Source organism: Streptomyces sp. NPDC053493, from assembly GCF_044544825.1.
Lineage (GTDB): Bacteria > Actinomycetota > Actinomycetes > Streptomycetales > Streptomycetaceae > Streptomyces.
Genome location: NZ_JBITXS010000001.1, coordinates 363,417 through 419,697, shown reverse-complemented (window position 1 = coordinate 419,697; position 56,281 = coordinate 363,417). Strand labels below are relative to the sequence as shown.

Annotated in this window: 53 protein-coding genes, 1 tRNA gene and 1 pseudogene (1 of these 55 running past the window's edge); 35 read left to right on the top strand and 20 right to left on the bottom strand. The window is 71.4% G+C overall.

What is annotated here, in order from left to right:
• Positions 1-511, bottom strand: partial view of a non-homologous end-joining DNA ligase gene (ligD, locus tag ACIGO8_RS01845; protein WP_399722744.1) — the 5' portion only. 374 nt of this gene lie to the left of the window's left edge; 511 of the gene's 885 nt are visible here — the first part of the coding sequence; it begins with the start codon at positions 509-511; its stop codon lies off the left edge, out of view.
• Between the two features lie 50 nt (positions 512-561).
• Between ligD and ACIGO8_RS01840 the strand changes: the two genes are divergently transcribed.
• The 3 genes from ACIGO8_RS01840 (at position 562) to ACIGO8_RS01830 (ending at position 5,073) form a co-directional block, all read left to right on the top strand.
• Entirely contained in the window at positions 562-1,632 is a 1,071-nt protein-coding gene (locus tag ACIGO8_RS01840) for a Ku protein (RefSeq protein WP_399722742.1), read from the top strand.
• A gap of 814 nt (positions 1,633-2,446) precedes the next feature.
• The gene (locus ACIGO8_RS01835) at positions 2,447-3,205 is read left to right on the top strand and encodes a 4'-phosphopantetheinyl transferase family protein (RefSeq protein ID WP_399722740.1); all 759 of its coding nucleotides are present in this window, start codon (positions 2,447-2,449) and stop codon (positions 3,203-3,205) included.
• A 257-nt stretch (positions 3,206-3,462) separates the two neighbouring features.
• On the top strand, positions 3,463-5,073 hold the full coding sequence (locus ACIGO8_RS01830) for a M4 family metallopeptidase (protein WP_399722738.1): 1,611 nt from the start codon (positions 3,463-3,465) through the stop codon (positions 5,071-5,073).
• A 46-nt stretch (positions 5,074-5,119) separates the two neighbouring features.
• On the opposite strand, the gene ACIGO8_RS01825 is transcribed toward ACIGO8_RS01830, so the two are convergent.
• The 5 genes from ACIGO8_RS01825 to ACIGO8_RS01805 form a co-directional block, all read right to left on the bottom strand.
• Positions 5,120-6,136, bottom strand: coding sequence for a DUF5954 family protein (locus ACIGO8_RS01825; RefSeq protein WP_399722737.1), 1,017 nt, complete (start codon positions 6,134-6,136; stop codon positions 5,120-5,122).
• A gap of 128 nt (positions 6,137-6,264) precedes the next feature.
• Entirely contained in the window at positions 6,265-6,666 is a 402-nt protein-coding gene (locus ACIGO8_RS01820) for a hypothetical protein (RefSeq protein WP_399722736.1), read from the bottom strand.
• Between the two features lie 309 nt (positions 6,667-6,975).
• A complete protein-coding gene (locus tag ACIGO8_RS01815; protein ID WP_399722734.1) occupies positions 6,976-7,548 on the bottom strand; it encodes an HNH endonuclease in 573 nt (190 codons plus the stop codon).
• Positions 7,549-7,638: 90 nt separating this feature from the next.
• Complete coding sequence (locus ACIGO8_RS01810) at positions 7,639-8,274, bottom strand: hypothetical protein (protein ID WP_399722733.1); 636 nt, start codon at positions 8,272-8,274, stop codon at positions 7,639-7,641.
• A gap of 189 nt (positions 8,275-8,463) precedes the next feature.
• A tRNA-Arg gene (locus ACIGO8_RS01805) sits at positions 8,464-8,535 on the bottom strand.
• A gap of 111 nt (positions 8,536-8,646) precedes the next feature.
• Here ACIGO8_RS01805 and ACIGO8_RS01800 point away from each other — a divergent pair.
• From ACIGO8_RS01800 to ACIGO8_RS01680, 25 genes are all read left to right on the top strand, one after another.
• A complete protein-coding gene (locus ACIGO8_RS01800; RefSeq protein ID WP_399722731.1) occupies positions 8,647-9,171 on the top strand; it encodes a PleD family two-component system response regulator in 525 nt (174 codons plus the stop codon).
• A 101-nt stretch (positions 9,172-9,272) separates the two neighbouring features.
• Entirely contained in the window at positions 9,273-10,373 is a 1,101-nt protein-coding gene (gene nrtL, locus ACIGO8_RS01795; RefSeq protein WP_399722729.1) for an ArgS-related anticodon-binding protein NrtL, read from the top strand.
• A 14-nt stretch (positions 10,374-10,387) separates the two neighbouring features.
• On the top strand, positions 10,388-11,779 hold the full coding sequence (gene lysA / locus ACIGO8_RS01790) for a diaminopimelate decarboxylase (RefSeq protein ID WP_399722728.1): 1,392 nt from the start codon (positions 10,388-10,390) through the stop codon (positions 11,777-11,779).
• Between the two features lie 141 nt (positions 11,780-11,920).
• Positions 11,921-13,219 (top strand): homoserine dehydrogenase, encoded by a 1,299-nt coding sequence (locus ACIGO8_RS01785; RefSeq protein WP_399724250.1) that lies wholly within the window; start codon positions 11,921-11,923, stop codon positions 13,217-13,219.
• A 6-nt stretch (positions 13,220-13,225) separates the two neighbouring features.
• A complete protein-coding gene (thrC, locus tag ACIGO8_RS01780; protein WP_399722726.1) occupies positions 13,226-14,296 on the top strand; it encodes a threonine synthase in 1,071 nt (356 codons plus the stop codon).
• Between the two features lie 269 nt (positions 14,297-14,565).
• Positions 14,566-15,483, top strand: coding sequence for a homoserine kinase (gene thrB, locus ACIGO8_RS01775; RefSeq protein ID WP_399722724.1), 918 nt, complete (start codon positions 14,566-14,568; stop codon positions 15,481-15,483).
• A gap of 460 nt (positions 15,484-15,943) precedes the next feature.
• Positions 15,944-17,992 carry a transcription termination factor Rho gene (rho, locus tag ACIGO8_RS01770; RefSeq protein WP_399722723.1) on the top strand — a complete coding sequence of 683 codons (2,049 nt, stop codon included), beginning with the start codon at positions 15,944-15,946 and terminating at the stop codon, positions 17,990-17,992.
• Between the two features lie 219 nt (positions 17,993-18,211).
• Positions 18,212-19,303 carry an LCP family protein gene (locus ACIGO8_RS01765; RefSeq protein ID WP_399722721.1) on the top strand — a complete coding sequence of 364 codons (1,092 nt, stop codon included), beginning with the start codon at positions 18,212-18,214 and terminating at the stop codon, positions 19,301-19,303.
• A 143-nt stretch (positions 19,304-19,446) separates the two neighbouring features.
• Positions 19,447-19,671 (top strand): 50S ribosomal protein L31, encoded by a 225-nt coding sequence (gene rpmE / locus ACIGO8_RS01760; protein ID WP_030761597.1) that lies wholly within the window; start codon positions 19,447-19,449, stop codon positions 19,669-19,671.
• A gap of 96 nt (positions 19,672-19,767) precedes the next feature.
• Positions 19,768-20,844 (top strand): peptide chain release factor 1, encoded by a 1,077-nt coding sequence (prfA, locus tag ACIGO8_RS01755; RefSeq protein WP_399722720.1) that lies wholly within the window; start codon positions 19,768-19,770, stop codon positions 20,842-20,844.
• A gap of 38 nt (positions 20,845-20,882) precedes the next feature.
• Entirely contained in the window at positions 20,883-21,728 is an 846-nt protein-coding gene (gene prmC / locus ACIGO8_RS01750) for a peptide chain release factor N(5)-glutamine methyltransferase (protein WP_399722718.1), read from the top strand.
• A gap of 43 nt (positions 21,729-21,771) precedes the next feature.
• On the top strand, positions 21,772-22,419 hold the full coding sequence (locus ACIGO8_RS01745; protein WP_399722715.1) for an L-threonylcarbamoyladenylate synthase: 648 nt from the start codon (positions 21,772-21,774) through the stop codon (positions 22,417-22,419).
• Positions 22,416-23,069 (top strand): protein-tyrosine-phosphatase, encoded by a 654-nt coding sequence (locus ACIGO8_RS01740; RefSeq protein ID WP_399722713.1) that lies wholly within the window; start codon positions 22,416-22,418, stop codon positions 23,067-23,069. Before ACIGO8_RS01745 ends, ACIGO8_RS01740 begins: the two co-directional genes overlap by 4 nt.
• Positions 23,070-23,424: 355 nt before the next feature.
• Positions 23,425-24,672 carry a serine hydroxymethyltransferase gene (glyA, locus tag ACIGO8_RS01735; protein WP_399722711.1) on the top strand — a complete coding sequence of 416 codons (1,248 nt, stop codon included), beginning with the start codon at positions 23,425-23,427 and terminating at the stop codon, positions 24,670-24,672.
• A gap of 107 nt (positions 24,673-24,779) precedes the next feature.
• The gene (locus ACIGO8_RS01730; protein ID WP_399722709.1) at positions 24,780-26,147 is read left to right on the top strand and encodes an MraY family glycosyltransferase; all 1,368 of its coding nucleotides are present in this window, start codon (positions 24,780-24,782) and stop codon (positions 26,145-26,147) included.
• 262 nt (positions 26,148-26,409) lie between these two features.
• Positions 26,410-26,823: a hypothetical protein gene (locus ACIGO8_RS01725; RefSeq protein ID WP_399722707.1), complete on the top strand. Its 414-nt coding sequence runs from the start codon at positions 26,410-26,412 to the stop codon at positions 26,821-26,823.
• 225 nt (positions 26,824-27,048) lie between these two features.
• Positions 27,049-27,858 (top strand): F0F1 ATP synthase subunit A, encoded by an 810-nt coding sequence (atpB, locus tag ACIGO8_RS01720; protein WP_399722705.1) that lies wholly within the window; start codon positions 27,049-27,051, stop codon positions 27,856-27,858.
• A 90-nt stretch (positions 27,859-27,948) separates the two neighbouring features.
• Positions 27,949-28,182: an ATP synthase F0 subunit C gene (atpE, locus tag ACIGO8_RS01715; protein ID WP_010474382.1), complete on the top strand. Its 234-nt coding sequence runs from the start codon at positions 27,949-27,951 to the stop codon at positions 28,180-28,182.
• Positions 28,183-28,222: 40 nt separating this feature from the next.
• Entirely contained in the window at positions 28,223-28,768 is a 546-nt protein-coding gene (locus tag ACIGO8_RS01710) for a F0F1 ATP synthase subunit B (RefSeq protein WP_399722704.1), read from the top strand.
• Positions 28,765-29,580, top strand: coding sequence for a F0F1 ATP synthase subunit delta (locus ACIGO8_RS01705; protein ID WP_399722703.1), 816 nt, complete (start codon positions 28,765-28,767; stop codon positions 29,578-29,580). Before ACIGO8_RS01710 ends, ACIGO8_RS01705 begins: the two co-directional genes overlap by 4 nt.
• A gap of 130 nt (positions 29,581-29,710) precedes the next feature.
• On the top strand, positions 29,711-31,306 hold the full coding sequence (atpA, locus tag ACIGO8_RS01700) for a F0F1 ATP synthase subunit alpha (protein WP_399722701.1): 1,596 nt from the start codon (positions 29,711-29,713) through the stop codon (positions 31,304-31,306).
• A 20-nt stretch (positions 31,307-31,326) separates the two neighbouring features.
• Positions 31,327-32,244: a F0F1 ATP synthase subunit gamma gene (locus ACIGO8_RS01695; RefSeq protein WP_399722700.1), complete on the top strand. Its 918-nt coding sequence runs from the start codon at positions 31,327-31,329 to the stop codon at positions 32,242-32,244.
• A complete protein-coding gene (gene atpD, locus ACIGO8_RS01690; protein ID WP_399722698.1) occupies positions 32,244-33,683 on the top strand; it encodes a F0F1 ATP synthase subunit beta in 1,440 nt (479 codons plus the stop codon). Before ACIGO8_RS01695 ends, atpD begins: the two co-directional genes overlap by 1 nt.
• A gap of 112 nt (positions 33,684-33,795) precedes the next feature.
• Positions 33,796-34,170 carry a F0F1 ATP synthase subunit epsilon gene (locus ACIGO8_RS01685; RefSeq protein ID WP_399722697.1) on the top strand — a complete coding sequence of 125 codons (375 nt, stop codon included), beginning with the start codon at positions 33,796-33,798 and terminating at the stop codon, positions 34,168-34,170.
• A 144-nt stretch (positions 34,171-34,314) separates the two neighbouring features.
• Positions 34,315-34,761 (top strand): DUF2550 domain-containing protein, encoded by a 447-nt coding sequence (locus tag ACIGO8_RS01680; protein WP_399724247.1) that lies wholly within the window; start codon positions 34,315-34,317, stop codon positions 34,759-34,761.
• 87 nt (positions 34,762-34,848) lie between these two features.
• On the opposite strand, the gene ACIGO8_RS01675 is transcribed toward ACIGO8_RS01680, so the two are convergent.
• The 3 genes from ACIGO8_RS01675 to ACIGO8_RS01665 all read right to left on the bottom strand — a co-directional run bounded on the left by ACIGO8_RS01675 (position 34,849) and on the right by ACIGO8_RS01665 (position 38,672).
• A complete protein-coding gene (locus ACIGO8_RS01675) occupies positions 34,849-36,702 on the bottom strand; it encodes a glycosyl hydrolase family 18 protein (protein ID WP_399722695.1) in 1,854 nt (617 codons plus the stop codon).
• A 135-nt stretch (positions 36,703-36,837) separates the two neighbouring features.
• Positions 36,838-37,479: a response regulator gene (locus tag ACIGO8_RS01670; RefSeq protein WP_399722693.1), complete on the bottom strand. Its 642-nt coding sequence runs from the start codon at positions 37,477-37,479 to the stop codon at positions 36,838-36,840.
• Positions 37,476-38,672 carry a sensor histidine kinase gene (locus ACIGO8_RS01665; RefSeq protein WP_399722692.1) on the bottom strand — a complete coding sequence of 399 codons (1,197 nt, stop codon included), beginning with the start codon at positions 38,670-38,672 and terminating at the stop codon, positions 37,476-37,478. The genes ACIGO8_RS01670 and ACIGO8_RS01665 overlap by 4 nt, the downstream gene beginning before the upstream one ends.
• Before the next feature lie 150 nt (positions 38,673-38,822).
• Here ACIGO8_RS01665 and ACIGO8_RS01660 point away from each other — a divergent pair, with 150 nt between their 5' ends.
• Complete coding sequence (locus tag ACIGO8_RS01660) at positions 38,823-39,479, top strand: hypothetical protein (protein ID WP_399722690.1); 657 nt, start codon at positions 38,823-38,825, stop codon at positions 39,477-39,479.
• On the opposite strand, the gene ACIGO8_RS01655 is transcribed toward ACIGO8_RS01660, so the two are convergent.
• The 3 genes from ACIGO8_RS01655 to ACIGO8_RS01645 are packed head-to-tail and all read right to left on the bottom strand — an operon-like array spanning position 39,399 to position 41,529.
• Entirely contained in the window at positions 39,399-39,971 is a 573-nt protein-coding gene (locus tag ACIGO8_RS01655) for a cob(I)yrinic acid a,c-diamide adenosyltransferase (protein ID WP_399722688.1), read from the bottom strand. The genes ACIGO8_RS01660 and ACIGO8_RS01655 overlap by 81 nt on opposite strands.
• A gap of 13 nt (positions 39,972-39,984) precedes the next feature.
• Complete coding sequence (locus ACIGO8_RS01650; RefSeq protein ID WP_399722686.1) at positions 39,985-40,734, bottom strand: ABC transporter permease; 750 nt, start codon at positions 40,732-40,734, stop codon at positions 39,985-39,987.
• A 21-nt stretch (positions 40,735-40,755) separates the two neighbouring features.
• Positions 40,756-41,529 carry an ABC transporter ATP-binding protein gene (locus ACIGO8_RS01645; RefSeq protein WP_399722684.1) on the bottom strand — a complete coding sequence of 258 codons (774 nt, stop codon included), beginning with the start codon at positions 41,527-41,529 and terminating at the stop codon, positions 40,756-40,758.
• A gap of 71 nt (positions 41,530-41,600) precedes the next feature.
• On the opposite strand from ACIGO8_RS01645, the gene ACIGO8_RS01640 reads away from it, so the two are divergent.
• The 4 genes from ACIGO8_RS01640 (at position 41,601) to ACIGO8_RS01625 (ending at position 46,676) form a co-directional block, all read left to right on the top strand.
• Positions 41,601-42,239 (top strand): TetR/AcrR family transcriptional regulator, encoded by a 639-nt coding sequence (locus ACIGO8_RS01640; RefSeq protein WP_399722682.1) that lies wholly within the window; start codon positions 41,601-41,603, stop codon positions 42,237-42,239.
• A gap of 180 nt (positions 42,240-42,419) precedes the next feature.
• Positions 42,420-43,268 (top strand): 3-hydroxyacyl-CoA dehydrogenase family protein, encoded by an 849-nt coding sequence (locus ACIGO8_RS01635; RefSeq protein WP_399722680.1) that lies wholly within the window; start codon positions 42,420-42,422, stop codon positions 43,266-43,268.
• Positions 43,269-43,478: 210 nt separating this feature from the next.
• The gene (locus tag ACIGO8_RS01630; RefSeq protein ID WP_024761898.1) at positions 43,479-43,802 is read left to right on the top strand and encodes an STAS domain-containing protein; all 324 of its coding nucleotides are present in this window, start codon (positions 43,479-43,481) and stop codon (positions 43,800-43,802) included.
• A 207-nt stretch (positions 43,803-44,009) separates the two neighbouring features.
• Positions 44,010-46,676, top strand: a complete 2,667-nt coding sequence (locus tag ACIGO8_RS01625; protein ID WP_399722678.1) for an ATP-binding protein — start codon at positions 44,010-44,012, stop codon at positions 46,674-46,676.
• Between the two features lie 57 nt (positions 46,677-46,733).
• Here the strand turns inward: ACIGO8_RS01625 and nucS are convergent, their stop codons facing one another.
• Positions 46,734-47,405, bottom strand: coding sequence for an endonuclease NucS (gene nucS, locus ACIGO8_RS01620; protein ID WP_399722676.1), 672 nt, complete (start codon positions 47,403-47,405; stop codon positions 46,734-46,736).
• A gap of 240 nt (positions 47,406-47,645) precedes the next feature.
• Between nucS and ACIGO8_RS01615 the strand changes: the two genes are divergently transcribed.
• Positions 47,646-48,038, top strand: a complete 393-nt coding sequence (locus ACIGO8_RS01615; protein ID WP_399722674.1) for an SCO5389 family protein — start codon at positions 47,646-47,648, stop codon at positions 48,036-48,038.
• A 100-nt stretch (positions 48,039-48,138) separates the two neighbouring features.
• Here ACIGO8_RS01615 and ACIGO8_RS01610 read toward each other — a convergent pair whose 3' ends face one another.
• Positions 48,139-49,173, bottom strand: a complete 1,035-nt coding sequence (locus ACIGO8_RS01610; protein WP_399722672.1) for an LLM class flavin-dependent oxidoreductase — start codon at positions 49,171-49,173, stop codon at positions 48,139-48,141.
• A gap of 195 nt (positions 49,174-49,368) precedes the next feature.
• Between ACIGO8_RS01610 and ACIGO8_RS01605 the strand changes: the two genes are divergently transcribed.
• A complete protein-coding gene (locus ACIGO8_RS01605) occupies positions 49,369-49,704 on the top strand; it encodes an ATP/GTP-binding protein (RefSeq protein WP_399722670.1) in 336 nt (111 codons plus the stop codon).
• A 12-nt stretch (positions 49,705-49,716) separates the two neighbouring features.
• Here the strand turns inward: ACIGO8_RS01605 and ACIGO8_RS01600 are convergent, their stop codons facing one another.
• The 6 genes and pseudogenes from ACIGO8_RS01600 to ACIGO8_RS01575 form a co-directional block, all read right to left on the bottom strand.
• Positions 49,717-50,526, bottom strand: a complete 810-nt coding sequence (locus ACIGO8_RS01600; protein WP_399722668.1) for an ABC transporter permease subunit — start codon at positions 50,524-50,526, stop codon at positions 49,717-49,719.
• Positions 50,523-51,668, bottom strand: coding sequence for an ABC transporter ATP-binding protein (locus ACIGO8_RS01595; RefSeq protein ID WP_399722666.1), 1,146 nt, complete (start codon positions 51,666-51,668; stop codon positions 50,523-50,525). The genes ACIGO8_RS01600 and ACIGO8_RS01595 overlap by 4 nt, the downstream gene beginning before the upstream one ends.
• Positions 51,669-51,903: 235 nt before the next feature.
• Positions 51,904-52,683, bottom strand: a complete 780-nt coding sequence (locus tag ACIGO8_RS01590) for an ABC transporter permease (protein WP_399722664.1) — start codon at positions 52,681-52,683, stop codon at positions 51,904-51,906.
• A gap of 3 nt (positions 52,684-52,686) precedes the next feature.
• The gene (locus tag ACIGO8_RS01585) at positions 52,687-53,658 is read right to left on the bottom strand and encodes an ABC transporter ATP-binding protein (protein WP_399722662.1); all 972 of its coding nucleotides are present in this window, start codon (positions 53,656-53,658) and stop codon (positions 52,687-52,689) included.
• 121 nt (positions 53,659-53,779) lie between these two features.
• A complete protein-coding gene (locus ACIGO8_RS01580; RefSeq protein ID WP_384413587.1) occupies positions 53,780-54,715 on the bottom strand; it encodes a cellulose-binding protein in 936 nt (311 codons plus the stop codon).
• A 114-nt stretch (positions 54,716-54,829) separates the two neighbouring features.
• Positions 54,830-56,281, bottom strand: a pseudogene (locus ACIGO8_RS01575) (hypothetical protein); the annotation flags it as partial.

Here is a 56,281-nt window from a genome sequence, read left to right as displayed (position 1 = left end):
CCTTGGAGCCGGAGGTCTTCGCGTACGCCGTGAGACCGTCGGCCGCGAGGCGTTCCCGCAGGTGGAGGGCGACCCGGCAGCACTCGACGACGGTCGCGGGCGGCCCGGGGTCGAGGTCGAGGACCAGCCGGTCGGCGACGGCGGGGGACTCGACGGGCCACTGGTGGGTGTGGAACTCCACCACCAGATTCGCCGCCCACATCAGCGACGGCAGGTCCTGGATCACCACCTGCCGCGCGCCGGGCGCGTCGGAGCGGGGGACCGGGGTGGTGTTCACCCAGGCGGGCGTGCCGGGCGGCGGATTCTTGGTGAAGAACAGCTGGCCGTCCGGGCCGTCCGGATAGCGCAGGAAGGAGACCGCGCGGTCGTGCAGATGCGGCAGGATCACGGCGGCGACGGTGGCGTAGTAGTGCAGCAGCTCGCCCTTGGTGGTGCCGGTGGCCGGGTGGAGGACCTTGTCCAGATTGCTGAGGGACAGGCGCCGCCCCTCCACCTCTGTGATGGGCGTCATACGATGAGAATCCCATGATTCCCGACGAATGGTGCGAAAGGGGATGAACCGTGCGATCCATCTGGAACGGAGCCATATCCTTCGGGCTCGTCAGCATCCCGATCAAGCTGGTCAACGCCACCGAGAGCCGGTCGGTCTCCTTTCGCCAGATCCACGCCGAGGACGGCGGTCGGATCCGCTACAAGAAGGTCTGCGAGCTGGACGGGGCCGAGGTGAGCCAGGCGGAGATCGGGAAGGCGTACGAGGACGCCGACGGGACGATGATCCCGATCACCGACGAGGACCTGGCCGCCCTGCCTCTGCCGACGGCGAAGACGATCGAGATCGTGGCCTTCGTGCCGGCCTCCGAGATCGACCCGCTCCAGATGGACGCCGCGTACTACCTCTCCGCCAACGGCGTGCCGGCCGCCAAGCCGTACACCCTGCTGCGCGAGGCGCTCAAGCGGAGCGACAAGGTGGCGGTGGCGAAGTACGCCCTGCGCGGGCGGGAGCGGCTCGGCATGCTGCGCGTGGTGGACGACGTGATCGCCATGCACGGCCTCCTCTGGCCGGACGAGATCCGCGCCCCGGAGGGCGTGGCGCCGGAGACCCAGGTGACCGTCCGGGAAGCCGAACTCGACCTGGCCGACGCCCTGATGGCCACGCTCGGCGAGGTGGACATCAGCAGCCTGCACGACGACTACCGCGAGGCCGTGGAGGAGATGATCGCCGCGAAGGCGGAGGGCGGCGCCGGCCTCGCTCCCGCCGAACCCGCGGCGGCGGGCGGCGGCCAGGTCATCGACCTGATGGCGGCCCTGGAGAGCAGCGTTCGCGCGGCGAAGGAGGCCCGCGGCGAGCCGGCCGCGGCGGCCGAGGTGACCGAACTCGGATCCCGCCGGAAGGCGGCTGCCTCGAGTCCGAAGGAAACGGGCGCGAAGAAGTCCACGGCCCGCACGGCCGCGAAGAAGACGGCGGCGACGGCCCAGCCCCGCAAGTCGACCGCGAAGACGGCCGCGACGCCGGCGTCGAAGACCCCGGCCAAGTCCACGGCGAAGTCGACGGCCAAGTCCACGACGAAGAAGCAGACGGCGACGAAGAAGCAGCCGCCGAAGAAGGCGACACCGCGCAAGCGCAGCGCGTAGGACCCGGGCCCCCGCCCGCCGGCCCGGCCAGGCCACGCCTGGCACACGGGCGCCTGCGGCCGACGCGCCCCGCCCCGGCCGCCCCGGCGTACGGACGAGGCGCCGGCCCCGGCTGTGCGCCCTGCGCAGCACACGTTGGAGGACCAGGCTCGGCCGGCCGGGCGTACGGCGAGGTGTGGGTTCCGCGTCTGCGGCCGATGCCTGCCGACGGTCGGGGCCTGCGTGGCGCCGGGAGGCGCGGGCTGTTGCCCGCGGGAGCGGCCGGACGCCTGGCGCGCACGCTGGATCGCCCCCTCGGCGTACGGACTAGGGAGCAGGCTCAGCACCCGGGGCAGGCTTCGCCTCTGCGGCCGACGCTCCGCGCACCGGCCGGCCCGGCATACGGCCGAGCCGCAGGCTCCCGCTGGCCGCTGGGCACTGCTGGCGTACGGATCAGGCGCTGCCTTCACGCCCGCGCCGGGCGCCCGTGTAGCGGCGCACGCAGGAGGGTCCGTCCCGGCGTACGGACCACGCGCGGGCTTCGCGCCCGCGGCCGGCGCCCTGTGTGGGGGTGCCTCGGAGGACCCGGCCCGGCCGGGCGTACGGGCGAGGTGCAGGCTCACGCCCGCAAAAGGTTCCGCGCCTACGGCCGACGCCCGCCTACGGCCGACGCCCGCTCACCGCCCGCCGGCCGGGGAGGTGCGGCCCACCCACGCCCTTCCCCGCACAACCGCAACCGCCGCCCCGCGGCCGGAAATGGTCGGTGGGTGATCGGGTGGCCGGGAACGCGTGTACGGTCGGGGCCCCTGCCGCCGTATCCGGAGGAAGCCGACCGATGCAGGCCGACGCCTGGCTCCTGGAACTCGACGAGACGCCCGACGCCGGCCGCGCCGCCGAATTCGCCGTCAAGTTCGCCGCCGGTCTCGACACCGGGCCGCTCGACGCGCGGGAACGCGAGCGGGCCGCCGCGTTCGTACGGCCCGTCGACCGCGCCCTCTACACCGCGGCCCACCTCGCGCTGCGCACCGTGCTCGGCGGCCTGCTCGGCGAGCGGCCCGGGGATCTGGTCTTCACGCGTGAGCCCTGCCCGTGCTGCGGAGCCCCGCACGGCCGTCCGGCGCTCGCCGCGCGCGGCACGGCGGCCACCGCGCCGCCGCCGCTCCACTTCTCGCTCTCGCACACCCGCGGCCGCGTCCTGATCGCGACCGCGCCCGTTCCCGTCGGCGCGGACGTGGAACTGCGGCCCGGGCCCGAGGCCGTGCGGGACCTGCTGTCCGTTCTGCACCCGGGGGAGCGCGCCGAGGTCGAGGCCGTGGCGCATCCGGTGCGGCGGGCCGCGGCGTTCGGCCGGATCTGGGCGCGCAAGGAGGCGTATCTCAAGGGCCTCGGCACCGGCCTGGGGCGGGCCACCACCCTGGACGACCTGAGCGGGGAGCCGGCCGGCTGGACGGTGGACGACCTGGACGCCGGCCCGGACCATCACGCCGCCGTCGCGCTGCGGTCGGCGCGGCCCGCGACCCGGCCGCCGGTGGTGCACCGCCTGTCGGCCGAGGCGCTCACGGCGCGGACCGACGACCCGGCGCCCTCCCACTGAGGCCTCAGCGTCACGCGGGCCGCCGCCCGCGCCACCCGCGAACGGGCCCCCGGGCGCCCCTCTATCACCCCTATATGAACCCTCTATGACCCTCAGGGCGGTCACCTCCCCGCATTCCGGACGGAGTTGGCCGCCCTTCGGACAACTCCTGGTCAAATCCTTGTTGCATACCTGTCAATCAGGGTTGCCCGCTGGCACGCTCACACCCGCACCACCCCCCACACAGATCCCCCACGCGTAACAGCGAAGGAGCCCGCGTGACCCGCCAGCAGTCCTCGCACCGTCGTACCACCGCCCGAGCCGCCGCCCTGATCGCATCGGCCGCCATGGTCGTCGTCGGAATCCAGACCGGATCCGCCAACGCCGATGCCCAGCGCGAGGCCGGCGCGACCGCGCTCGTGCTCAACAGCACCCAGCGCGCCGCCGCCATCCAGGGTGCGCAGGCCGGCGCGGCCGGCACCGCGAAGGCCATCGGCCTGTCCGGCCAGGAGAAGCTGATCGCCCGCGACGTCGTCAAGGACGCGGACGGCACCGTTCACACCCGCTACGAGCGCACCTACGAGGGCCTGCCCGTCCTCGGCGGCGACCTCGTCGTGCACCAGAAGAAGAACGGCTCCCGCTCCACCACCAAGGCCACCCAGGCCCGTATATCCGTGGCCAGCACCACCCCGGCCGTCGAGCGCGCCGCCGCCGGCAAGGCCGCCCTCGCCTCCGCCGCCAACGCGAACGAGGCCGTCTCCTCCGCCCGCAAGGTGATCTGGGCCGCCACCGGCAAGCCGGTCCTGGCCTGGGAGACCTTCGTCACCGGCGTCCAGAAGGACGGCACGCCGAGCCGCCGCCAGGTCGTCACCGACGCCACCACCGGCAAGGAGCTGTTCTCCGCCGAGACGATCGAGACCGGCGTCGGCAACACCATGTACGCCGGCCAGGTCACGCTCGGCACCTCGGGCTCGTACACCCTGACCGACGCCACGCGCGGCGGCCACAAGACGTACGACCTGAAGGGCGGCACGTCCGGCCAGGGCACGCTCTTCACCAACTCCACGGACACGTGGGGCAACGGCCTCGCCTCCAACCGCGAGACCGCTGCCGCCGACGCCCACTACGGTGCGGCCGTCACGTGGGACTTCTACAAGAACGAGCTCGGCCGCCTCGGCATCCGCGGCGACGGCGTCGCCGCCTACTCCCGCGTCCACTACGGCAACGCGTACGTCAACGCGTTCTGGGACGACTCCTGCTTCTGCATGACCTACGGCGACGGCATCGGCAACACCCACCCGCTCACGTCCCTCGACGTGGCCGGCCACGAGATGTCCCACGGCCTGACCTCCTCCACCGCCAACCTCCGCTACAGCGGCGAGTCCGGCGGCCTGAACGAGGCGACCTCCGACATCTTCGGCACCGCGGTCGAGTGGTACGCCAACAACTCCTCCGACACCGGTGACTACCTCATCGGCGAGAAGATCGACATCAACGGCAACGGCACGCCGCTGCGTTACATGGACCAGCCCAGCAAGGACGGCAGCTCCGCCGACTACTGGTCGAAGTCGGTCGGCCGCCTGAACGTCCACTACTCCTCGGGCCCGGCCAACCACTTCTTCTACCTGCTGTCCGAGGGCAGCGGCACGAAGACCATCAACGGCGTCACCTACAACTCGCCGACCTACAACGGCTCCACGGTCACCGGCATCGGGCGTCAGGCCGCGTACAAGATCTGGTACAAGGCCCTCTCCACCTACATGACCTCCACCACCGGCTACGCGGGCGCCCGCACGGCCACCCTCTCGGCCGCCGCCGACCTCTACGGCGCCGGCAGCACCCAGTACAACGCGGTCGCCTCCGCCTGGACCGCGATCAACGTCAAGTAAGCAGGCGCGCGGCCGCGAGGCCGTGAGGGGCCGCCCGCCCGGCCCCTCACTCCTCGTAGTGCAGCGTTCCGTCCTCGTCCATCCGGGGATGCAGCTTCTGGGGGCCGTACTCGTCCACGTCGGACGGGCGCGGCCCCTCCGGCCCGTCCGGGCCGAAACGCACCAGCCGCTCGACGCGGCAGATCCTGAACTCCCGGCCCCGGGCCCGTGCTTCGTCGGCCCGCCCGGCGGCGCGGAAGAGCTCGGCGGCCCGCCGGTAGGGCTCGCGCTGGGCGTCGTCCCAGGAGTAGAGCCGGGGCCAGAGGTCGATCATGAGGTCGTACAGGCCCTGGCGCGCCTCGTGCGGGGTGGCGAAGAGAGAGCCCTGCGGGCGCCAGCCGTCGCCCCTGCGCTCCACGATGCCGAAGGCGACCGGCAGCAGGGCGATGTCCGGGTGCGTGGTGACGGCCCGCTCGGAGTCGGCCCGTACGGCGGCGGGATACCGCTTCCCGCCGTAGTGGAAGCCGCGCAGCCCGAACCGCAGCGCCTCCGCCATGGGGCCGCGCGAGTGCCCGGGGTCGACGACGGTGCCTTCGTCGGTGCTGCGGTGCGCGATCCGTCCCTCCCAGACCCGGAACACCGGCTCGGGATCGGTGGGCCGCGGCGGCTCGAGCCCCTCGGGTCCGGTACGGGTGAACTCGTCGGCCCGTACGATCCGGTAGCGCACGCCCACCACCTCGACCTCGTCGACCGGCTCGCGCTCGAGCACGCCCACGGCGGCGATCAGCTCACGCCGTACGGCCGGATCGTCGGTGTCGTCCTTGGCCTGGAAGAACAGCATCGACTGCAGGCTGTCCCGCGCCTCCTGCGGCGTCCCGGCGGCCACCGACACCACCACCCGCCACGGCTGCGTCGCCCCGCCCTCCCGCGCGACCACACCGAACACCGCGCCCCGCACGGCGACTTCCGGATACCGCACGGCCCCCTCGACGGCATCGGCCTCGGTCACCCAGGCCACGGGATCCCCACCCTCGGCGAGACCCGCCTTCACCTCGGCGATCCGTCGCTCCCAGTCGTCATCCATGCACGCATTGTCCCGGCGACCCGCTCCCGCTGCCCCAAGAACGCCGCCAACTGACCGTCTATGGCCACCTTTTGTCTCGTCCCGCCCCTTCCTGACCGATCCTCCTCGGCCTCACCGGGCGGCACCCCTCAAGGAGTCGGCTTGCGGCCAGGATCGCCGGACCCGGGCACGTGCTCCTCGCGGTCGAACTCCTCCGTGCACGTGGCGGTCAGGTCGTCCGTGAAGCAGGCGATGAAGTGCTCCGGCGAGCCGTGGAAGGCGAACATCGTGTCGTCGCAGTCGACGCCCTCGAAGGTGACCTCGGCGTACGTCCCAAAGAGGGACCAGGTGCCATGCTGAGGGTCGGCGATGCCCGGGCACCACGTCGTGCCGAGATCCGACGTGTCCAGATCCTTGGCCGTGAACGTGCCGTCGGCCTTGAAGTCGACCGTCGCCTCGGATCCGTACGACGCCCACACGCCCGTCACCTGGTCCTCGCTCTCGACCGAGACGGCATAGTCGGAACAGGAGGCCAGCAGCAACGGCGCCACGCATCCCAACGCGGCGCCCCTGACCACACGTCGTCTCCACTGATCCCGGCCGGCAGCCATGCAGCCCCGCCTCTCGTGTCGTCACGCGCATGCTCGGTGGCGCCGCCTCGAGGAGGCGGCGGACATCATCTTGAACGCGTTCAAGTCCTGGTGTCAACGAGACGGGCTGCGCATATCGACGGGACCTCGGCCTCAGCCTGCGCAGGCGGCGGGTGCTTCTGTGCTCCCTGCCTGGAGGTACCTCGGGATTGGATCTCTATCGCGTCACGTGCGCAAGCCTTGAACAGGGGGCTCCGCTGGAGGCGGAGATCATTTTCGTCTGATGAGGCGGAATGGGCTGGCCTTCAATTCGGGCCACCCCGCCTCGCGCGCCATAGACAACTCGTCGGCGTATAGCCGACGGCACGCTGCCGCCATCTCGCGCGCCGTGGGCGGAGGATAGGCGTTGAAGTGTGTACTGGCGAAAGCTTTTCGGAACCATGCCGTGCGCGTCGGGTTGGCTATTTCTGAGGCGATCACGTCGAGTTGGTCGAGTAGGTAGAGCACCTCTTCATGCAGGGTGAGGTAACGGTCGCGCAGGCTCCGAGAGCCTGCGCTTCCTTGCGGCGTCGCGTTGTGGCCGAAGTGGTAGCCGAACGGCAGGTATGTCGCGATCCACCAGGCGGGAGGCGTCTTGTCGTTCTTGCTTGCGTTGCAGGACTCGCAGGCCGGCGCAAGATTCGACAGAGCGTCCGCTCCACCTCTGGCGAAGGGAATCACGTGGTCCATGGTCTCCGAGGCGCGCTCGCAGTAGACACACTTCCCCCCGTTCGCCTCGAGCACGACGAGCCACTCCCACAACTTGAACGAGCGCCTTCGTCGCTTTGGCTGCTCAGTGATCATTTCGTCAACTGCCTATCGTGCTGGTTGCCCAAGGTCCGTGGTGTCGGGAGGCTTTCGCGTTCAGCTGCTGCGATTCCGTGCGGACGGCGTCTAGAAAGGGGGAGCCCATTTCGGCGGCCAGTTCGTCGCGTACCCGGGCGGGGGCCAAACGTCCGAGCCGTTGTGCACGCGCCACTGACGGCCCAGCCACTCGCACTCCGGTATGGCGCCTTCCCAGTCGTCGGTGCAGCGGTCGGCCCAGTCGCGGCCCACCAGCACCGGCCGGGTCAGTACCCCGTTCGCGGTGTCCTGGACACGTAGGACCATGCCGACATCGTTGATCCCCGGGTTGCCCCGCGGACCGTACGACACCCTGTGAGGAGGCGAGGAAGAGAGACCCAGGACCGTCTCTTCGAGCACGGCCGGCACGCGGCCGGTCAGTTCCAGTCCCTCCAGGGTCACGTACGGACCGTGGGCGGCGTCAGCTGCCACACAGAAGAGCTGATCAACGCGGTTGAAGTGGGTGTAGACAGCGGGCATCGCTGGGTGGAAGCCGAGTTGGAGGCCGTAGACGTCCGGGAAGAAGGGTTCCGCTGAGAAGCGCTTCAGCTCAAAGGCTTCTGGGAGCGCAGCCCTGACCTCGTCGGGAGGCATGCCGAAGTGCAGTGGGCCGACGCTCTCCAGCGGGTTCAGCACCCACACCGGCCGGACTGGCTCCGTCGAGGTCTCCCCGGCTTCCGAGGCCATCGGTTGTTCCCCCTCGTCCGTCGGCCTGAGACCTGGATCTGACCTGCTTCGATTCCTTACGGCTCAGGCCGCCATAGGCCGCGACCCCTGTCATACGGCGACTCGGGGCGGCACACGCCTACGCATGCAACAAGACCCCGTCCTCAGCGTTTCCGCTGACGGCGGGGTCTTTTGGCACTTCCTGCGAAGTGCCCCCGGCAGGATTCGAACCTGCGCACACGGCTCCGGAGGCCGTTGCTCTATCCCCTGAGCTACGGGGGCGTCCGCCGCTTCTCGCGGCGACGGGTAGAACCCTACCAGCTCTGTGCGGGTGCCTGTGAACAGGTATTTCCGGGGCGTGATGAGGAGGGTGTTCCCCCGCACGGGTCGGAAGTGGGCAAAACCCGGACGCAGCCGCTGCCCCCGACCTACTCTCGACGTGTGTCAGGCGTGTCCGGGCGGGTGTTGGTTGTCGATGACAACCGGGTGATCCGCCAGCTGATCAGGGTCAATCTCGAGCTCGAGGGGTTCGAGGTGGTGACCGCGGCCGATGGTGCCGAGTGTCTGGATGTCGTGCATGACGTTCGTCCGGATGTCGTCACCCTCGATGTCGTCATGCCCCGGCTGGACGGGCTGAAGACGGCCGCGCGGCTCCGGGAGGATCCGCGGACGAGTCATCTGCCGGTGGCGATCATCAGCGCCTGCACCGAGTACGAGACGGACGGCGGGGGAGTGTCCGCGGCCGACGCCTTTCTGGCCAAGCCGTTCGAGCCGGCCGAGCTGGTGCGGATCGTGCGGCAGCTCATGCACCGGGAGCGGGGCGGGCGGCGGGGTGAGGGCGGCGCCGGGCAGGATGCGGGACAGGACGCCGGTGAGGAGCCGCCCGCAGTCGGCAGGGCGAGGGACAGGGCGAGGTAAGGGAAGAGAGAGGGAGCGGGAGCCGGGTCGAGGGCGCGGCGGGCGACCACATGGCGAAACCGGTTCGCGTTCCCACCCCCCTCCTCCCCTACGCTGGTCCCGTGACCCCCGCGGACCTCTCCCTCACCGTGCTGCACGCCGTGCGCCGCGCGGTCGACGAGGGTGCGCTGCGGGTCGAGGTGCCGGCGCGCGTCAAGGTCGAGCGGCCCCGGCCGGGCGGTGTCGGCGACTACGCCAGTTCCGTCGCGCTCAGCCTCGCCCGGCCCTCCGGGCGCCCGCCCCTGGACGTCGCCCTGATCCTCAAGGAGCGGCTGCACCGCAGCCCCGGGATCCGTGCCGTCGACATCACCGGGCCTGGTTTCCTCAACTTCACCCTCGACGAGGGCAGCGGCGAGCGCGTGGTGCGCGAGATCGCGCGCGCCGGGCTCCGGTACGGGCACTCCGACGCCCTCGCCGGCGCGTCCGTCCGGTTCGCCGCCGTCCGCGAGGACCGCGCGCGGCTGGTCACCGAGACCGTGATCCGGCTCCTGCGCGCCCAGGGCGCCGACGCCACGACCGCCGACGGCCCCGAGGGCCCCGACGGCGAGCGCCTGCACGTCCGCCCCGAGGGCCCGCGCCTGCAGATCCGCCCCGACGGCCAGCGCCTCCCCGGCAGTCCCGCCCCACACGCCGCCGTCACCGATGGTCCCGGCGTCGAGCGCCTCCCCGTCCGGCCCGCCCCGTACGCCGTCGACGAGCTCGGGCCCGACGCCGCGCGCTGGGCGCTGCTGCGTGCCGCCGCGGGTGATCAGGCGCTGGCCGGCGGGCCCCTTCTCGTCCAGCACGAGCGCAACGGGCTCTTCCGCGTCCGGTACGCGCACTCCCGGGCCCGGGCCCTGATCCGTAACGGCGCACAGCTCGGCGTCACGCCCGGACCCGAGGCGTACGAGGGCACCGGCGACGCGGCCGCGCTCCTCGCCCTCCTCGGCGACCATCCCGCCGTCCTTCTCTCCGCCGCCCGCCACCGCGCCCCCGACCGGGTCGCCCGGCACCTCGAGGCCGTCGCCGACGCGCTCCTCGCGTTCCAGCACACCGTTCTGCCCCTCGGCGACGAGAAACCCTCGGCCGCCCACCGGTCCCGGCTCGCGCTCGCCGAAGCCGCCGGGACGGTGCTCGCCGGCGGCCTCTCCCTGCTCGGCATCAGCGCACCCGACCAGATCTGAAAGAGCCAGCCGTCATGAGCCGTTCCGCCCACCCCGCCGGGCCCCGCCACGCCGACGTCCTTCCCGAGGGCCACTACTCCGCGCCGCCCGCCGACCTCAACCGGCTCGACCCGAAGGTCTGGGCCCGGACCGTCGGCCGTGACGAGCGGGGCCAGGTCACCGTCGGCGGGATCGGCGTCGCCGAGCTCGCCGAGGAGTTCGGCACGCCCGCCTACTTCCTCGACGAGAGCGACTTCCGCGCCCGCTGCCGCGCCTGGGCCGACGCGTTCGGCGCGGACGCCGACGTCTTCTACGCCGGCAAGGCCTTCCTCTCCCGGGCGATCGTGCGCTGGCTGCACGAGGAGGGACTCAACCTCGACGTCTGCTCCGGCGGCGAGCTGAGCACCGCGCTGTCGGCCGGCATGCCGGCCGAGCGCATCGCCTTCCACGGCAACAACAAGAGCGAGAGCGAGATCCGGCGGGCCGTCGAGGCCGGTGTCGGGCGCATCGTGCTCGACTCCTTCCAGGAGATCGTCCGGGTCGCCCATGTCGCCCATGCGCTGGGGAAGCGGCAGCGGGTGCAGATCCGGGTGACCGTCGGCGTCGAGGCGCACACCCACGAGTTCATCGCGACCGCGCACGAGGACCAGAAGTTCGGCATCGCGCTGGCCGGCGGGCAGGCCGCCGAGGCGGTGCGCCGGGCGCTGAGCCTGGACGGCCTGGAGCTCATCGGGATCCACTCCCACATCGGGTCGCAGATCTTCGACATGGCCGGCTTCGAGGTGTCCGCGCGCCGCGTCGTGCAGCTGCTCGCCGAGGTGCGCGACGAGCACGGCGTCGAGCTGCCCGAGATCGACCTCGGCGGCGGCCTCGGCATCGCGTACACCTCCGACGACGACCCGCGCGAGCCGCACCACATCGCCAAGGCGCTCACCGAGATCGTGACCCGGGAGTGCGAGGCCGCCGGGCTCGCCACGCCCCGGATCTCCGTCGAGCCCGGGCGCGCCATCGTCGGGCCGACCGCCTTCACGCTGTACGAGGTGGGCACGGTCAAGCCGCTGGAGGGGCTGCGCACGTACGTCTCCGTCGACGGCGGCATGTCGGACAACATCCGTACGGCCCTGTACGACGCCGAGTACAGCGTCGCCCTGGTCTCCCGGACCAGCGACGCGGAGCCGATGCTCTCGCGCGTGGTCGGCAAGCACTGCGAGAGCGGCGACATCGTCGTGCGCGACGCGTTCCTGCCCGCCGACCTGGCGCCCGGCGACCTGATCGCCGTACCGGCCACCGGGGCGTACTGCCGCTCCATGGCCAGCAACTACAACCACGCGCTGCGCCCGCCGGTCGTCGCCGTCCGGGACGGCGAGGCGCGGGTCATCGTGCGCCGCGAGACGGAGGAAGATCTCCTGCGTCTCGACGTCGGATGATGAAATAGTCAGGTGGTGGAATCGATGTCTCACCATCCGGACCAGGCCATGAAACGTCCGTCCGGTGCGTGAGACTGGTTCCACCGTAGGGATCGTCGTAGAGATACGAAGACGAAGAAGTACGAGAAACGAGGTCGGATGATGCGTACGCGTCCGCTGAAGGTGGCGCTGCTGGGCTGTGGAGTGGTCGGCTCAGAGGTGGCGCGCATCATGACGACGCACGCCGACGACCTCGCCGCGCGCATCGGCGCCCCGGTCGAGCTCGCCGGCGTCGCGGTCCGCCGGCCCGACAAGGTCCGCGGCGGGGTGCCGGCCGAGCTGATCACCACCGACGCGACCGCCCTCGTCAAACGCGGCGACATCGACGTCGTCGTCGAGGTCATCGGCGGCATCGAGCCGGCCCGCGGCCTCATCACCACCGCCTTCGAGCACGGCGCCTCCGTCGTCTCCGCCAACAAGGCGCTGCTCGCCCAGGACGGCGCGACCCTCTACGCCGCCGCCGAGCAGCACGGGCAGGACCTCTACTACGAGGCCGCCGTCGCCGGCGCCATCCCGCTCATCCGGCCGCTGCGCGAGTCCCTCGCCGGCGACAAGATCAACCGGGTGATGGGCATCGTCAACGGCACGACGAACTTCATCCTCGACAAGATGGACACCTCCGGCGCCGGCTACAGCGAGGCCCTCGACGAGGCCACCGCGCTGGGCTACGCCGAGGCCGACCCGACCGCCGACGTCGAGGGCTTCGACGCCGCCGCCAAGGCCGCCATCCTCGCCGGGATCGCCTTCCACACGCGGGTGCGCCTCGACGACGTCTACCGCGAGGGCATGACGGAGGTCACCGCCGCCGACTTCGCCTCCGCCAAGCAGATGGGCTGCACCATCAAGCTGCTCGCCATCTGCGAGCGGGCCGCCGACGGCGAGTCCGTCACCGCGCGCGTGCACCCCGCGATGATCCCGCTCAGCCACCCGCTCGCCTCCGTCCGCGAGGCGTACAACGCCGTCTTCGTCGAGGCGGAGGCCGCCGGGCGGCTCATGTTCTACGGCCCCGGCGCCGGCGGCTCGCCGACCGCCTCGGCCGTCCTCGGCGACCTCGTCGCCGTCTGCCGCAACCGTCTCAACGAGGCGACGGGCCCCGGCGAGTCCGCGTACACCCGACTGCCCGTGAGCCCCATGGGCGACGTGGTGACGCGGTACCACATCAGTCTCGACGTGGCCGACAAGCCGGGCGTTCTCGCCCAGGTCGCGACGGTCTTCGCCGAGCACGGCGTGTCCATCGACACCGTGCGCCAGCACGGTCGACAGGACGGAGACGGCGAGGCTTCGCTCGTCGTCGTCACCCACCGCGCGCCCGACGCCGCCCTCTCCGGGACCGTCGAGGCGCTGCGCAAGCTCGACACCGTGCGCGGTGTCGCCAGCATCATGCGTGTTGAAGGGGAGTAAGGACCCATGACCAGCAAGGGCACCCACCAGTGGCGCGGCATCATCGAGGAGTACCGGGACCGTCTTCCGGTCACGGACACGACGCCGGTCGTCACGCTCCGTGAGGGCGGCACGCCGCTCGTCCCCGCTCAGGTCCTCTCCGAGCGCACGGGCTGCGAGGTGCACCTCAAGGTCGAGGGCGCCAACCCGACCGGCTCCTTCAAGGACCGCGGCATGACCATGGCCATCTCCAAGGCCAAGGAGGAGGGCGCGCAGGCGGTCATCTGCGCGTCCACCGGCAACACCTCCGCCTCCGCCGCCGCCTACGCGGTGCGCGCCGGCATGGTGTCCGCCGTCCTCGTCCCGCAGGGCAAGATCGCGCTGGGCAAGATGGGCCAGGCCCTCGTGCACGGCGCGAAGATCCTCCAGGTCGACGGCAACTTCGACGACTGCCTCACCCTGGCCCGCGGCCTGTCCGAGAACTACCCGGTGGCGCTGGTCAATTCGGTGAACCCGGTCCGTATCGAGGGCCAGAAGACCGCCGCGTTCGAGATCGTGGACATGCTCGGCGACGCGCCGGACATCCACGTCCTGCCGGTCGGCAACGCCGGCAACATCACGGCCTACTGGAAGGGCTACACGGAGTACGCCGGCGACGGCGTCTCCTCCCGTACGCCGCGCATGTGGGGCTTCCAGGCCTCCGGCTCCGCGCCGCTCGTGCGCGGCGAGGTCGTCAAGGACCCGTCGACCATCGCCACCGCGATCCGCATCGGCAACCCGGCCTCCTGGCAGTACGCGATCGCCGCGCGCGACGAGTCGGGCGGCTTCATCGACGAGGTGACGGACCGTGAGATCCTGCAGGCCTACCGCCTGTTGGCCTCGCAGGAGGGCGTCTTCGTCGAGCCGGCCTCGGCCGCCTCGGTGGCCGGTCTGCTGAAGGCCGCCGCCCAGGGCAAGGTCGACCCGGGCCAGAGGATCGTCTGCACGGTCACCGGCAACGGCCTCAAGGACCCGGACTGGGCCGTCGCGGGTGCTCCGCAGCCGGTCACCGTCCCGGTCGACGCCGCTGCCGCCGCCGAGCGGCTCGGACTGGCCTGAAACCGCCTCCCGGCCACCCGGCCGGGCTTCTGACCCGGCGTCAAAGCCGATCAGGAACCTACATAGGCGCACAGGTTGGCGCGCGACACGCATCGTGCGCCTCCTGTGCGCCCTATGTCGCCACAGAACCTTCCTTCGATAGGCTGTACCGAACCCGCCCCGCCGCATATGCGCGGTGTCGTTGCCGTTGTCGCCCGTGAGGCACGCGGCCCCCGGGTTCTCCGTACGTCCTCCGAACCACCTCGCACGTCAAGGAGTGTCATCGAGCGATGGCCGGTCCAGCGTTCCGCGCCGCCGCCGTACGGGTGCGCGTTCCCGCCACCAGCGCCAACCTCGGCCCGGGCTTCGACGCCTTCGGCCTGTCGCTGGGTCTCTACGACGACGTCGTCGTCCGGGTCGCCGACTCCGGGCTGCACATCGACATCGCGGGAGAGGGCGCCGAAAACCTCCCGCGCGACGAGAGCCACCTGCTCGTCCGCTCCCTGCGCACGGCCTTCGACCTGCTCGGCGGGCAGCCGCGCGGCCTCGAGGTCGTCTGCGCCAACCGCATCCCGCACGGCCGCGGCCTGGGCTCCTCCTCCGCCGCCATCTGCGCCGGCATCGTGGCCGCCCGCGCCGTGACCATAGGCGGCGACGCCCGGCTCGACGAGACGGCCCTGCTCGAACTCGCCACCGAGATCGAGGGCCACCCGGACAACGTCGCGGCCTGTCTGCTCGGCGGCTTCACGCTCGCCTGGACCGAGGCCGGCGCCGCCCGGGCGATCAGGATGGATCCCTCGGATTCCATCGTTCCGGTGGTTTTCGTGCCCGGGAAGCCCGTCCTGACCGAGACCGCCCGCGGCCTGCTGCCCCGCACGGTCCCGCACGTGGACGCCGCGGCCAACGCCGGCCGCGCCGCGCTGCTCGTCGAGGCCCTGACCAGGCGCCCCGAGCTGCTGCTCGCGGCCACCGAGGACCGGCTGCACCAGGAGTACCGGGCCCCGGCGATGCCGGAGAGCATCGCCCTTGTGAACCGGCTGCGGGCGGACGGAGTGCCCGCGGTCATCTCCGGCGCGGGCCCGACGGTGCTCGCGCTGGCGGAGCACGGGACGGCCGACAAGGTCGCCCTGCTCGCCGGCGAGGGCTGGGCCGCGAACCGGCTCGACCTCGACATGCCGGGGGCGAGCGTCCTGCCGCTCGCGCCCTGACACGAGGCCGTACGGCCGGCCGCCCGCGCAGGCGGCCCGTACGGCCCCGCCCGCGCGGTCTCGGAGCCGGGGGCCGCGCGGACACGAGAGATTGCCGGTGACGGAGAGGGGGAATGTTTGTTGGAGCCGGTAGTGTTAACCTCAAGTCTGCACCCGACGTCTTCGAGGCGCGGTGCTGAGTGTCCCCATCCGGGACCGCCAATTCTTCCGGGAGCCTCCTCCACTGCCTGAGCAGCCTGCCTGAGCAGTTTCGAGCACGCTCCGGAACCGGCACGACACCCCTCGCTCCTCTCCGGTGAGGGCCGAGCGGGGGCCTCGGGCCGGACCCAGCATTTCTCTCTCTCCGCCGTACCCGGCGGGACCACCGCCCCGACACGGTCCACCAAGCAGGACCGCTGCCGGACAGCACAACCGGTCGCCGAGCCAGATGGCCGACGTCCGCTCCAGGGAAGGACCCTTCGTGAGCGACACCACCGATCTGATGGGCGTGACTGCCGACAACAGCGTCGACACCGCCGCGCCCGCCGCAGGTGCTGCCACTGGCACCACCGCACGGCGCCGCCGCTCCGGCACCGGCCTCGAGGGCATGGTCCTGGCCGAGCTGCAGCAGGTCGCGTCCGGCCTCGGCATCAGGGGCACCGCGCGGATGCGCAAGAGCCAGCTGATCGAGGTCATCAAGGAGGCGCAGGCCGGGGGCGCCCCGGCCGGCTCCGCCGCGCCCGCCGCCACGTCCGGCGAGGCCGCCGAGACCAAGCCGAAGCGCCGCGCCACCTCCAAGGCCCGTACGGGCGAAGCCGCGGCCGACGCCGCGCCGAAGGCCGAGAAGTCCGAGCCGGTCGCCCAGCAGCAGATCGAGATCCCGGGCCAGCCGGCCTCCGACGACGCCCCGGCCGGTGAGCGCCGCCGTCGTCGCGCCACCGCCCCCGCCGGTTCGCCGGAAGGCGCCGAGGGCAAGGGCGAGGCGGCCCCGGCCGCCGTCAAGACCGAGGCCCGCGCCGAGGCGCGTACCGAGGCCAAGACCGACACGCAGGCCGACGCCAAGGCCGAGGGCGCCGTCGACAGCGCCGAGGGCCGCGGCCGTCGCGACCGCGGTGAGCGGGGCGAGCGCGGTGACCGCCGCGACCGTCGCGACCGTCAGCGCGAGCGCGGCAAGGGCGACGAGCAGGGCGGTGGCCAGGGCGGCCAGCGCAAGGAGCGCCAGGGCCAGGGCCAGGGCCAGGGCCAGCAGGGCGGCGGTCAGCAGGCCGGCGGCCCGCAGGACGAGGACGACTTCGAGGGCGGCCGGCGCGGCCGGCGCGGGCGCTACCGCGACCGTCGTGGCCGTCGCGGCCGTGACGACTTCGCGAGCGGCGAGCCGCAGGTCTCCGAGGACGACGTCCTGATCCCGGTCGCGGGCATCCTCGACATCCTCGACAACTACGCCTTCATCCGGACCTCCGGCTACCTGCCCGGCCCGAACGACGTGTACGTGTCCCTCGCCCAGGTCCGCAAGAGCGGCCTGCGCAAGGGCGACCACGTCACCGGTGCCGTGCGCCAGCCGAAGGAGGGCGAGCGCCGCGAGAAGTTCAACGCGCTGGTGCGCCTCGACTCGGTCAACGGCATGGCGCCGGAGTCCGGCCGCGGCCGCCCCGAGTTCAACAAGCTCACGCCGCTCTACCCGCAGGACCGCCTCCGTCTGGAGACCGACCCGGGCGTGCTGACCACGCGGATCATCGACCTCGTGTCGCCGATCGGCAAGGGCCAGCGCGGTCTGATCGTGGCCCCGCCGAAGACCGGCAAGACCATGATCATGCAGGCGATCGCCAACGCGATCACCCACAACAACCCCGAGTGCCACCTGATGGTCGTCCTGGTCGACGAGCGTCCGGAAGAGGTCACCGACATGCAGCGGTCGGTCAAGGGCGAGGTCATCTCCTCGACCTTCGACCGCCCGGCCGAGGACCACACCACGGTCGCCGAGCTGGCCATCGAGCGCGCCAAGCGCCTCGTGGAGCTGGGTCACGACGTGGTCGTCCTGCTCGACTCCATCACCCGCCTGGGCCGCGCGTACAACCTCGCGGCGCCCGCCTCCGGCCGCATCCTGTCCGGTGGTGTCGACTCGACCGCGCTCTACCCGCCGAAGCGCTTCTTCGGTGCCGCGCGCAACATCGAGGACGGCGGCTCGCTGACCATCCTGGCCACCGCGCTGGTCGACACCGGCTCGCGCATGGACGAGGTGATCTTCGAGGAGTTCAAGGGCACCGGCAACATGGAGCTCAAGCTCGACCGGAAGCTCGCCGACAAGCGCATCTTCCCGGCCGTCGACGTCGACGCCTCGGGTACGCGCAAGGAGGAGATCCTGCTCGGCAGCGAGGAGCTCTCCATCACCTGGAAGCTGCGTCGCGTGCTGCACGCGCTCGACCAGCAGCAGGCGATCGAGCTGCTGCTCGACAAGCTGAAGCAGACGAAGTCGAACGCGGAGTTCCTGCTCCAGATCCAGAAGACGACGCCCGGCGCCAACAACGACTGAACCTCGTCGCGACGCCGAGAGCCTCGTCACACGACGTGAGGCGGGCCCCCTGCCCGTCAACCCGCCGTGACCTGCGTGAACGACCGCGCCCACCGTGTCCGTACGGTGGGCGCGGTCGTGTTCACGGGCGCTCGTCCGTCCAAACCTCACAGGCTCCTATGCAACCCTTTCGGGTGCTTTGCCGTCACACAAGGTGAACCATAGGGCTGAGGGAAGACGATGACCGAGCAGACCAGGAGCGGCCGAATACGGGCCACCGGCCGCCGCCGCAAGCCGCCCGCCAAGGGCCGCCGTGCGGCGGCCGTCGCCGCGTGGAGCGCCGCCGTGCTCGTCCTCGTCGGCGGCTCCGGACTCGGCTACGTCTACTTCAAGCTCAACGGCAACCTGCAGGGCGTCGACATCAACGGCCAGCTCGGCAAGGACCGCCCCGAGAACGTCGACAACGGCTCGATGGACATCCTCGTCCTCGGCTCCGACTCCCGCTCCGGCGCCAACCGCGCCTACGGCAAGGACGAGGGCGGAGCCCGCTCCGACACCGCGATGGTCGTGCACGTCTACGAGGGCCACAAGAAGGCCTCCGTGGTCTCCATCCCGCGCGACACCCTCATCGACCGGCCCGCGTGCGTGAACGGCGACGGCGGGACCGTCGCCGCCGAACACCGGGCGATGTTCAACACCGCGTACGAGGTCGGCGGCCCGGCCTGCGCCGTCAAGACCGTCGAGTCGATGTCCGGCATCCGCATGGACCACTACGTCGAGGTCGACTTCACCGGCTTCAAGAAGCTCATCGACCAGCTCGGCGGCGTCGAGATCACCACCACCAAGCCCATCGAGGACGCGAAGAGCCACCTCGACCTGCGGCCCGGCACCCACACCCTCGACGGCGAGCAGTCCCTCGGCCTGGTCCGCACCCGCAAGAGCGTCGGCGACGGCAGCGACCTCGGCCGCATCCAGCTCCAGCAGGCCTTCATGAAGGCCTTCCTCGACCAGGTGAAGAGCGTCGGCGTCTTCTCCAGCCCGAAGAAGCTGCTCGACCTCGCCGACACCGCGACCAAGGCCGTCACGCCCGACTCCGAGCTGGACTCCGTCAACGAGCTGATGGGCTTCGCCAAGGGCCTCGCGGGCCTCGGCGCCGACGACGTCCACATGATCACCATGCCGGTCGAGTACGACCCGCGGGACCCCAACCGCGTCGTGCCGCTCGAGGCGCAGGCCAAGCAGGTCTGGGCGGCCCTCAAGGCGGACCGGCCGATTCCCGCCTCGGCGACCAAGGACGCCGCCACCGGCCAGGCCGAGGGCCTGGTCCAGTAGCACGGCGAGAGCCAGGAATAGTTCCGGCCCGACCCCGGTTTTGGGAGATGCGGCCGGTCCTGGCAGACTGGTACGTCGGCCCCGGTTCACGCACGCGCATCCCGCGCGGGCGACCCGGAGCCCTCCCGGAACTAGGAGACACCTTGAAGCGCGAGATCCACCCCGAGTACGTCGAGACCCAGGTCAGCTGCACCTGTGGCGCGTCGTTCACCACCCGTAGCACCCTCACCGAGGGCACCATCCGTGCCGAGGTCTGCTCCGAGTGCCACCCGTTCTACACGGGCAAGCAGAAGATCCTCGACACCGGCGGCCGCGTCGCCCGCTTCGAGGCCCGCTTCGGCAAGGCTGCCGGCTCCGCCAAGAAGTAGCGAGCCACTGCGCCGGTCTTCGGCTGCCCCTGCGCGGGGCGGCCGGGACCGGCGCTTTGCCGTCCCGTAGCAACTTACGAAACCCAGGAGCCCCCGATGTTCGAGGCGGTCGAGGAACTGGTCGGCGAACACGCCGACCTCGAGAAGAAGCTCGCCGACCCTTCGGTCCACGCCGACCAGGCCAACGCGCGCAAGCTGAACAAGCGGTACGCGGAGCTGACCCCGATCGTCGCCACCTACCGCTCCTGGAAGCAGACCGGTGACGACATCGAGACCGCCCGCGAACTGGCGCACGACGACCCGGACTTCGCGGCCGAGGTGAAGGAGCTGGAGAAGCAGCGCGAGGAGCTCACCGAGAAGCTCCGCCTGCTCCTGGTCCCGCGGGACCCCAGCGACGACAAGGACGTCATCCTGGAGATCAAGGCCGGCGCGGGCGGCGACGAGTCCGCCCTGTTCGCCGGCGACCTGCTGCGGATGTATCTGCGCTACGCCGAGCGCGTCGGCTGGAAGACCGAGATCATCGACGCCACCGAGTCCGAACTCGGCGGCTACAAGGACGTCCAGGTCGCCGTGAAGACCAAGGGCGGCAACGGCGCCACCGAGCCCGGCCAGGGCGTCTGGGCGCGACTGAAGTACGAGGGCGGGGTGCACCGCGTGCAGCGCGTGCCCGCCACCGAGTCGCAGGGCCGCATCCACACCTCCGCGGCCGGCGTGCTCGTCACGCCGGAGGCCGAGGAGGTCGACGTCGAGATCCACGCCAACGACCTGCGCATCGACGTCTACCGCTCGTCCGGCCCCGGCGGCCAGTCCGTCAACACGACCGACTCCGCCGTCCGCATCACGCACCTGCCGACCGGCATCGTCGCCTCCTGCCAGAACGAGAAGAGCCAGCTCCAGAACAAGGAGCAGGCCATGCGCATCCTGCGCTCCCGGCTGCTCGCCGCGGCCCAGGAGAAGGCCGAGGCCGAGGCCGCCGACGCCCGCCGCAGCCAGGTCCGCACCGTCGACCGCTCCGAGAAGATCCGTACGTACAACTTCCCGGAGAACCGCATCTCGGACCACCGCGTCGGCTTCAAGGCGTACAACTTGGACCAGGTGCTCGACGGCGAGCTCGACGCCGTCATCCAGGCGTGCGTGGACGCCGACTCCGCCGCCAAGCTCGCTGCCGCGTAAGACCTTGTAGAGCCCCACCCGCACCACGGAGGACCAGCGTGAACCTGCTGCTTGCCGAGGTGGCCCAGGCCACCCAGCGGCTGGCCGACGCCGGCGTTCCCTCACCGCGTTTCGACGCCGAGGAGCTCGCCGCGTTCGTGCACGGCGTCAAGCGGGGGGAGCTGCACAACGTCAAGGACGCGGACTTCGACGCCCGCTACTGGGAGGCGATCGCGCGCCGCGAGGCGCGCGAGCCGCTCCAGCACATCACCGGCCGGGCGTTCTTCCGCTACCTGGAGCTCCAGGTGGGTCCCGGCGTGTTCGTGCCGCGCCCCGAGACCGAGTCGGTCGTCGGCTGGGCCATAGACGCCGTGCGCGCCATGGACGTCGTCGAGCCGCTGATCGTCGACCTGTGCTCCGGCTCCGGCGCCATCGCGCTGGCCATGGCCCAGGAGGTGCCGCGCTCGCGGGTGCACGCCGTGGAGCTGTCCGACGACGCGCTGGTGTGGACCCGTAAGAACGCCGAGGGCTCGCGCGTCACCGTCCACCACGGCGACGCGCTGACCGCGCTGCCCGAGCTCGACGGCCAGGTCGACCTGGTCATCTCCAACCCGCCCTACATCCCGCTCACCGAGTGGGAGTACGTGGCGCCCGAGGCCCGCGACCACGACCCGGAGATGGCCCTGTTCTCCGGCGAGGACGGCCTCGACACCATCCGCGGCATCGAGCGCACGGCGCACCGGCTGCTGCGGCCCGGCGGGCTCGTCGTCGTCGAGCACGCGGACACCCAGGGCGGCCAGGTGCCGTGGATCTTCAACGAGGAGGCCGGCTGGACGGACGCCGCCGACCACCCCGACCTGAACAACCGGCCGCGCTTCGCGACCGCCCGCAAGGCGACACCATGACCACGCAGACCACGCACGACGTCGACGAGGAGGACCGGGACTGATGGCTCGGCGATACGACTGCAACGAGGCGACGGACCGCGCGACGGGTCTGCGTGAGGCCGCGTCCGCCGTACGCCGCGGCGAGCTGGTCGTGCTGCCCACCGACACCGTGTACGGGATCGGGGCGGACGCCTTCAGCTCGGAGGCCGTCGCGGACCTGCTGGCCGCCAAGGGCCGCGGCCGCAACATGCCGACGCCCGTGCTCATCGGCTCCCCGAACACGCTGCACGGTCTGGTCACCGACTTCTCCGAGATGGCCTGGGAGCTCGTCGACGCGTTCTGGCCGGGCGCGCTGACGCTGGTCGCCCGGCACCAGCCGTCGCTCCAGTGGGACCTCGGCGACACCCGCGGCACCGTCGCGATCCGGATGCCGCTGCACCCGGTCGCGATCGAGCTGCTCACGGAGGTCGGCCCGATGGCCGTGTCCTCGGCGAACCTGACCGGACACCCGGCGCCCGAGGACTGCGACGCGGCGCAGGGCATGCTCGGCGACGCCGTGTCCGTCTACCTCGACGGCGGTCCGACGCCCGGCATCGTGCCGTCGTCGATCGTCGACGTGACGGGCAAGGTGCCGGTGCTGCTGCGCGAGGGAGCGCTGTCGGCCGAGGAGCTCCGGAAGGTGGTACCCGACCTCGAGGTGGCCCCGTGACCGCCCCTGAGGGGCGTGGCATAGCGGGGCACGAGTACGACGGCAGTACCTTCCGCATCCTCCACGTCAGCACCGGCAACGTCTGCCGCTCGCCGATCACCGAGCGGCTGACCCGGCACGCCCTGATCGACCGGCTCGGCGACCCGCTGGGCGGCGGCCTGATCGTGGAGAGCGCGGGCACCTGGGGCCACGAGGGCGCCCCGATGGAGAGCAACGCGGAGCAGGTCCTCGCGGACTTCGGCGCGGACTACAGCGGCTTCACGGGCCGCGAACTCCTCGACGAGCACGTCATCCGCGCCGACCTGGTCCTCACCGCGACCCGCGACCACCGCGCGCAGGTCATCTCGATGGGCCACTCGGCGGGTCTGCGCACGTTCACGCTGAAGGAGTTCACCCGGCTCGTCCGGGCGATAGATCCGGCCACGCTGCCGGACCCGCTGGGCACCAACGGCACGGTGGCCCGCGCCCGCGCCCTGGTCCGCGCCGCCGCCGCTCTCCGCGGGTGGCTGCTGGCCCCGTCGGCCGAGGCGGACGAGGTCAACGACCCGTACGGCGCCCCGATCACCTTCTTCCGCTCCATCGGCGACGAGATCCAGGAGGCGCTGGATCCGGTGGTGACGGCGCTGACGGGTGTGTCGGCGCGGCGCTGACCTCGCGACGGCCGGGTCCACCGCCGGACGGAGTCCGGCACAGCGTCCCGAAGCCTGTGAGGCCCCCAGGGGCCGAGCAGTGCGAGGGGCGCGTCGAGGAGGGGGGCTCCAGGAGGCGCTGGATCCGGTGGTGACGGCGCTGACGGGCGTGTCGGCCAGGCGCTGACGGGCGTGTCGGCGCGGCGCTGACGGGTGTGTCGGCCAGGTGGGAGACGCGTGTGTCGGCCAGGTGGTAGACGGGGTTCCGCCAGGCGGAGTGCGGCGCGGTGGCCCGGGCCGCCTTCGCGAGGCGGGGGCGGGCCGGGGTGCCTACAGTGGGTTTCTGGCCATCCATGACGCCCGCTCGGAGTGCCCCATGCCGGTCACCGCTCCTCCCGAAGCAGAGTTCGACGTGCTGCGCCGACAGGATCCCGAGGTCGCCGACGTGCTGCTCGGGGAGGCACGGCGGCAGGGGGACAGCCTGCAGCTGATCGCCGCGGAGAACTTCACCTCGCCCGCCGTGCTCGCCGCGCTCGGGTCGCCGCTCGCCAACAAGTACGCCGAGGGCTATCCGGGCGCCCGGCACCACGGCGGCTGCGAGTACGCCGACGCCGCCGAGCGGCTGGCCGTCCAGCGGGCCACCGCCCTCTTCGGGGCCGAGCACGCGAACGTCCAGGCGCACTCCGGCTCCTCCGCCGTCCTCGCGGCGTACGCGGCGCTGCTGCGGCCCGGCGACACCGTGCTCGCCATGGGCCTGACGTACGGCGGACACCTCACGCACGGCTCGCCCGCCAACTTCTCGGGCCGCTGGTTCGACTTCGTCCCGTACGGCGTCGACGCCGAGAGCGGGCTCGTCGACTACGAGCAGGTCGCCGCCCTCGCCCGGCACCACCGCCCGAAGGCGATCGTCTGCGGCTCCATCTCCTATCCCCGCCACCTCGACTACGCGGTCTTCCGGGCGATCGCCGACGAGGTCGGTGCCTATCTCATCGCCGACGCCGCCCACCCGCTCGGCCTCGTCGCCGGCGGCGCGGCGCCCAGCCCCGTCCCGTACGCCGACGTCGTCTGCGGCACCACCCACAAGGTGCTGCGCGGCCCGCGCGGCGGTCTGCTCCTGTGCGGTGCCGAGCTCGCCGAACGGGTGGACCGGGCGGTGTTCCCGTTCACGCAGGGCGGCGCGCAGATGCACACCATCGCCGCCAAGGCCGTCGCCTTCGGCGAGGCGTCCACTCCCGCCTTCACCGCGTACGCCCATCAGGTGGTCGAGCACGCCCGCGTCCTCGCCGACGCGCTCGCCGCCGAGGGCTTCGCGGTGACCACCGGCGGCACCGACACCCACCTCATCACCGCCGACCCGGCGCCGCTGGGCGTCGACGGCCGCACCGCCCGGGCCCGGCTCGCCGCCGCCGGCATGGTGCTCGACACCTGCGCCCTGCCGTACGGCGACGGGCGCGGGATCCGGCTCGGCACGGCGGCCGTCACCACGCAGGGCATGGGGGCGCCAGAGATGGCGAGAATTGCGGCGTTGTTCACCTCGGCGCTACGGGACGACCCGGAGGAGACGGCCCGGGTACGGGCCGAAGTACGCGCGCTGACCGGGCGTTTTCCCCCGTATGGCCGGTAAAGAGCCCCCGACCGGAACCGTTCCGGGCCCCCGTGTGTCCTCGACCATGGGGGCGGCCCGGCTAGGGTGTGGGGCTGAGATGGCCAGCGATTCCTGTGGGGCAGCCCGTGCGTGATTACCTGCTGACGCTCTGTGTCACGGCCGCGGTGACCTATCTGCTGACCGGTCCGGTGCGGAAGTTCGCCATCGCGACCGGCGCGATGCCGGAGATCCGCGCCCGCGACGTGCACCGAGAACCGACTCCGCGGCTCGGCGGCATCGCCATGTTCTTCGGGCTGTGCGCGGGACTCCTGGTCGCCGACCACCTGCAGAACCTCAACAGCGTCTTCGAGCTGTCCAACGAGCCCCGCGCGCTGCTGTCCGGCGCCGCCCTGATCTGGCTGATCGGCGTCCTCGACGACAAGTTCGAGCTGGACGCGCTGATCAAGCTGGGCGCGCAGATGATCTCCGCGGGCGTGATGGTGATGCAGGGTCTGACGATCCTGTGGCTGCCCATTCCCGGCGTCGGCACGGTCGCCCTCACCCAGTGGCAGGGCACGCTGCTCACGGTCGCCCTGGTGGTGCTCACCATCAACGCGGTGAACTTCGTCGACGGTCTCGACGGCCTCGCCGCCGGCATGGTGTGCATCGCCGCCGCCGCCTTCTTCCTCTACGCGTACCGGATCTGGTTCGGCTACACGATCGAGGCGGCCGCTCCCGCGACGCTGTTCGCCGCGATCCTGATGGGCATGTGCCTCGGCTTCCTGCCGCACAACATGCACCCGGCGCGGATCTTCATGGGCGACTCGGGCTCGATGCTGATCGGTCTGATCCTGGCCGCGTCCGCCATCTCCATCACGGGTCAGGTCGACCCGGACGCGCTGAAGATCTTCGAGGGTTCGACGAAGGCGGCCACGCACGCGGCCCTGCCGGTCTTCATCCCGCTGGTGCTGCCGCTGACCATCATCGCGATCCCGATGGCCGACCTGGTGCTGGCCATCGTGCGCCGGACGTGGAAGGGCCAGTCGCCGTTCGCGGCGGACCGCGGGCACCTGCACCACCGGCTCCTGGAGATCGGCCACTCGCACAGCCGCGCGGTGCTGATCATGTACTTCTGGTCGGCGCTCATCGCCTTCGGGACGCTGGCCTATTCGGTCCACTCGACGTCGATGTGGATCGTGCTCGCGGTGGTCTTCCTGAGCGCGGTCGGTCTGGTGCTGCTCCTGCTGCCGCGCTTCTCGCCGCGTGCCCCGCGCTGGGCGGAGTCGGTCGTGCCGCCGCGCTACCGCCGCCGCAGGACCGCGCCCGCGTCCGCTTCCGCCTCCGCCGCCCTGTCGGCGGCCGGGCCGGAGTCCGCCGCCCTGCCGGCGGGTGCCGTGGCCGCCCCGGCGGCCGCGGGGGAGTCCGTACGCGTGCCCGCCGGGGTCAACGGCTCGACCGCCATCGGTCACCGTTCGCGCTTCACCGACCGGAGTAAGGCCGGAGCGCGCGGTTGACGAAAGCCGCATCGGGGCCCAATACCAGACAAGCCGCCTCGCTGTCGTGCACACACGCGCGCGGTCACACTCACGTGTGACAGTTGGCACACCACACGGGTAAAGACCTATTCAAATAGTTTGTGATACGGTTCACGAGACCCGGCGACAGTGCCGAAAGACCGTAGTGCGACGGTTCTTCGGCCCCGAGACCCACCTCGGACCGGGCTTACGCTCGTCCATGACGACACCATCGCCCCCTCCAGCAAGCGGAGACACCGCCATGCCGTCCAACGACGCACGCACCCTGCTGCACACCGCCGTACCCACCGCGGCCGTCGGCGCACTCGCCACGGTCATCAGCGGTGTCGTCGCCGGTGGCAAGGGCGCGCTCGGCGCCGTCGTCGGCACCGCGGTCGTGATCCTCTTCATGGGCATCGGGCTGGTGGTTCTGCAGCGGACGGCGAAGAAGCTTCCGCAGCTGTTCCAGGCCATGGGGCTGATGCTCTACGTGGCCCAGCTGCTGGTGCTCTTCATCTTCCTGGCCTTGCTGAAGGACACCTCGGCGTTCGACTTCAAGGCCTTCGCCTTCACGCTGCTCGCCACCACCATCGTGTGGGTCGCCGCCCAGGCCCGGGCCTACATGAAGGCCAAGATCATGTATGTCGACCCCGAGAACACGGGGCCGAAGTCGTGAAGGGTAGGGCCGGGATAAAGGCGCGTTCGGCTTCCTGCTATCGTCCGGTGCCAACTGCGGCACTGCGGGCGCGGGCATCCGAAGCGGCGCCTGTCCCAGCGCGAGGCTCGATGCCGAACCGCCGCCCCCTTATCCGTAAGACCAGTCCAGTGCCGACCCGCGGCTGCGTGCCGCGCCGACACAACGAGGTTGCCGTACCTATGCGCCACGCTGAAGGAGCCCGCGGTGAGTGCTGACCAGACGCTTGCCTTCGACCCGGATTGCCACATCTTCACCGGATGTGGCTTCCCGGCGCCGGGCCTGCACACGTTCATGTACGAGCCCATCTTCACCGTGGGCAGCTTCGAGTTCACCAAGCCGATGCTGCTCGCCATCCTGGGTTCGATCGTGGTCGTCGGCTTCTTCTGGGCCGCCTTCAACAAGCCCAAGCTGATCCCCGGCAAGATGCAGATGGTCGGTGAGGCCGGCTACGACTTCGTGCGCCGCGGCATCGTCTACGAGATCATCGGCAAGAAGGACGGCGAGAAGTACGTCCCGCTGATGGTGTCGCTGTTCTTCTTCGTCTGGATCATGAACCTGTGGTCGATCATCCCGGTCGCCCAGTTCCCGGTCACCTCGCTGATCGCCTTCCCGGCGGCCCTCGCGCTGATCGTCTACGTGCTCTGGATCTCGCTGACCTTCAAGAAGCACGGCTTCGCCGGCGGCTGGAAGAACATCGTCGGCTACGACAAGTCGCTCGGCCCGATCCTTCCCCTGGTCGTCGTCCTCGAGTTCTTCTCGAACCTGCTCATCCGGCCCTTCACGCACGCGGTCCGACTGTTCGCGAACATGTTCGCCGGTCACCTGCTCATCGTGATGTTCTCGCTGGCCACCTGGTACCTCATGAACGGCCTGGGCTTCGTCTACGCCGGCGCCTCGTTCGTGATGGTCCTCGTCATGACCGCCTTCGAGCTCTTCATCCAGGCCGTCCAGGCGTACGTCTTCGTCCTCCTGGCCTGCAGCTACGTCCAGGGCGCGCTCTCCGAGCACCACTGAGCCGGCCCGGCAGCAGCACACTCTCCCCCTACCAACAGTCGTCCGGTGGCCAACCCCCACCGGGTCCTTGAAAGAGAAGGAAGAACCGGCATGTCCGCTCTCGAGACTCTCGCCGCCGTCAACGGAAACGTCGCCTCCATCGGCTACGGCCTCGCGGCCATCGGCCCCGGCGTCGGCGTCGGCATCATCTTCGGTAACGGCACCCAGGCCCTCGCCCGTCAGCCCGAGGCGGCCGGCCTGATCCGTACCAACCAGATCATGGGTTTCGCCTTCTGTGAGGCGCTCGCCCTCATCGGCATCGTCATGGGCTTCGTCTACAAGTAAATCGCTCTGACAGCCCAACCTTTTTACGGAAGGCACTGATGTGAACGCTCTGCTTCTTGCGGAAGCGGCGGAGGAGCAGCCTCCGCTCATCCCGCATCTCGACGAGCTCGTCATCGGCCTGATCGCCTTCGTCATCGTCTTCGGCTTCCTCGCCAAGAAGCTCCTCCCGAACATCAACAAGGTTCTGGACGAGCGCCGTGAGGCCATCGAGGGTGGCATCGAGAAGGCCGAGTCGGCCCAGATCGAGGCTCAGAGTGTGCTGGAGCAGTACAAGGCTCAGCTCGCCGAGGCCCGCCACGAAGCCGCACGTCTCCGCCAGGAGGCGACGGAGCAGGGCACCGCGATCATCCAGGAGATGAAGGCGGAAGGCCAGCGCCAGCGCGAGGAGATCGTCGCGGCCGGTCACGCCCAGATCGAGGCCGACCGCAAGGCCGCGTCCGCCGCGCTGCGTCAGGACGTGGGCAAGCTCGCCACCGACCTGGCCGCGAAGCTGGTCGGCGAGGCCCTCGAGGACCACGCCCGCCAGAGCCGCACCATCGACCGCTTCCTCGACGAGCTCGAGGAGAAGGCCGAGGCCGTCCGATGAACGGAGCGAGCCGCGAGGCACTGGGTGCCGCACGCGAGGCCCTCGACGCGCTGACCGACAACACGTCGGCGGACGCCGGCAAGCTCGCGGGCGAGCTGGCCGCGGTCACCGCCCTCCTCCACCGCGAGGTGTCGCTGCGTCGGGTCCTGACCGACCCGGCGCAGTCGGGCGAGGCCAAGGCCGAGCTCGCGCAGCGACTCCTGACCGGTCAGGTGGGCGGCGAGACCGTCGACCTGGTCTCCGGAATGGTGCGCTCCCGCTGGTCGCAGTCGCGCGACCTGGTCGACGCGGTCGAGGAGCTGGCGAACACCGCCGACCTCACCGCGGCCCAGAAGGCGGGCGCCCTCGACGACGTCGAGGACGAGCTGTTCCGCTTCGGCCGGATCGTCTCCTCCAGCACCGAGCTCCGCTCGGCGCTGACGGACAAGACCGCGAAGGCCACGGCCAAGGGCGAGCTGCTCGGCAGCCTGCTCGGCGGCAAGGCCAACCCGGTCACCGAGCGGCTGGTCGTCCGTCTGGTGACCCAGCCGCGGGGACGTAGCCTGGAAGCGGGACTCGAGTCCCTGTCCAAGCTCGCCGCGGCGCGCCGGGACCGGATGGTCGCGGTCGTCACCTCGGCGGTGCCGCTGAGCGACCAGCAGAAGCAGCGCCTCGGTGCCGTTCTGGCCAAGCTGTACGGCCGCCAGATGCACCTGAACCTGGACGTGGACCCCACGGTCCTCGGCGGGATCACGGTGCGGGTCGGTGACGAGGTCATCGACGGCACCATCGCGGAGCGCCTCGACGAGGCGACCCGCCGCCTGGCCGGCTGACCTCGGCCACAACTCAACAAGCATGACCAGCGGCCCGGTTGGGCCGTGCAGAGATTGCAGAAGATTCCTGGGGGTCGCCCCCAGACCCCCTAAGAAACTTCGGGCCCAACAAGGAGAGCAGGGAACCCAGATGGCGGAGCTCACGATCCGGCCGGAGGAGATCCGGGACGCGCTGGAGAACTTCGTCCAGTCGTACCAGCCGGACGCGGCCTCGCGCGAGGAGGTCGGCACGGTCAGCCTGGCCGGCGACGGTATCGCGAAGGTCGAGGGTCTTCCCTCGGCCATGGCGAACGAGCTGCTGAAGTTCGAGGACGGCACCCTCGGTCTCGCCCTCAACCTCGAGGAGCGCGAGATCGGTGCGATCGTCCTCGGCGAGTTCAGCGGCATCGAGGAGGGGCAGTCGGTGCAGCGCACCGGCGAGGTCCTCTCCGTCGGTGTCGGTGAGGGCTACCTGGGTCGCGTCGTCGACCCGCTCGGTAACCCGATCGACGGTCTCGGCGAGATCGCGACCGAGGGCCGCCGCGCCCTCGAGCTGCAGGCCCCCGGCGTCATGCAGCGCAAGTCGGTCCACGAGCCGATGGAGACCGGCTACAAGGCTGTCGACGCCATGACCCCGGTCGGCCGTGGTCAGCGTCAGCTGATCATCGGTGACCGTCAGACCGGCAAGACGGCGCTGTGCATCGACACGATCATCAACCAGCGCGACAACTGGCGCTCGGGCGACGTGAACAAGCAGGTCCGCTGCATCTACGTCGCCGTCGGCCAGAAGGGCTCCACCATCGCCGCGGTCCGCGGTGCCCTGGAGGAGGCCGGTGCGCTCGAGTACACGACGATCGTCGCCGCCCCGGCGTCCGACCCGGCCGGCTTCAAGTACCTGGCGCCGTACACCGGTTCGGCCATCGGTCAGCACTGGATGTACCAGGGCAAGCACGTCCTGATCGTCTTCGACGACCTGTCGAAGCAGGCCGACGCCTACCGCGCCGTGTCGCTGCTGCTGCGCCGCCCGCCGGGCCGCGAGGCCTACCCGGGTGACGTCTTCTACCTGCACTCCCGTCTGCTGGAGCGCTGCGCGAAGCTGTCCGACGAGCTGGGCGCCGGCTCGATGACCGGTCTGCCGATCGTCGAGACCAAGGCCAACGACGTCTCGGCGTTCATCCCGACCAACGTCATCTCCATCACCGACGGCCAGTGCTTCCTGGAGTCCGACCTGTTCAACGCCGGCCAGCGTCCGGCCCTGAACGTCGGTATCTCGGTCTCGCGTGTCGGTGGCTCCGCCCAGCACAAGGCGATGAAGCAGATCTCCGGCCGCCTTCGCGTGGACCTGGCCCAGTTCCGTGAGCTGGAGGCGTTCGCCGCCTTCGGTTCCGACCTGGACGCCGCCTCCAAGGCGCAGCTGGAGCGCGGTCAGCGCATGGTCGAGCTGCTCAAGCAGGCTCAGTACCAGCCGATGCCGACCGAGAACCAGGTCGTCTCCATCTGGGCCGGTACCACCGGCAAGATGGACGACGTCCCGGTGGCCGACATCCGCCGCTTCGAGGCCGAGCTCCTGGCGTACCTGCGCCAGAACCACTCGGGCCTCATGACCTCCATCCGTGAGGGCGGCAAGATGTCGGACGACACGCTGCAGTCCGTCGCCGACGCGATCGCGGAGTTCAAGAAGCAGTTCGAGACCTCTGACGGCAAGCTGCTCGGCGAGGACGCCTCCGCCGTCAACGTCTCGAAGTGACGACGGAAGGGACCTGACTCATGGGAGCGCAGCTCCGGGTCTACAAGCGTCGCATCAAATCCGTCACCGCGACGAAGAAGATCACCAAGGCGATGGAGATGATCGCCGCCTCGCGCGTCGTCAAGGCGCAGCGCAAGGTGCAGGCGTCGACTCCGTACGCGACCGAGCTCACCCGCGCGGTGACCGCGGTGGCCACGGGCGCCAACGACAAGCACCCGCTGACCACCGAGGCGGAGAACCCGACCCGCGCCGCGGTCCTGCTCCTCACGAGCGACCGCGGTCTGGCCGGCGCCTTCAACTCCAACGCCATCAAGGCGGCGGAGCAGCTCATCAAGAAGCTGGAGGGCGAGGGCAAGGCGGTCGACATCTACGTCGTCGGTCGTCGTGGCGTCGCGCACTTCAACTTCCGTGAGCGCAAGCTGGCCGACTCGTGGACCGGCTTCACGGACGAGCCGACGTACGCGGACGCCAAGAAGATCGGCGAGCCGCTGATCGAGGCGATCGAGAAGGACACGGCGGAGGGCGGCGTGGACGAGCTCCACATCGTCTACACCGAGTTCGTCTCGATGATGACGCAGACGGCGGTCGAGGCCCGACTGCTGCCCCTCAGCCTCGACGAGGTGGCGAAGGAGGCGGGCGAGCAGGACACGCTCCGTCCGCTGTACGACTTCGAGCCGTCGGCGGAGGACGTCCTCGACGCCCTCCTGCCGCGCTACGTCGAGAGCCGGATCTACAACGCGCTGCTTCAGTCCTCGGCCTCGAAGCACGCCGCCACGCGGCGCGCGATGAAGTCGGCGACCGACAACGCGGGTGAGCTGATCACCAACCTCACCCGACTTGCCAACGCGGCCCGCCAGGCCGACATCACCCAGGAAATCAGCGAGATCGTCGGTGGCACCGCAGCCCTGGCCGACGCGACCGCGGGGAGTGACAAGTAATGACGACCACTGTTGAGACGGCCGCCGCCACGGGCCGCGTCGCCCGGGTCATCGGCCCGGTCGTCGACGTGGAGTTCCCCGTCGACGCGATGCCGGAGATCTACAACGCGCTGAACGTCCAGGTGCCGGACCCGTCCGGTGAGGGCACCAAGACGCTGACCCTCGAGGTCGCGCAGCACCTCGGTGACGGCCTGGTCCGCACCATCTCCATGCAGCCCACCGACGGTCTGGTCCGCCAGGCCCCGGTGACCGACACGGGCTCCGCCATCACGGTCCCCGTCGGTGACGTCACCAAGGGCAAGGTGTTCAACACCCTGGGCGAGGTCCTCAACGAGGACCCGGCCACCGTCGCGGGCGCCGACCGCTGGGCGATCCACCGCAAGGCCCCGGCCTTCGACCAGCTCGAGTCCAAGACCGAGATGTTCGAGACCGGCCTGAAGGTCGTCGACCTCCTCACCCCGTACGTCAAGGGTGGAAAGATCGGTCTGTTCGGTGGTGCCGGTGTCGGCAAGACCGTTCTGATCCAGGAAATGATCATGCGTGTGGCGAAGCTGCACGAGGGTGTGTCGGTCTTCGCGGGCGTCGGTGAGCGCACCCGTGAGGGCAACGACCTCATGGTCGAGATGGAGGAGGCCGGCGTTCTCGACAAGACCGCGCTGGTCTTCGGCCAGATGGACGAGCCCCCGGGCACCCGTCTGCGCGTGGCCCTCGCCGGTCTGACCATGGCGGAGTACTTCCGCGATGTGCAGAAGCAGGACGTGCTGTTCTTCATCGACAACATCTTCCGCTTCACCCAGGCCGGTTCCGAGGTGTCGACCCTGCTCGGCCGCATGCCCTCCGCGGTGGGCTACCAGCCGAACCTGGCCGACGAGATGGGTCTCCTCCAGGAGCGCATCACCTCGACCCGTGGTCACTCGATCACCTCGATGCAGGCGATCTACGTCCCCGCCGACGACCTCACCGACCCGGCGCCGGCGACCACCTTCGCCCACCTCGACGCGACGACGGTTCTCTCCCGTCCGATCTCCGAGAAGGGCATCTACCCGGCCGTGGACCCGCTGGACTCCACGTCCCGGATCCTGGACCCGCGCTACATCGCGCAGGACCACTACGACGCCGCCATGCGCGTCAAGGGCATCCTGCAGAAGTACAAGGACCTCCAGGACATCATCGCGATCCTCGGTATCGACGAGCTGAGCGAGGAGGACAAGCTCGTTGTCCACCGCGCCCGCCGTGTCGAGCGCTTCCTGTCCCAGAACACCCACGCGGCGAAGCAGTTCACCGGTGTGGACGGTTCGGACGTTCCGCTCGACGAGTCGATCGCCGCGTTCAACGCGATCTGCGACGGTGAGTTCGACCACTTCCCGGAGCAGGCCTTCTTCATGTGTGGTGGTCTCGAGGACCTCAAGAAGAACGCCAAGGAGCTCGGCGTCTCCTGAGCCTCGTGCTCGCCTGAGGGGGGCGGGATCGGTCCCGCCCCCCTCGCCACGCCCCCTAGAATTGATCCCAACACCCGGCAGCACCGCCGGGTGGTGACCCGAGGAGCCAACCTTGGCTGCTGAGCTGCACGTCGAGCTGGTCGCCGCGGACCGGAGTGTCTGGTCCGGCGAGGCCACCCTGGTCATCGCGCGTACCACCTCCGGCGACATCGGCGTCATGCCCGGTCACCAGCCGCTGCTCGGTGTGCTGGAGTCGGGCCCGGTGACCATCCGTACGAGCGAGGGCGGCACTGTCGTCGCCGCCGTCCACGGCGGTTTCCTCTCGTTCGCCGACGACAAGCTTTCTCTGCTCGCGGAGATCGCCGAGCTGGCGGACGAGATCGACGCCCGGCGCGCCGAGCGCGCGCTGGAGCGCGCGAAGTCGGACGAGGACGCCGCCGCCGAGCGGCGCGCCGAGGTCCGGCTGCGCGCGGTAGCGGTCCGCTAGCGGTCCGCGCCGAGAGCCACACCCTCAGCCGCGGCACGGTTGGAATTTTCCAGACCGTGTCGCGGCTGAGGCGATGCATATGCAGGTTGTGTTCGGTCAGGCCGGGTCCACCGGCCACGGGAAGCGGCGAGGAGGTCGGTGAAGATGTTCCTCGCGCTGCTCGTGTGCGGCCTGGTCGTCGCACTGGTGGTGATCGGGCTCTTCGTCTTCGGCTTGCGCCGCAGACTGATCCAGCGGGCCGGCGGCACCTTCGACTGTTCCCTGCGCTGGAACGTGCCCGAGACGCCGGACTCCACCGGCAAGGGCTGGGTGTACGGCGTCGCCCGCTACAGCGGTGACGAGATCGCCTGGTTCCGTGTCTTCTCGTACGCGCCCCGCCCGCGCCGCGTCCTGGAGCGCTCGGCCATCGAGGTCCTGGAGCGCCGGATGCCGGAGGGCGAGGAGGAGCTCGCGCTGCTGTCCGACTCCGTGATCCAGCGCTGTCGGGTCCGCGGGACCCGCCTGGAGCTGGCGATGAGCGAGGACGCGCTCACCGGCTTCCTGGCCTGGCTGGAGGCGGCACCGCCCGGCCAGAGGGTGAATGTGGCCTGAGGGTCTGCCCGCGTGAAGTCCTGAGGGCCTGCATACGTAAGTGAAGCGGGGACGGCGTGCTGCGCCGTCCCCGCTTCGGCGTAAGGGCTAGCTCAGCCCGCTGTTGATGGCGCCGACGAGCTCGCCGCCCGTCGTGTCGCCGCTGAACTCCCAGAAGAAGGCTCCGCCCAGGCCCTGGCCCTTGGCCCAGCTCATCTTCGAGGTGACGGTGGCGGGAGTGTCGTAGCTCCACCAGTTGGTGCCGCAGTGGGCGTAGGCGGTGCCGGCGACGGTGCCGTTGGCCGGGCAGGAGTTCTTGAGGACCTTGTAGTCCTCGATGCCCTGCTCGTACGTCCCGGCGGCCGGTCCGGTGGCGGTGCCGCCGGGCGCGGACTGGGTGACGCCGGTCCAGCCGCGGCCGTAGAAGCCGATGCCGAGCAGCAGCTTGGCGGCCGGCACCCCCTTGGCCTTGAACTTGGCGATCGCCTCGGCTGAGTTGAAGCCCTGCTGCGGGATGCCGGCGTACGAGGTCAGCGGCGAGTGCGGGGCCGTCGGACCCTTGGCGTCCCAGGCGCCGAAGAAGTCGTACGTCATCACGTTGAACCAGTTCATGTACGGCGCGGCGCCCGCGTAGTCGGTGGCGTCGATCTTGCCGCCGGAGGAGGCGTCGGCCGTGACGGCCGCGGTGACGATGCCGTTCGCGCCGAACTTGGCCCGCATGGCCTGCATCATGTTCTTGAAGGCGTTCGGGCCGCTGGTGTCACAGGACAGGCCGCACGCGTTCGGGTACTCCCAGTCCAGGTCGATGCCGTCGAAGACGTCGGCCCAGCGCGGGTCCTCCACCAGGTCGTAGCAGGACTGGGCGAAGGCGGTCGGGTTCTGCACGGCCTGGCCGAAGCCGCCGGACCAGGTCCAGCCGCCGAAGGACCAGATGACCTTGATGTTCGGGTAGGCCTTCTTCAGCTTGCGCAGCTGGTTGAAGTTGCCGCGCAGCGGCTGGTCCCAGGTGTCGGCGACGCCGTCGACGGACTGGTCGGCGGTGTAGGCCTTGTCGTAGTCGGCGTAGGCGTCGCCGATGGTGCACTTGCCGCCGGTGACGTTGCCGAAGGCGTAGTTGATGTGGGTGATCTTCGCGGCCGAGCCCGAGGTCACGATGTTCTTGACGTGGTAGTTGCGGCCGTAGACGCCCCAGTTGGTGAAGTAGCCCATCTTCACCGTGCTGCCGGGCTGCGGGTTGCCTCCGCCACCGCCGGTGGTGCGGACCGAGACGGCGCCGCTGGCGGGCCCGGTCTGGTCGGCGGTGTCGCGGGCGACGACCGTGTAGGTGTAGTCGGTGCCGGCGGTCAGCCCGGTGTTGGTGTACGTCAGGCCGCTGACCGTGGCGACGGTGGCGCCGTCCCGCTTGACGTCGTAGTTCTTGACGCCCTTGTCGTCGGTGGCGGCCGTCCAGGTGAGCTTCACCGAGGTGTCGGTGACGGCCGAGGCGACCGGGGTGCCGGGCGCGGACGGCGGGTTGTCGCCGGGCGGCTGGGTGGTGCCGTCGCAGGAGCCGCCGTTGACCAGACAGCCGGAGGGCGCGCCCGCACCGGTGCCGTTGAAGCCGAAGGAGATGCTGGCGCCGGGTGCGAGGGTGCCGTTCCAGCCGACGTTCTTGGCGGTCCAGTGGTTGCCGGAGTGGGTGACGGTGGCGTCCCAGGCGGAGGTGACCGCGGTGCCGGAGGGATAGTCCCACTCGACGGTCCAGGAGGACAGCGAGGTGGTGCCGGTGTTCTTCACCGTCCACTTGCCCTCGAAGCCGGTGCCCCAGTCGGAGACCTTGGTGTACGTGGCGGTGGCGGAGGTCGCGGCCTCGGCGGGTGCGGCGAGGCCGACCATGGCGGCGAGCGGCAGGACGAGCGCGGTCAGACCGGCGGCGGCCCGCCGTCTGAACCGCGTGGTGCGCGTCGGTGCTTGAGTGCTCAACGGTGCTCCTCAAGTAGCGGACGTTCGGGGTGGGGGTGGTCCGTGAGTTGCGCGCGCCCCGTGAGCGTAGGAAGGTCTGTACCAATCGTCAAGAGGTCCAGACCAACGTCGGTTCCGCTTCGCCCGATCCCGCCGTCACACACCCAACTCCCGCGCCAGCACCGCCGCTTGCACCCGCGACCGAAGCTCCAGCTTGCCCAGCACCTTCGACACATGGGTCTTCACGGTTGCCTCCGCCATCTCCAGCCGCACCGCGATCTCCGCGTTCGACAGCCCCGCGCCCAGCGCCGACAGCACCTCCCGCTCCCGCGGCGTCAGCGCCCCCAGCGCCGGCGACACCGGAAGCACCGGCCGGCTCGGCGCCGCGAACTCGGCGATCAGCCGCCGGGTCACCGCCGGCGCGATCAGGCCCTCGCCGCGCGCCACCGTCCGCACCGCCTCGATCAGGTCCTTCGCGTCCGTGTTCTTCAGCAGGAAGCCCGCCGCGCCCGCCCGCAGCGCCCCGAACACGTACTCGTCCAGGTCGAAGGTGGTCAGCACGAGCACGTCCGCCAGCCGCTCACCCACCACCTGCCGGGTCGCCGACACCCCGTCCAGCTTCGGCATCTGCACGTCCATCAGGACCAGGTCCGGGCGCAGCTCGCGGGCCAGCTCGACCGCGCGCTCGCCGTCCGCCGCCTCGCCCACCACCTCGATGTCGGGCGCGCTGCCCAGGATCAGCACGAGCCCGGCCCGTACCGCGCTCTGGTCCTCGGCGACCACGATCCGGATCGTCATGCCTCCGGTGTCCTCTCCTCGGCGGGCAGCACGGCCCGCACCTGCCAGGTCTTCGTCCCGTCGCCGTCCGCCACCGGCCCCGCCTCGAACGCGCCGCCGAGCAGCGCCACCCGCTCCCGCATGCCGACGAGACCGGCGCCCGAGCCCGGCGCGCGCGGCCCGGGCCGCTCCCCGTACGGGCTGGTCACCCGCACGGTCAGGGCCCGCTCGTCGCGGCCGAGGAACACGGTGACCGTACCGGCCGAGGCGTGCTTGAGCGCGTTCGTCAGCGACTCCTGCACGATCCGGTACGCGGCGAGCTCGACCGGCGCCGGCAGCGGCTCGCCACCGTCGGCGCGGGTGTCGTCGAGCGTGACCGTGAGCCCGCTGGACGCGCCGTTGGTGCCGGCCTGCGCGACGAGCGCGGCCAGGCCCGACAGCCGGGGCGCGGCGGCCGGCTCGGCGTCCCCGCCGCTGTCGCGGAGCAGACCGATCAGCCGGCGCATCTCGGCCAGACCCGCCACGCTGTTCTCGCGGATCACGGTGAGCGCCTGCCGCGTGGTGGCCGGCTCGTCGAGCGAGAGCGCGGCCGTGGAGTGGATCGCGATCGCGGAGAGGTGATTGGCGACCATGTCGTGCAGCTCGCGCGCCATCCGGGCGCGCTCCGCGCCCACCGCCTGCGCGCGGTCCATCTCGGCGAGCAGCGCGGTCTGCTCGGCCCGCAGCCGGGCGGAGTCGGCGGCCTCCCGGTGGTTGCGCACGATCGCGCCGGTGAGGGCCGGGAGGAAGGAGAGCATGCCCGACAGCACGCCCACGAGCAGCGCGACCGCGTTCTGCCACCAGATCAGCAGCACCACCGTGATCGCCACGGTGATCAGACCGGTGGTGTACGGGATGCGCCGGGCGGAGGCGGGCGTGCCGTACACCACCGCCGCGTAGACCACGTCCGTGAACATCAGGACGGTGGCGAGATTGCCGTGGGTGAACTGGTCCGCGGCGATGGCCACGGTGCCGACGATCAGCGCGGTGCGCGGCGCCGTGCGCCGTACCGCCTCCATGGCCGCCATCACCGCCAGCGGGATCAGCGTGGCCCAGCGCTGCTCGACGACCCGGTCGCCGGTGACGTAGAGACCGAAGGACCACATGATCAGGCCGCCGGCCAGGCCGATGAAGGCGATCAGCAGGTCGTGGCGGTGAGGGCGGGGGAGACGCACGTCCTCATCCAACACGCTGCCCGGGGCTCTGACGTCCTCGCCGGGGCCGAGCCGTGACTCCGTCGAAGGATGTAGACGCGGTTCCTCACCGCCGACGACGAAACCGGCCCGCGCCGACGGGAGCCTGGAGGCGTACGGAAGGAGAGAGCCGTGATCGTCACGCTGATCGTGATCTGCGAGGTCGGCTTCTGGGTGCTGCTGGCCGCCGGACTCGCCGCCCGCTACCTGCTGAGGATGCCGCGCCTGGGCATCGCGCTGCTGCTCGCGGAGCCGCTCCTGGAAGTCGTGCTCCTGGTCGTCACCGCGATCGACCTCAGGAACGGTGCCGAGCCGAACTGGCGGCACGGGCTGGCCGCGCTCTACATCGGCTACACCGTCGGCCACGGCCATCGCACGGTGAAGTGGCTCGACGGCCACGCCGCCCACCGGCTGGCCGGCGGCCCGCCGCCCGTGAAGCCGCCGCGCTACGGGACGGCCCGGGCGCGTCACGAGGGCCGGGTGTGGCTCGGCTCGCTGGTCGGCGGCGCCGTCGCGACCGTCCTGCTCCTGGGCGCCACGGGGTACGTCGGCGACGCCGGCGACACGTCGTCGCTGAAGATGTGGATGTACGGCGCCTGGCGGGCGGTGGGCATCCACGGCCTGATCGCGCTGACGTACGTGATCTGGCCGAAGAAGGCCCCCGCCGACAGGCCGCCCCAGGAGGAGCCGCCGCTGGAGAAGGAGACCTCAGCGGTCTCCGCCCGGGACCCACAGCACGTCCCCGACCTCCTTGTTGGCCGTCCGCGCAAGGATGAAGAGCAGGTCTGACAGCCGGTTGAGGTAGGTGGCGGTCAGCGGGTTCATCGTCTCGCCGTGCACCTCCATCGCCGCCCAGGTGGAGCGCTCCGCGCGCCGGACCACCGTGCACGCCTGGTGCAGCAGCGCCGCACCGGGCGTGCCGCCGGGCAGGATGAAGGAGCGCAGCTTGTCGAGGCGCTCCAGGAAGCGGTCGCAGTCCGCCTCCAGCTTGTCGACGTAGGACTGCTCGACCCGCAGCGGCGGGTACTTCGGGTCCTCGACCACGGGGGTGGACAGGTCCGCGCCGACGTCGAACAGGTCGTTCTGGACGCGGACGAGGACCTTCACGACCTCCTCGTCGAGCTGCCCGAGCGCGACGGCCGTGCCGATGACGGCGTTGGCCTCGTTGGCGTCGGCGTACGCCGAGATCCGCAGATCGGTCTTGGCGGTCCGGCTCATGTCGCCGAGGGCGGTGGTGCCCTGGTCGCCGGTGCGGGTGTAGATGCGCGTCAGATTGACCATGGCTCCAGCGTAGTTACGCCTCGGCCCGGCGGAACGTCCGTGTGCCGACCGTCACGGCGAGCACGGTGAGCGCGAGGGCGACGAGGACGCCGTACAGCATCGTCGAGGTCCCGTAGCGGCCGGTGTACGCGTCCCGTACCGCGTCCACCAGGTAGCGGAACGGCATGAGGTGCGAGAGCACGTCGAGCCAGCCCGGCGCGAGCGCCATCGGCAGCATCAGGCCGGACAGCAGCATCGACGGCATCGCGAGCGTGTTGACCGCCGGGCCGAACTCCTGCGGGCTGGGCAGCTTGAGCGCGAGCACGTAGGACAGCGAGGCCAGCGAGAAGGTCAGCAGCGCGACGAAGCCGAAGCCGATCAGGATGCCGGCGAGCGGGGCGCGCAGGCCCATGAGCAGGGCGGCGAGGACGAGCAGGACGGCCTGGAAGAGGAAGAGCGCGGCGTCCCTGAGGCTCCGGCCGAGCAGCAGCGCGAGCCGGCTGACCGGTGTGACGCGCAGGCGTTCGAGGACGCCCCAGTTCTTCTCCATGATGACGGCGAAGCCGGCGAAGGAGGCTCCGAACAGGCCGAGCTGGAGCAGCAGTCCGGGGACGAGGACCTGCCAGGAGTCGCCCGCGCGGCCGAGCGGGAGGCCGGTGAGGAGCGGGCCGAAGAAGAACAGGTAGAGCAGCGGCATCAGGGTGCCGAAGAAGATCTGGAAGGGCGAGCGGAGGGTCTGTCGGGCGTAGCGCCCGAAGAGGACGGCGGTGTCGTGCCACAGCATGGCGGGGCTCCTTGGCGTCGTCTAGACGGCGACGGGTGTCTGGTCGGCGGGGGCCGGGCCGCGCCCGGTGACGGCGAGGAAGGCGTCCTGCAGCGTGTCCGCGCCGTGCGCGGCCCTGAGCGCGGCCGGGCTGCCCTCGGCGGCGACGACGCCGTGGTCGATCACCACCAGCCGGTCGGCGAGCGCGTCCGCCTCGTCGAGGTAGTGGGTGGTGAGGACGACGGTGGTGCCGTGCTCGTCGCGCAGCCGCCGGACGAGCGCCCACAGCGCGGTGCGGCTGCCCGGGTCGAGGCCGGTGGTCGGCTCGTCGAGGAAGAGCAGCTCGGGACGGTGGGTGAGACCGAGGGCGATGTCGAGCCTGCGCCGCTGGCCGCCGGAGAGCGCGGTGGTGCCGCGGTCGAGGAGCTCGGTGAGGTCGAGGTCGCGGGCGACCTCGGCGGCGCGGTCGGCGGCCTCGGCGCGGCCGAGCCCGTGCAGCCGGCCCTGGAGGAGGAGTTCGGAGCGGACGGTCTCCTGCGGGTCGACGCCGCCGGACTGGGCGACGTACCCGATCTTGCGCCGTACGCCGACGGGATCGCGCAGCAGGTCGTGGCCGGCCACGGTGGCGGCTCCGCCGGTGGGCGCGAGCAGGGTGCTGAGCATGCGCAGGGTGGTGGTCTTGCCGGCGCCGTTGGGGCCGAGGAAGCCGAGGATCTCGCCGGGCCGGACGGTGAGGTCGATGCCGCGGACCGCCGTCACCTCGCCCCGCTTGGTCCGGAAGGTCCGGGACAGGCCGGAGGTGCTGATGATTGCCATGGCGACTACAAAAACAGAGTCACTGAAATTTTGCAACGCCACCAAAATTCCAGGCGTCCTAGAATCAGGGCATGGCTGAAGGGCTCAGGGAGCGCAAGAAGCGCCAGACGAAGCAGCGGATCTCGGACATCGCGACCGGGCTCTTCCTCGAACGCGGCTTCGCGGCCGTGACGGTGGCGGAGATCGCGGAGGCCGCCGACGTCTCCGTCAACACCGTCTACAACTACTTCCCGGCCAAGGAGGACCTGTTCCTCGACCGGATGGAGGGCATCACCCACCGCCTCGCCCGGATGATCCGCGGCCGCGACCCGGGCGAGTCCGCCGCCCGGGCCGTGCTCCGCGAGATCCGCGGCCATGTGGCCGCCGTCTCGCCCGCGTACGGCCTGATGGACGGCTACGCCGACTTCATGCGGGTGATCGACGAGGCGCCCACCCTCCAGGCCCGGCTGCTCGCCCTCCAGCAGGAGGTCCGCCGGACCACCGTCGCCGCCCTGCGCGAAGAGGTGGGCGCCGGGCCCGACGACCCGATGCCGCTGCTCGTCGGCGGCCAGATCGCCTGGATCCAGGGCGCCGTCGTCGAGTTCATCAGCGGCGAGATGACCGCCGGACGCAAGGCCGGCGAGGTCTCCCGCGAAGCCCTCGGGCTGCTCGACGAGATCGAGGACCTGCTCGGCGAGGCGGTCCTCGACTACGCCGTCCGCGCCGGCTGAGCCGTCCGGGCTCCCGCCGCCCGCCCGGCCGCCGCCGCGCCGGGAGCTGTCGCGAGTGTGACGTCCGTCAAACGGGGCGTGACGCGCGTTACTTCACGGTCACATGGCGCCCCGCGCCCGCTAATCTCCGCCGAAGAGCCAGAAATGAACAGTCGTTGAGGGCATTGAGGGGTGGAAGACGTGGCCAGGAAGCTCGCCGTCATCGGGGCCGGACTCATGGGGTCCGGCATCGCGCAGGTCTCGGCCCAGGCAGGCTGGGACGTCGTCCTGCGTGACGTCACCGACGCCGCGCTGACCCGGGGCACCGACGCCGTCAAGACCTCCTACGAGCGGTTCGTCGCCAAGGGCAAGATGGACGCGGCCGACGCCGAGTCCGCCCTCGGCCGGATCACCGCCACCACCGACCTCGACGCGGTCGCCGACGCCGACGTCGTGGTCGAGGCCGTCTTCGAGAAGCTCGAGGTCAAGCACGAGATCTTCCGCTCTCTCGACAAGATCGCCAAGGACGGCGCCGTCCTCGCCTCCAACACCTCCGCCATCCCGATCACCAAGATCGCCGCGGTGACCGGGCGCCCGGAGTCCGTCGTCGGCGTCCACTTCTTCTCGCCGGTCCCGATGATGCAGCTCGTCGAACTCGTCCGCGGCTACAAGACCAGCGACGAAACCCTCGCCACCGCCCGCGAGTTCGCCGAGTCCGTCGGCAAGACCTGCATCGTCGTCAACCGCGACGTGGCCGGCTTCGTCACCACCCGCCTCATCTCCGCGCTGGTCGTCGAGGCCGCCAAGCTGTACGAGTCGGGCGTGGCCACCGCCGAGGACATCGACATCGCCTGCAAGCTCGGCTTCGGGCACGCCATGGGCCCGCTCGCCACCGCCGACCTGACCGGCGTCGACATCCTCGTCAACGCCACGAGCAACATCTACACCGAGTCGCAGGACGAGAAGTTCGCGCCGCCGGAGCTGATGCGCCGGATGGTGGACGCGGGTGACATCGGCCGCAAGAGCGGGCAGGGCTTCTACACGTACTGACACACCGCGACGCACGACCGCGGCCACCGCGCCGCGTCCGCGCCGGGGTGGCGCGCACCGATTCCGCACAGGGGTCCGACCGCCCCGGCACCATCGCCCTCAGGGGTGAATTTCGATATCGGTTCGCTTACAAGGCGCAACGCTTCTGCTGATGCGGCAGTCAAGCGTTGCGTGGACGGGCACACGACGGAGCACACTCGGGGAGCGCATATGCACATCAGGGGCGACCACGTCGAGCTGGTCGTCGGGGGCCGCCTCGACGTGCGCAGCGCGGCGGACGCCCGAACGGTCCTGCACTCGGCCGTCGACGACGGAGTCGGCGATCTGGTGCTCGACCTGACCGGCCTCGACTCCTGGGACGCCACCGGACTCGGCGTCATCATGGGTGCCCACCGCCGCGCCGGCCGCTGCGGCCGCCGCCTGGTCCTGCGCGGAGTGCCGCCCCAGATGCAGCGTCTCCTCGTCGCCACCCGGCTGCACCGCATCCTCGCCATCGAGGGCGGCCTCGCCGCCGAGTCGCTGCCCCGCGTCTGACCGCCCGGCCGCGGCGACCGCTGCCGGAACGTCACGTCACAGCCGCGACACGCGGCTGTGAAGCCGCGGTGCGAACCAGGCGTCACACCCAATCCTCACGAGACCGTGACGTCTTGGTCTCCGCACCACCCCGGCTGTTCCCGGAATCCGCGCAACCGCATAGGGTCGGCTCGCCTGCACATCGCCCGCCGCTTGGGAGCTTGGACCATGGACCCGATCAACCGGGGACCGGAGGAGTACGGTCACGACACCGAGGGCGAGGACGCCCGCCCCGGACACGCCGTACCCGCGCCCGCGTCCACCGCCCCCGCCCGGGTACGCACCGCGCGCCTCGTCTCCGGCGGCCTGCTGCTCAACCTCAACCCCCTCGACGGCAGCGAGATCGAGGTCTGCCCGCCCGGCGAGCAGCCCGCGGCCCCGCGCCGCCGCACCCCGCAGGAACGCGCCGAGGCCGCCCGCGCCGCCCACCCGCCCGTACCGCCCGGCCCCGCGGCCCCCGCCCTCCCGCTGCTCGAACGGCAGGAGCAGCGCGACCAGCTCGTCCAGCACCTCACCCGAGGCCGCTCCGCCCGGCTCACCGGCCCCGCCGGCTCCGGCCGCAGCACCCTGCTCGACGCCGTCGCCGCCGACTGCGCCGACATCGCGCCCGACGGCGTCGTCCGGCTCAGCGGCCACCACCGCACGCCCACCGACCTGCTGTACGACCTCTTCCACGCCGTCCAGTACGCACCCGGCTTCCGGCCCGACCGCGAGGAACTGCTCCTCGAGGTCCGCCGCATCGGCGCCATCGTCCTCGTCGACGACCTCGAGTTCGGCGGCAGCGCCCTCGACGAACTGCTCGCCGCCACACCCGACTGCGCCTTCCTCTTCGCCGTCACACCCGACACGCCCGCCGCCTCGCCCGAGGCCGCCCTCGAAGAGGTCGCCCTCACCGGACTCGGCCGCGCCGCCGCCGTGGAACTCCTCGAGAAGGCCGTCGGCCGCACCCTCGGCGAGGACGAGGCCAACTGGGCCGGCGACCTCTGGTTCGAGTCCGAGGGACTGCCGCTGCGCTTCGTCCAGGCCGGCGCCCTGCTCCGGCAGCGCGACCGGCTCCGCGTCGGACCCGCCGAGTTCGACGCCTTCGGCGCCTTGGAGGAGGCCTTCGGCCCGTCCGGCGGCGCGCCCGGCGCCGCCCCGGCGACCCACGGCCACCCCGTCGACGACCCCGACGTCGAGCTGCGCGACATACCGCTGCCGAGCCTCGGCGAGGGCGCCGCACCCGCCGTCCTGCTCGCCTCCCGGCTCAGCCGCGCCGCCCAGGACACCCTGCGGTTCGCCGTCGCCCTCGGCGGCGAGGTGCCCCACCAGGCGCACCTGCCCGCCCTCGTCGGCGACACCCACGCCGACGCGGCCGTCGGCGAACTCATGTCCTGCGGACTGCTCTCCCCGGTCGGCGGCCGCTACCGGCTCGCCGCCGGCGTCCTCACCCAGCTGCTCGCCGCGGACTACGAGCCGGACCCGGCCGCCCGCGCCCACACCGCCGCCCAGCACTACGCCTGGTGGGCCGGTCACCCCTCCGTCTCCCCGGAACGCGCCACCGCCGAGGCCGACTCCCTGCTCGCCGCGCTCGCCGTGCTCGTGCCCGGCAGCGCGCCCGAACATCCCGCCGCCGCCGTGCAGCTCGCCCGCGCCGCCGCGCCCGCCTTCGCCGCCGGACTGCACTGGAGCGCCTGGGAACGGGCCCTGCGCGGCGGCCAGGAGGCCGCCCGGCTCGCCGGCGAGGTCGCCGAAGAGGCCTACTTCCACCACGAGTTGGGCGTCCTCGCGCTCTGCCGCGGCAGCCTCCAGCGGGCCCGCGCCGCCCTGGAGGCCTCCATCGCCCTGCGCGGCGCCCTCGCCGACAAGCGCGGCACCGTCGCCGGCCGCCGCGCCCTCGCGCTCGTCGCCGACCTCACCGGCCAGGCCGCTCCCGCCGAACCCGCACCGGACGCGCCGGCCGCGCCCGCGACCGCCGCGGCCACCGCGCCCACGGCGGCGATCCCTCCGGCGGCGCCCCGGCTCCCGGCGCTGCCGCGCCGCGAAGGACCCGCCTCGCCGCCCCGCGGCATCCCGGTGACCGCGCCGCTTCCGGCCAAGTCCGCCTTCCCGGACCTCGCCAAGCCCGCGCCGGCCGACGCCTTCCCGCCCGCCTTCCCGGACCTCGCCAAGCCGGTGCCCGCCGACGCCTTCCCGCCCGCCTTCCCGGCCGCCTTCGCGGACGAGACCCCGACGGTCGTCACCCCGCCGGCCCAGGGCTCCGGCGACGGCGCCGACCGGCGCGGCGGCGGTCTGCGCACCGGCATCCTCACCGGTGCCCGCCGCAACCTGGCCGCCGTCGGCGCGGGCGCGCTCCTCGTCGCCGTCCTCGGCACCGTCGTCACCCTCGGCGCCACCTCCGGCAACGGTGACGACCCGGGCACCGGCCGCGTCACCTCCGACAGCACCGCGAGCCAGGACGACACCTCGGACGGCAGCGGCGGCGAGACCGAGCCCACCGAGGAGGCCACCGGCCCCGCCGACGGCCCGTCGGCCCCGAGCCCCGGCGGCACGCCGTCCCCGGGCGCCACCGGCTCGGCCGGCCTCCCGTCGACGCCCTCCGGCTCGCCGTCGGCGACGGGCAGCGCCACGCCGAGCGGCCCGGCGACGACGAAGCCGCCGAAGCCCACGACGACGCCGACGCGGACGCCGACGCCCACCCGGCCGCCGACGACTCAGCCGACGCCCAGCGAGACGCCGTCCGGCACGCCGACCACACCGACCCCGAGCGACACGGCCACCGGCACCGGCAGCCCGAGCAACACCGCCTCCCGGTCCGAGTCCGCGCCCGCCTCCGAGAGCGGGACCCCGGCCTGATCCGCGGACGACAAAGGCCCGGGCGTCACGCCCGGGCCTTCGCCCTGCCGCCGGCCGTCAGAACAGCCGCAGCTTGTCGTCCTCGATCCCGCGCAGCGCGTCGTAGTCCAGCACCACGCAGTCGATCCCGCGGTCGGTCGCGAGCACCCGCGCCTGCGGCTTGATCTCCTGGGCCGCGAAGACGCCCTTCACCGGCGCCAGGTGCGGATCGCGGTTGAGCAGCTCCAGATAGCGGGTCAGCTGCTCCACGCCGTCGATCTCGCCGCGCCGCTTGATCTCCACCGCTACCGTCGCCCCGTCGGAGTCCCGGCACAGGATGTCCACCGGGCCGATGGCCGTCGGGTACTCGCGCCGGACCAGCGTCCAGCCCTCGCCGAGCGTCTCGATGCGGTCCGCGAGCAGCTCCTGGAGGTGCGCCTCCACGCCGTCCTTGATCAGACCCGGGTCCACGCCCAGTTCGTGCGAGGAGTCGTGGAGGATCTCCTCCATCGTGATGATCAGTTTCTCGCCCGCTTTGTTGATCACGGTCCAGATGCCCGCCTCACCGTCCGCGCCCTCCTTCAGGGTGCACGGCGGAGACATCCAGTTGAGCGGTTTGTACGCCCGGTCGTCCGCGTGGATCGAGACGCTGCCGTCGGCCTTGACCAGGATCAGACGGGGAGCGGAGGGCAGGTGGGCGGTGAGCCGGCCCGCGTAGTCCACGGAACAACGGGCAATGACGAGACGCATGGTCCGCAACGCTACAAGACGGACGCCATCCGGCGCGATTCGGTCCGTAACGCCCGCCCGGCGTACGCCCAACACCCGTCACTTATTGGCCGGTTGTGCGCCCAATCTCCTGGTGCGGGCAGGACCCGGCGCTTAACGTGGAGGACAGGAGGTCGTCGCCCGTGCACGCTGCGTGCGCGCATCGCCGGCCCCTGTCCCTGCCCGCAAGGCCCCGCTCGCGGGGTCGCGAGAGGAGAACTCATGTCGCTCGACGTCTCACCGGCGCTGTTGGAACAGGCCGAGCGAGGCGAGGTCGACGAAGCCGACTTCGTCGACTGCGTCCGGACCTCCCTGCCCTTCGCATGGGAGATGATCAGTTCTCTGGTGGCACAGCTGAAGGTGGACGGCGGCGACTTCGCCGACAACCAGACGCCGCCGCCCGATGAGCAGGCACGTGGTCAGCTGCTGCGCGCGCTCGCGAGCGATGCCATTCGTGGCGCCCTGCAGCGGCACTTCGGGGTACGACTCGCCTTCCAGAACTGCCACCGGGTGGCGGTCTTCCCGCTGGACCCGTCGGTGGACGAGCGGCTCGCCCGCTTCACCTCCGTACGGGCGCAGCTCCTCAACCAGTCGCCCGAACTGCGCGACTGCTGACAGGCCTGGTGCCGCCGCTCCCCGTCGCGGGAGAGCGGAATGGACGCGGAGCGGCGGCACGGTCCTTCTCGATCACCTCTTGATCACCTCGATGAGCGGGTCAGACGAGCAGCGGGAGCACCTCGGCGCCCAGGCGCCGCACGTTCTCCTCGGTGGCGGCGAGGTCCCCGGAACCCTCGGCGAGCAGCGCGAAGCGGGTGATGCCGGTGCGCTCGGCGGTCGCCGCGAGCCGGTCGGCGGCGAGCCGCGGCGTGCCCACGGCGTGCAGGGCGCACAGCAGCTCGGTGTACGCCACCGGGTCGCGCATCGCGCGGTGCCGGCCGTCCACCGTCACATGGGCGTCAAGGCCCTGCTTCAGCCAGCCGGGCATCGCCTTCACCAGCGCCTCGCTCGCGTCCGCGGCACGGTCGGCGAGCTGGACCACGCCGGCCGAGACATGGCCCGCGCCGATCCGGACGATCTCCTCCGGCGTGCGCCCGGCCTCCCGCGCGCACCGCTCCCAGCAGGCCACCATCTCGGCCTTCTCCTCGTCACCGCAGTGCATGCCGAGCAGCATCGGAAGGCCTCGCTCGGCGGCCGTGCGCACACTCTTCGGCGAGGTGCAGGCGACCACCACCTCCGGGGCGGCGGGCCCGCCGATCAGCTCACCGGGGCGCGGGACGACCGCCACGTCACGGAAAGCGAATCGTTCCCCCTGGGCGCCGACCCGGGATTCGGTCAGCCACCGCATCAGCAGATCGAGGGATTCGGGAAAGCCCGACTCGTACGCCGCGAGCCCGGCGCCGAACACCTCCAGGTCGACCCACGGCCCGCCGCGGCCCACCCCGAGGGTGAACCGGCCGCCCGACGCCACGTGCAGCAGCGCCGCCTGCTCGCCGAGCGCGACCGGATGGGCGGTCGACAGCACGCTGACCGCCGTGCCGACCCGGATCCGCCGCGTGCGGCCCAGGAGGAAGCCGGCGAGCGTCGTGGCCGACGGACACACTCCGTACGGCACGAAGTGGTGCTCGGCCAGCCACACCGAGTCGAGCCCGGCCTCCTCGACCACCTCGGCGGTCCGCACCGCCCGGTGCAGCGCCTCCCCCTGTCCCTGGCCCGGGAACTGGGCGGCCAGTACGAACGTACCCACGCGCATCGCTTCTGCCTCTCCGCCGCGTCTTCCCCCCTCGTACTGGCAACAACGTCTGACACGTGCCAAAGGCAACGGCCCTTCATGAAGTTCTTGCGATTTTCCGCTGATCCGGCCCGGGGGCGTGCGGAGCCGCCCCGTCGCGGCCCGTACGCTGGACGGAACCGTCCGTGTTCCCGTACCCCCGAGCGAGGTGTCGAAGTGTCCCCGCGCCACAACCGCCCCCGAGGCGGCGCGAAGCCCGGACCCACCGGACAGCAGGGCGAGCCGGGCGACCGGTACGGCGGCGCGCAGCGCACCGAGACCTGGCAGGGCGAGGAGTGGTACGTCCGCCATGTCGCCGGCGCGAGCGCGCCCGGCAAGCGCTACCGCTGCCCCGGCTGCGACCAGGAGATCCCCTCCGGCGCCCCGCACGTCGTGGCCTGGCCGGAGTACGGCGGCGTCGACGACCGCCGGCACTGGCACAAGGCCTGCTGGAACGCGAAGGACCGCCGCACCAGTCGGGTGCAGCGGTCCCGTAACGCGCCGAAGTACTAGGGGCCGAAGGCCCTACACGTCCCGGCTGTTCAGGAGCGCGAAGGCGCCGCCCAGCGCCGCGGCCGCGAGCACCGCCATGATCCACACCGGGTCCCAGCCGGACGGGCCGTCGGCACCGACCGCCGACCGGCCCGCGTACAGCGCGATCAGCTGGCTGGGGATGGCGTAGTCGAGCAGCCACTCCCGCACGGCGGTGAGCGACTCGGTCAGCATGAACATCGCCGCCACCAGCGGGAACAGCAGGACACCGATCATGATGGTGATCGCGCCCGCCGAATGCCGGATGACCGCGCCGACGCCCAGGGACACCAGACCGAGCAGCGCGATGAACAGGCCGACGCCCACCGTGGCCCGCAGCCACTCCGCGCCGGTGGGCTCGGCGGCGTCGACCATCGAGACCTGGGCCAGCGCGACGACGGTCGCCGTCACCGTGGTGATGAGGAAGACGAGCAGGAAGAAGACGATCGCCTTCGCCGCCAGCACCCGGCCGCGGCTCGGGCAGGCGGTCAGCGTGGTGCGGATCATCCCCGTGCCGTACTCGGACGCGATCGTCAGCACGCCGAGCGTGATCACACAGATCGAGCCGAGCAGCACACCGAAGAAGCCGAAGCCGAGCGCCGTCTCGCCCTCGGTGGAGACCTCCGCGCTCGACACGACCGCGGCGACCCCGAGGCCGAGGCCGAGCATCAGCAGCACCATCACACCCAGCGTCCACGTCGTGGAGCGCACCGAGCGGATCTTGGTCCACTCCGAGGCGAGCGCGTCGCCGAGGTGCGCCTTGCGGACCGGGATGGGGGAGACGTACGAGTACGGGGTCGTCATCGGGCGTCCTCGGGGTTCTGGCTCTGGTGCGGTGTCGGAGGCGTCGGAGGCATCTGCGGCATGTGCGGCGCCTGAGGCGCCTGGGGCGCGGCGGCGTACGGGTTCTGTCCGGGCGGCGGCGGGGCGTACCAGCCCTGCTGCGGCACCTCCGGGACCGCGTACCCCGGCTGCTGCGGCTGCTGCTGGTACGGCGGCACCGGCGCCTGGAGGTGGGCGAGCCGGTCGTCGGTGGAGCGGTAGTCCACGGCGCCCTGCGTCATCCGCATGTACGCCTCCTCCAGCGACGCCTGGTGCGGGGAGAGCTCCCACAGCCGGACGTCCGCCTCGTGCGCCAGGTCGCTGATCCGCGGCAGCGCGAGCCCGGTCACCCGCAGCGCGCCGTCCGGCTCGGACAGCACGCTGCCGCCGGCCTCGGTGAGCACCGTGGTCAGCTTCTCCCGCTGCTGCGGCTCGGTCTGCGGCGTCCGCACCCGGGCGAAGTCCGCCGAGTTCGCCGAGATGAAGTCCGTGACGCTCATGTCCGCGAGCAGCTGCCCGCGGCCGATCACGATCAGGTGGTCCGCGGTCAGCGCCATCTCGCTCATGAGGTGGCTGGAGACGAAGACCGTACGGCCCTCGGAGGCCAGCTTCTTCATCAGGTTGCGCACCCAGAGGATGCCCTCCGGGTCGAGGCCGTTGACCGGCTCGTCGAAGAGCAGCACCTGCGGGTCGCCGAGCAGCGCCGCCGCGATGCCGAGCCGCTGGCCCATGCCGAGCGAGAAGCCCTTGGAACGGCGCTTGGCCACGTCCTGGAGGCCCACGACGCCGAGCACCTCGTCGACCCGCTGGGCCGGGATGCCGGCCAGCTGCGCGAGCGACAGCAGATGACTGCGGGCGCTGCGTCCGCCGTGCACGGCCTTCGCGTCGAGCAGCGCGCCGACCTGGCGGGGCGCGTTCGGCAGCTGCCGGAACGGGTGCCCGCCGATCGTCACGTGGCCGGACGTCGGCCGGTCCAGGCCGAGGATCATGCGCATGGTGGTCGACTTGCCCGAGCCGTTGGGGCCCAGGAAGCCGGTGACATGGCCGGGCCTCACCTGGAAGGAAAGGTTGTACACGGCCGTCTTGGCGCCGTAGCGCTTCGTCAGGCCGACTGCCTCGATCATTCTCCAGCCCCATCGACAGGTCAGGTCGTGTCGTCGGGGCGTGTCGCGGCCGGCGGCCGCAGCCCCCCGTATGAGCGAAGAGCTTATCCAGCCGTTGACGGTTCCGCCGAAGCGGAATCGTGATCCTGGCCCGCCACCGGACCGGCCGCGGGGCCGTGACGGGGCCGACGCAGGACCCGCACCGAACCGGCCGTGGGGCCGCGTCCGGCGCCGGGCGGGTCGGGCGCCGGACGCGTCAGGCGTCGCGCTTCTTCAGGACCAGATAACCGCCGACCAGCGCCGCCGCCACCCAGATCAGCATGATCCCGAGACCGCCCCACGGCCCGTACGGAGCCTTCTCCGAGCCCATCGCGTCCGGCACCACCTGCATGATCTGGGAGCCGGCCCGGTCGGGGAAGTAGCGGGCGACCTCCTTGGCCTTCGGCACCGCCGACAGGATCTGCGAGATCAGGAAGAAGAACGGCACCAGGATGCCGAGCGACAGCATCGAGGACCGCAGCATCGTCGCCACGCCCATCGAGAAGATCGCGATCAGGCCCATGTAGAGGCCGCCGCCGATCACCGCCCGCAGCACGTTGTCCGCGCCGATCGTGGTGCGGTGCTCGCCGAGCAGCGCCTGGCCGAGGAAGAACGACAGGAAGCTGGTCGCGAGCCCCACGAGCAGCGCGAGCGCGCCCGCCACGGCGATCTTCGAGAAGAGGAAGGAGGCCCGCTGCGGCACGGCGGCCAGCGAGGTGCGGATCATGCCCGAGGAGTACTCGGTGCCCACCACCAGCACCCCGAAGACCACCATCGCCAGCTGGCCGAGCACCATCCCGGAGAAGCTGAGGAAGGTCGGGTCGAAGGTGGCCCGCTCGACCTCGGAGAGGTTGTCGAAGGTCGACCTCATCAGCGCGCACAGCGCCGCGCTCATCGCCACCGTCACCAGCAGGGCGCTCGCCAGCGTCCACACCGTCGACGAGACCGTCCGGATCTTGGTCCACTCGGACTGGAGGACCGCGGATGCCGCTGCCATCGATCAGGCTCCCTCGAAGCTCTCGCCCCAGCGGGGCCCGGCCGGCGGCTCGGCGCCGCCGCCTACGTCCGTCCCGTGCGCGTGGTACTCCACCGCGCCCGCCGTCATCTGCATGAACGCCTCTTCGAGCGAGGCCCGCTGGGAACTCAGCTCGTGCAGCACGATCTGGTGCGCCGCCGCCAGCTCGCCCAGCTTCTCCGTCGTCGTGCCGTCCACCTCGAGCGTCCCGCCGCCGGCCTCGACGGCGACGAAACCGTTGGCGTGGAGCACGTCCCGCAGGAGTTCCTGCTGCGGAGAGCGCAGTCGGACGTAACTCCGGGAATTCTGCTGGATGAAATCGGCCATCGACGTGTCCGCGAGCAGCTTTCCCTGGCCGATCACGATCAGATGATCGGCCGTCAGAGCCATTTCACTCATCAGATGGCTGGAAACGAAGATCGTCCGGCCCTCGGCGGCCAGCGCCTTCATCAGATTGCGGATCCAGTGAATTCCCTCGGGGTCCAGACCATTGACGGGTTCGTCGAACATCAGGATCTCGGGATCACCGAGCAGTGCCGAGGCGATTCCCAGTCGCTGCCCCATGCCGAGCGAGAAGCCCTTCGACTTCTTCCGCGCCACCGGCGTCAGACCGACCAGATCGAGCACCTCGCCGACCCGCCGCTCGGGAATCCGGTTCGACTGGGCGAGGCACAGCAGGTTGTTGTACGCCGAGCGGCCGCCGTGCATCGCCTTGGCGTCGAGCAGCGCGCCGATGTACTTCAGCGGCTCCTGGAGCTCGCGGTAGTGCTTCCCGTCGATGCGGACCGTCCCGCTCGTCGGGTTGTCCAGATCCAGCATCATCCGCATGGTCGTCGACTTGCCCGCCCCGTTCGGCCCCAGGAAGCCGGTGACCACGCCCGGCCGTACGGTGAAGGTGAGACGGTCGACCGCGGTCTTCTGCCCGTAGCGCTTGGTGAGGCCCTCAAGCTCGATCATGCGTCCCAAGCTACGGGCACGCAAAACCCTCCGCCACCGGAATGACGGAGGGTTCTTCCGCGTCAGATCAGCGCCGTGAGCCCGCCCGGCGACCGCTCGGGGCCGGGCGGCTCCGGCCGGTTCAGCGGGTCTGCTGGGCCGGGACGCCGGCCGTGCGCTCGTCGTCGATCGGCGAGCCGGCCGCGGCCACCGCGGCACCGGTCAGCGTCGCCAGCATCTCGCGGACGTTGGTCAGCTGCGCGTTGATGGAGTCGCGGCGGTTCGTCAGCGCCGCCAGCTCGCGCTCCGATTCGCTGCGGATCCGGTCGGCCTTGGCGTTCGCGTCGGCCACGATGTCCTCGGCCTGGCGCTGCGCGGTCTCCACCGTCTGGCGGGCCCGGCGCTCCGCGTCCGTCCGCAGCTTCTCGGCCTCGAGACGCAGCTGCTCGGCGCGGTGCTCGATCTCCGCGAGCCGCTTCTCGGCCTTGGCCTGACGCGAGGCCAGGTCGCGCTCCGACTGCTCGCGGCGCTTGGCCAGGTTGGTCTCGAAGTCCGCGGCGGCCTGGGCGGCCTTGGCACGGGTCTCCTCGAAGAGGGCGTCGGCCTCCTCGCGCTTCGACTGCGCGTCCTTCTGCGCCTCGGCGCGCAGCGAGTTCGCCTCGCCCTGGGCCTTCTCGACGATCCGGACGCCCTCGTCCTCGGCCTTCGCCTTGCGCTCGGCCGCGAACGCCTCGGCGTCGTTGCGGACCTGCTGCGCGGCGGACTCGGCGAGCTCGCGGTGCTGCTCGGCGGCGCGACGGGCCTCCTCGCGCAGGTCCTTCGCCTCCTCCTCGGCCAGGCGGAGGATCTTCTCGACACGGGCGCCGAGGCCGGCGTACGACGGCTCGGCGTCGGTGACCTGGGCCTGGGCGTTCTGTGTCTCGAGGTGAAGTTCCTCGATGCGCTTTTCCAGAGAGGTGATTCGGGCCAGAGCACTGTCACGGTCGGCGACGAGCTTGGTAATGCGGTCGTCCACCTGACCGCGGTCGTAACCACGCCGCACGAGCTCGAAGCCGAAGGGGGAGGAAGTGTCGCTCATGGGGTTCCTGTCGAATGAGACCGGTGAGGTGTTAGAGGGAATCCTAGGGGTCGAAGCGGCGTGTCATCGAGCGTATGCCCGTTTGATCTGGAGAATGTCCAGCCTTTTGAGTGGCTAGCTCTCGGGGGACTTGCCACCCGAACGAGTGGCCCCCGCGGACGCTCCCGCCTTGGCTCCTTCTCGCGTGGTGGACCGCGCGGCCGACTTCGCCCCCTCGGACTTCGAGCCGCCCGACGGCGTCTCGAAAGACTCCAACGCCTCCAGGACGTCCTGGACACGGGAGATCTCCGCATTGATGTCCTCGCGCCTGCGCACCAGGACCTCCAGCTCCCGCTTGCCCTCCGACACCGTCCGCTCGGCCTCGGCCTCGGCCTCCGCCTTGATCCGCTCCGCCTCCGCGACCAGCGACGCCTTCTTCTGCTCGGCCTCCTTCAGGAGCGCCTCGGCCTTCTTCACGGCGGCGATACGGACCTTGCTCGCCTCCGAACTCGCCTCCGAGACCAGCTCCTTGGCCTTCTCCTCGGCCTCCGCCCGCTGCTCCTCGGCGGCCTTCACCAGCTTGTCCACGCGCTCGCCGGCCGTCTTCATCTGCTCGGCCGTCTCGCGCCGCGCCCGCTCGTGCAGCTCCTCGATCTCGCCCTCCACACGGGAACGCAGCTCCTCCGCCCGCTCCCTTATGGCGGTCGCGTCGCTGCGGGCCCCGACGAGCAGCTCGTCGGCGTCCGTACGCGCCTTCTCCACCAGCGAGTTGCCCTCGATGGTCGCCTCGGCGACGATCCGCTCGGCCTCCTTGCGGGCCGCGCCGACCATCGTGTCCGCCTGCGTCTCCGCCTCGGTGGTGGCGCGCAGCGCCTCCTCCTGCGCCTTGGCCATCAACTGGTCGGCCTGCTCGGCCGCGTCCGCCCGGCGCTTCGCCCCGGCCTCGCGGGCCTCGTCGAGCGTCCGGTCGGCCTCGGCGCGCGCCTCGGCCCGCGTCTCCTCGGCCGCGGCCTCGGCGTCCGCCTTGACCCGCGCCGCCTCCGCGGCGATCCGCTCGGCCTCCGCGCGGGCCTCGCCGACGAGCGCGTCCGCCTGCTCGGCCGCGTCCGCGCGCCGCTGGTCCGCGGCCTTGCGGGCCTCGTCCAGGATCCGGTCGGCGTCCGCGAGCGCCGCACTGCGCAGCGCCTGCGCGTGCGCCTCGCCGTCGACCTTGACCTGCTCGGCCTCGGCCCGCGTGCGGCGGGCGTCCTGCTCGGTGCTCTCCAGGAGCTCGGCGGCCTCCGTCGTGAGCCGCTCGGCCTCCGCCGTCGCCTCGGTGATGAGGGTGTCGGCCTGCTCGGCGGCGTCGGCGCGGCGCTTGTCGGCGGCCTTGCGGGCCTCGTCGAGGACCTGCTCGCCGTCGGCGCGGGCGGCGGCCCGCAGCGCCTCGGCCTCGGCCTCGCCGTCCGCCTTGACCTGCTCGGCCTCGGCACGGAGCTGCTCCGCCTCGGCGGTGAGCCGCTCGGCCTCCGCCGTCGCCTCGGTGATGAGGGTGTCGGCCTGCTCGGCGGCGTCGGCGCGGCGCTTGTCGGCGGCCTTGCGGGCCTC

What these genes read in the sequence shown, in the direction of transcription:
- ACIGO8_RS01835 (WP_399722740.1), top strand. Translation starts at nt 2,447, where the DNA reads ATGCAGGCCGACGCCTGGCTCCTGGAACTCGACGAGACGCCCGACGCC.
- ACIGO8_RS01825 (WP_399722737.1), bottom strand. Translation starts at nt 6,136, where the DNA reads ATGGATGACGACTGGGAGCGACGGATCGCCGAGGTGAAGGCGGGTCTC.
- ACIGO8_RS01815 (WP_399722734.1), bottom strand. Translation starts at nt 7,548, where the DNA reads ATGATCACTGAGCAGCCAAAGCGACGAAGGCGCTCGTTCAAGTTGTGG.
- ACIGO8_RS01810 (WP_399722733.1), bottom strand. Translation starts at nt 8,274, where the DNA reads ATGGCCTCGGAAGCCGGGGAGACCTCGACGGAGCCAGTCCGGCCGGTG.
- lysA (WP_399722728.1), top strand. Translation starts at nt 10,388, where the DNA reads ATGAGCCGTTCCGCCCACCCCGCCGGGCCCCGCCACGCCGACGTCCTT.
- ACIGO8_RS01785 (WP_399724250.1), top strand. Translation starts at nt 11,921, where the DNA reads ATGCGTACGCGTCCGCTGAAGGTGGCGCTGCTGGGCTGTGGAGTGGTC.
- thrC (WP_399722726.1), top strand. Translation starts at nt 13,226, where the DNA reads ATGACCAGCAAGGGCACCCACCAGTGGCGCGGCATCATCGAGGAGTAC.
- thrB (WP_399722724.1), top strand. Translation starts at nt 14,566, where the DNA reads ATGGCCGGTCCAGCGTTCCGCGCCGCCGCCGTACGGGTGCGCGTTCCC.
- ACIGO8_RS01765 (WP_399722721.1), top strand. Translation starts at nt 18,212, where the DNA reads ATGACCGAGCAGACCAGGAGCGGCCGAATACGGGCCACCGGCCGCCGC.
- prfA (WP_399722720.1), top strand. Translation starts at nt 19,768, where the DNA reads ATGTTCGAGGCGGTCGAGGAACTGGTCGGCGAACACGCCGACCTCGAG.
- ACIGO8_RS01745 (WP_399722715.1), top strand. Translation starts at nt 21,772, where the DNA reads ATGGCTCGGCGATACGACTGCAACGAGGCGACGGACCGCGCGACGGGT.
- glyA (WP_399722711.1), top strand. Translation starts at nt 23,425, where the DNA reads ATGCCGGTCACCGCTCCTCCCGAAGCAGAGTTCGACGTGCTGCGCCGA.
- ACIGO8_RS01725 (WP_399722707.1), top strand. Translation starts at nt 26,410, where the DNA reads ATGCCGTCCAACGACGCACGCACCCTGCTGCACACCGCCGTACCCACC.
- atpE (WP_010474382.1), top strand. Translation starts at nt 27,949, where the DNA reads ATGTCCGCTCTCGAGACTCTCGCCGCCGTCAACGGAAACGTCGCCTCC.
- ACIGO8_RS01705 (WP_399722703.1), top strand. Translation starts at nt 28,765, where the DNA reads ATGAACGGAGCGAGCCGCGAGGCACTGGGTGCCGCACGCGAGGCCCTC.
- atpA (WP_399722701.1), top strand. Translation starts at nt 29,711, where the DNA reads ATGGCGGAGCTCACGATCCGGCCGGAGGAGATCCGGGACGCGCTGGAG.
- ACIGO8_RS01695 (WP_399722700.1), top strand. Translation starts at nt 31,327, where the DNA reads ATGGGAGCGCAGCTCCGGGTCTACAAGCGTCGCATCAAATCCGTCACC.
- atpD (WP_399722698.1), top strand. Translation starts at nt 32,244, where the DNA reads ATGACGACCACTGTTGAGACGGCCGCCGCCACGGGCCGCGTCGCCCGG.
- ACIGO8_RS01680 (WP_399724247.1), top strand. Translation starts at nt 34,315, where the DNA reads ATGTTCCTCGCGCTGCTCGTGTGCGGCCTGGTCGTCGCACTGGTGGTG.
- ACIGO8_RS01670 (WP_399722693.1), bottom strand. Translation starts at nt 37,479, where the DNA reads ATGACGATCCGGATCGTGGTCGCCGAGGACCAGAGCGCGGTACGGGCC.
- ACIGO8_RS01655 (WP_399722688.1), bottom strand. Translation starts at nt 39,971, where the DNA reads ATGGTCAATCTGACGCGCATCTACACCCGCACCGGCGACCAGGGCACC.
- ACIGO8_RS01650 (WP_399722686.1), bottom strand. Translation starts at nt 40,734, where the DNA reads ATGCTGTGGCACGACACCGCCGTCCTCTTCGGGCGCTACGCCCGACAG.
- ACIGO8_RS01645 (WP_399722684.1), bottom strand. Translation starts at nt 41,529, where the DNA reads ATGGCAATCATCAGCACCTCCGGCCTGTCCCGGACCTTCCGGACCAAG.
- ACIGO8_RS01640 (WP_399722682.1), top strand. Translation starts at nt 41,601, where the DNA reads ATGGCTGAAGGGCTCAGGGAGCGCAAGAAGCGCCAGACGAAGCAGCGG.
- ACIGO8_RS01630 (WP_024761898.1), top strand. Translation starts at nt 43,479, where the DNA reads ATGCACATCAGGGGCGACCACGTCGAGCTGGTCGTCGGGGGCCGCCTC.
- ACIGO8_RS01625 (WP_399722678.1), top strand. Translation starts at nt 44,010, where the DNA reads ATGGACCCGATCAACCGGGGACCGGAGGAGTACGGTCACGACACCGAG.
- nucS (WP_399722676.1), bottom strand. Translation starts at nt 47,405, where the DNA reads ATGCGTCTCGTCATTGCCCGTTGTTCCGTGGACTACGCGGGCCGGCTC.
- ACIGO8_RS01615 (WP_399722674.1), top strand. Translation starts at nt 47,646, where the DNA reads ATGTCGCTCGACGTCTCACCGGCGCTGTTGGAACAGGCCGAGCGAGGC.
- ACIGO8_RS01610 (WP_399722672.1), bottom strand. Translation starts at nt 49,173, where the DNA reads ATGCGCGTGGGTACGTTCGTACTGGCCGCCCAGTTCCCGGGCCAGGGA.
- ACIGO8_RS01600 (WP_399722668.1), bottom strand. Translation starts at nt 50,526, where the DNA reads ATGACGACCCCGTACTCGTACGTCTCCCCCATCCCGGTCCGCAAGGCG.
- ACIGO8_RS01595 (WP_399722666.1), bottom strand. Translation starts at nt 51,668, where the DNA reads ATGATCGAGGCAGTCGGCCTGACGAAGCGCTACGGCGCCAAGACGGCC.
- ACIGO8_RS01590 (WP_399722664.1), bottom strand. Translation starts at nt 52,683, where the DNA reads ATGGCAGCGGCATCCGCGGTCCTCCAGTCCGAGTGGACCAAGATCCGG.
- ACIGO8_RS01585 (WP_399722662.1), bottom strand. Translation starts at nt 53,658, where the DNA reads ATGATCGAGCTTGAGGGCCTCACCAAGCGCTACGGGCAGAAGACCGCG.
- ACIGO8_RS01580 (WP_384413587.1), bottom strand. Translation starts at nt 54,715, where the DNA reads ATGAGCGACACTTCCTCCCCCTTCGGCTTCGAGCTCGTGCGGCGTGGT.